We start from the raw sequence: 55558 nt of genomic DNA, 5'->3' as shown, positions 1-55558 counted from the left end.
AATATCAAAGTCTCTTACCAGTGCGACAGGAAAAAAGACCGGCTTCTCTCTCTCGGCATCCATTTGATTTCCGGAGCGGTCCTCGATAATTTCCATTCCCTGTTAGAGAAAAAAGAACTAACGCCAAAAATACCGGACTTTTGTTTCACGATGACACCGATCATCAAGCCATTAAGCGGCATTAAGCGACTTGAAGCTGTTCTAGCTTCGGTCATCCAGGCTGATAACCATTCCTGGGCAGAGGATGCGCATAAAAGATGGGCAGCAGACCTCGATCTTTTGAATCTATTTTATACGGGCAATGAAGATGCGGAAAGTTACCAGGTTGAAAAAGAAGCACTCCGCAAACAATATGAGCCTGTTATAAAGGCTGATATTATAAACGGAGGCATGTTTTATCTTACTCCTCAGACTTCAGTCGGATAAAGATAACACGCCGATCGGCAAGAGACGGGGCAAAGTTTTACTTCTATACCATAAAGAAAAACCCGGTATTTAACCTACCGGGCCTTTCTGTTTATTTCTTGCTCTCCATTCGCTTGAAGAATAGGTTGGAGTGATTGTTACGCTTTCGCCTGAACATCATTATGACTCCCATTGGCAGAATACCAAACCAGCGATAAAGAAAAGGCTGGCGGAAGGCCCGCTTTTGTTCCTTTACGTGCTTTCTTTGTTCTTTAGGTTGATCCAAATAATTTACAATTTCCTGGGTAACATATTTCACGTAGTCGTTGGATTTCATTCGGATACCCCTTTCTTCACTCACTAAAAGGATTTCCGAAACAGAACAAACTTAATCAATCTGCTCCATTATTCTACTTACAACCTGATCAACGTTAAGCCATGATGTATCGATAGTAAAATGTGCTTGCTTGTAAAGAGGCGCTCTGTCCATGAGGAGCCTTGTAATCGCATCCTCTTTATTTTGCTGGATCAGGGGCCTGGTTTTGTCGTTTTTTAACCGTTTTAATAATTCCTCCGTGTTGCAATATAGATAAATGACCAGACCGTTCTGTTTCATCCAGGTTAAATTTTCTTCTCTTGTTACAATACCGCCGCCTGTTGTAATAACGACATACCGTTTTGGAAGCATCCTGAGAATCTGGCTTTCGTAATCCCGAAAAGCCGGTTCCCCTTCTTCCTTAAAAATGGCTTTTATTGTTTTTTTCTTTTCTCTTTCAATATATTCATCCGTATCGATCACAGGCACCTCCAATTTATCGGAAAGCGCTTTTCCAACCGTTGTTTTCCCCGCTCCCATGAAACCTATTAAATAAATGGCTTTCATCTGTTTTCCTCCATCCAGCTTTCGATTCCCTTATCCGCTTTATTGTATATAAATACCGCCGTACCCTTTATTTGTTTTTTTGTTGTACATGATATGGTTGCTTCATATCGATTTTCATCCAGCAGATGAACTGCCACAACGCTGCTGCCGACTTCATATTCAAACAACCACTGTTCACCATCGGGAACTTCGCCTTTTTGAATATTTGCGATTGTATCGTTCATTCCGAGAAAAAGCAAGGCTTCCCTGATCACAATCTCTTGCTGTTCATGAAAAAACATTAATTCGCTTTCATAAATTGTTAGCTGAGCTAACAGAAAGCATGATAACAACAGCGCGAACGAAAGCGTTAAAGGGGTTATAAAACCGTTACGTGCATTCATCTTCCTACTCATCACTAACCTGATAAAAGCTTCGTTCCACTTCTTTATCAAGGTGATCTTTCACATGGATACGAACTTCTTTTCCGGTTCCGGAGAACAATACCTGGCTGATATTTTGCAGAACTACATCATGTCCCGATCCATTGACCCTTCTTCGTATCATTGTCCCATAGCTCTGATATTGTACCGTTTCTCCTCTGTAATTAAGGAATTCCAGTCCGTTTGCTGTAACAGTGAGCTGATGGCCTTCACGTATTTCCTCCCCCAGCTTATAGGCAAACAATTGAAATTCATCCATATCCAGTTTAGAAGCAGCAGGTGGAAAGATTACTTTTATAAATGGTGTAATACAAGATAGGAGTATTAATAACACGGATAAAGCGATTAACAGCTCGATCAGGGTGAAGCCAGTGTTGTTCGCTTGTTTACAGGTAAACAAATCGTTTGTTGACGATTGTTTTTCCCTTTCCATCTTACACAGCCTTTCCAGTTAAGGTTATCTTTATGTTCCCATCCCAGTAAATAAACAGTATCGTCAATCTGTACTGATTCAAACTCAGGCAATTTATCAGTGAGACTTATTTCTACAGTTTTGCTCTGAAGATAGCTTATGGCTACTGATCGTTGTGTTATTGTTGCTCTTTCTTCATATAGGGTTATCAAGAGAGGAAGAATTATCATCGTTACAAGGACCAGGATACCCAGCGCAGCGACCGTGTCAAGGAGAGTAATCCCCCTACAGTTCTTGTACATAAAACCGGCCGCTCCCCAGCAAGATTACAAGTTTGTAGCTTTTCGCACCTGAATTAACCGTTAATGTTCCAGATTTTTGTACGTTTCCATTCGCTAAATATTTAATTGCATATCCTAATGTCCCAGGGTTTATCGCTATTTCTGGAGGATACTTTCGCCTTGCCACCAATTCATCAACACCCAGCTGAACCGAATACCAATGGTTTTCTGTGGAAATGACCAGCCTTGCTGCCTGTCCGTTTTTGATCGCTAACTGCTGAGTAAAACGGATATCCTTTTTTAACTGATCTAAAAATTGTTCCATGTTTGCCGTCTTTTCAACGGGAGCGACATTTATGATAGTTATACCGATGAGAACCGACAGAACGGCTAAAGTGATAATAAGCTCGATGAGGGTATAGCCTGAAGCATCGTGAAAGCGATTAATTCGAAGTGACCTTGCCGTTTGTTTCATCATATACTAGTGAACCTCCATCAGGACATGTCGTTGTGTCGATATATTCAGCAGTTTTTAAAGTTTCAAGATCTGTGGGTAGAACTGAATTTTCGAGCTCGTATGCCCTTACCTGTGTTTGTATAAGCTTGACGGTTGCTTCACATCCCTTTGAACTTGCTACAGACTTATTTTTAGTAACACTGGGAACTGCTATTAATAGAAGCATCGAGATAATCACCATGACGATCATCATTTCTATAAGAGTAAAACCTTTGTCATTTAATCTATTCATACCTTGCACCCCTTTTATACTGCCTGTATATATTGAAACATCGGCAGTAAGATTGATAAAAACATCATTAGAATCATAACGCCAATACACGCAAAACTAACAGGCTGAAGAATCCCGAACGCCCGTTTCACCCTTTCCTCAAACTGATCTGTTAAAAAACCCCCAAAATTGAGAAGTTCTTTGCCTAGCTGGCCATTTGATTGGCCATGGGAGATGACGGCCGATAATTCAGTTAAATAATAAGGCACTTCGGTTATCGCCTTTTCAAAACTTTCGCCATCCTGCAACACGCTTTTGATTCGCCCTGCTTCTTCCTTAAAGAACAGAAGATGGTCCTGTTTTAAAAACACACCCAGTGCTTCCCCGACAGTCCTTCCATTAAAAAGCAATATTCCAAGCTGTGAAGAAAGGTACTGGGTGAGATATATCTTGATAAACGGCTTTAAAAATGGAATCTTTAGCAAAACCTGGATTTGTTTTTCAGGATGGTAATGGCGAAACTGTTTTACATAATAGAAAAACAATGCTCCGAATGGAAAGAGGCACAAAAGTAAAACAAGCGGGATATTTTTCGAAAGAAGAATCATTCCTTTCGTAAAAATTGGTAACGGTATTTCGAGAGATTGGTATAAGGTGCTAAATTGAGGAAGCAAAAATACGGTTACTACTAAAAGCATGACCGAGGTAATCCAGAATAAAACGAGGGGGTATCGCATCATTGTTCTTAGCCGCGCCTTAACCTCACAGCGATAATGAAGCATTTCTCCACAGCTTTTTAAACCGTTTGATAGCTGTTCATTTTCAGTAATATACAAATAACAGAGGATGTCGGGAGGAAATTCAAAATCCTGTAGCACTTGGTGCAGGGAATTTCCTCCTTTCAGTTGTTCTACGATTTTCAGTATTCTACTGTTCGCCGCTTCTCGCTGGTTGAAGGCGTAAAGCTCCATTCCCTGAGACAATGTATATCCTTCTTCGAGCAACTGTCCTACCCTTAGGAGAAAATCTGCCTTTTCATTCAACTTCCACTGGCGGTCAGCCATTCAAAGCACCTCCAAAAAAGTTGCACTCTTCCACATAACCAAGCGCCCACGCAAGACGCAGTTCGTTATTGAGCGTTCTCATCTGCGTCATATCATGGCGCGAGATGCCGACAGCAGCTTTTAAAGAATCACCTGATAGTATTTCATAAAGTGCAAACCGGTGTTTTTCTCGATTACGCTTACAATCAAAACAACAATTTTTACAGAACGGGCATTTCAGTGTTACCAGGACTTGATTAACGACACCTATGAACGTTTGTTCAATATACGATTTAGGAACCCCAAATTCCAAAAAGCGGTAAACACTTTCGTACGTATTTTTTGTATGCAGGGTAGAGACAACAAGATGGCCAGTCATCGCTGCCCTGATTGCAATTTGAGCAGTTGTCTCATCCCTGATCTCGCCGATCATGATGATATCAGGATCGTGGCGAAGACATGCCTTCAAGCCCTCTGCAAATGTGATTCCTGCTTTCTCGTTCACCTCCAATTGGATGAATACTTCATTTGGTCTTTCAATCGGATCTTCAATGGTGATAATCCGTTTTTTGTCTTTTTTGCTAATCCAATGCAATAAAGAGTAAATGGTTGTGGTTTTTCCAGAGCCGGTAGAGCCAGTGAATAATAATAGGCCGTGGGGATGTTGTATAAGGGATTCAAGTTTTGTACCATGCCGCGGGAAAAGGCAAAGCTGTTTAGGATTCTTAACTGTATCATGGTCTAAAATACGAATAACAAGACTTTCTTGAAACGGGGTTGGTATTGTGGACATTCGGACGTTCACTTCATGAGACATTAGTTTTATAACCTGAGCTCCACTCTGGGGACGCCGCTTTTCTCCAATGTCCATACCACTGGAAAACTTAAAATGGGATATAAGCTTTTCTGCTGTAGGAGTTGGGATTGTTCTAACTTGATAGAGGAAAGAATCGATTCTTAGTTGGACGAGGGTTTTGGTTTGTCCGGGGTGAAAGTGAATGTCAGAAGCTTTCAACGATAACGCCTGCAAAATGATTTTCTTTCCTAACTTTTCAATTTCATTCAATTCATCACTCTCCTTTTTGGTGTAAAGTATAATTCGTCATTTAATTTTCTTTTCCTTCTAAAAAAACAAAAAAAGACAGGTTACTTAAAACCTGTCACTTTCTGTATATTTTTCATTGCTTCGTTCATACTAATTATCGAGGAAAGAAGCTGCTAATAAAAAATTGCTGTCAATGGGCTATAGCCAAGCGGTAAGGCAACGGACTTTGACTCCGTCATGCGCTGGTTCGAATCCAGCTAGCCCAGCCATTTTTATGAGACGTTCATTTGAAAGGCATTTTTCTTTTGTTTCAGGTTATTTAAACCCGATTTATCGAAACCAACGATTAATTTTTTCCCGTTCGTAATAAGCGGGCGCCTTAACAGCTTTGGCTCTTTATTCATTAGTGCCAGCAATTCGTTAACCGTTAAATTTTCGACATCCAGATTCAAATTCTTAAACGACCGGCTGCGCTTTGCTAATATTTCTTCAACTCCCTCTGTTGTTATTTTCAAAATTTCCTTAAGTTCTTCTACTGTTGGCGTTTCTTTAAAAAGATGCCTCTCTTCAAAATCGACATTGTTTTCTTTTAGCCACTTTTTCGTTTTCCGGCAAGAGGTACAGCTTGGATAGGTATAAAATAATAGACGCTCTTTCATCATGCACCCTCCTGTTAACTTGATATTACCTTCTACCCATATTATACATAATTTAAACAAACATTGTACATAATTTCTAGATTATTTTTTTATAAAATGGGAAATCTATAAAACAGAACAATATTTTTGCTCAAGACACAAAATTGACAGGTTTAGCATTTACATTTTTAATGAAACTCATATATAATACAAAATGTATGGTAATGAACGAGCAAGGGAGGAATGTCTAAAATGCCTAGAATGTACCGTGTGCTTGCCTTCTGGACTGGCATTTTTGCTTTAATGGGCTTTATCGGTGATTTAAATGTCTTCGGTTTGCTATTCCTTGGCCAAGCCGGCATGTTTTTAGCGTTAAGTTATTTGAATTTTACTGAACGTACTTATCTTTATATCTTTGGTGCATACTTAACAGTGTTTATGATCGGATTCTCGTATTGGTCCGTCTTTATGATGACACCTGGAGCCGGTGGACACTAAGCTTTATCAAATAACATAACCGACAAAAAAGACGATGAATCTTTCATCGTCTTTTTTTCATTATTCTTTTTGTTGAACAATAACCTGAAAATCATTTAAGCTTCCAAGCGTTCTAACAGCCCTGTTCTGCTTATGGGCCTCGGAAAACGGATCAGAGTCAGCCACATTTTGCAGATAATCCCATAACCCGTTTTTTATTAAATAATCTCCTTGGGGAATATCCCCGATTGTTTTTAAACCTGCTTCGTTTCCTATTTCTATCAAAGCTTCAAGATGAACATGGGCTGTCAGATCCATGTTTCCCGGCTTATAGAGTGGATCATGTTTTAATTGATGCTTATAGTATCCTCTTAAGCTGCCTTCCATTCTAGCAGGATGCTCCCATTCTTTTTTGCGGTAGCCGTAATCAATCGTTATCACAAATCCTCGTTCCAGCCAGTTAAAAACCCTGTTTAGCCAATCAGTCATCACGAGTGGCACTTCGATTCTCTGGCCGTCGGATAGTCGCGGTCCGTATTTTTCCATCCATTCGAGGATCGCTGTATTCTCGCACACTTCTGTCTTTTCTATCAAACCGCCATTTTCATCAATGGAAATAAATACTTCAGCAATTTTTCCGCCGTTATTTTCGATCACATGGACAGGCATCGCATCCAATAGTTCGTTAGAAAATATCACTCCATTAAATTCCGGCCAATCTTTTAGCACTTTATCAAAAGAATCATAAAGCTGAACTTTCTCATCAGGAAGCTTTTGAAGCAGCTCCTTGTGATATGGGCTTTTCTCAATGATGATATAAACAAGATCAGCATAGAGCAGTTTATTTTTTTGTTTTATCGCCTGTAAAACAGATGACGCAAACCTTCCATCGCCAGCACCAATTTCACAGATTACAGGGGCAAGTTTTTCATTTTCAATAAAATCGGCCATAACATCTGCCATGATGCTGCCAAAAACATCACTGACCATACTGCTTGTATAAAAGTCTCCCTTTTTCCCAATCTTCTGTATCGGTTTCATATAATATCCTTCTGTTCGATGATACAGAGCAAGTTCTATAAAGCATGCATAATCAATTTGCTGTTCCGGAGACTCCTTGATTTTTCGCTTTATAACCTCTTTCATCACAAAGAGAAGCCATTAAGGAACGGATTCACTTCCATTTCCTGGCCAATCGTAGTTTCCGGACCATGTCCTGACAGCACTAATGTTTCTTCAGGCAACACCAACAGCTTTTTATGTATGCTGTTAATTAATTGATCATGGTTTCCACCCGGCAGATCCGTTCGGCCAATGCTTCCGGCAAACAAAGCATCACCAGAAAAAACGGCATTGTCATCTTTAAAGTGGAAAGAAACGCTTCCAGGAGAATGGCCTGGTGTTTCATAAACATCAAATGAAAACCCTCCGATCTCATAGAAGGATTCTTTTTCAATTGTTTTATCAGCAGGTTTAACTGCGATATCTTCTACCATAGGAAAAATTGCCGAACCATTTTGAGCGGGATCTTCCAGCCAATCCCTTTCATTTTGGTGGAGATATACGGGCAAATTATAACGATCGCGCAATACGTCTACTCCCCCAATGTGATCAAAATGGGCATGGGTCAGTAGGATCGCAAGCGGTTTTAAATCATTTTGCTTTATCTCCTCTGCAATTCTTGTCCCTTCTGCACCAGGGTCTATGATCAGTGCTTCCTTTTGATTATTCCAGAGAATATAAGCATTTGCCTGTATAGGCCCTACCGGTATTTGTTTCCATTCCATAAACTATCCCTCCATTGAAAGTTACTATTTCTTATTTTACACTATAGAAAATCATCAATAAAAGGAGAGAAACGATTGAAACTACGATATGGGGTAGAAATGAAGCAGCCTGTTGACAAGCTGCCAGGCTTTATTGCCCAAATTATAAAAGCTACAGGAGAGCTTGTTAATGTAACAGACAGGGATGGCACACTGGCGATTGTCCAAACCAGCGAAGAAGCAAATAAACTGGCTTTGTTTTATGAAAAAAAAGGCATGCTGGAATCAACTTTTAGTTTGTTTCAACTGAACCCAAACTCCACTTTATACGGAAGTTTTTCGGACTATGGATTCATCTCAAGAAGTGATGTCCCATATTTGTTTGTTGAAACAACAATCCCCTTTACCATAACAGATGGGGATGAAACACAGATAAGGATGGCAAAAATGCAAATGGAAGAAGACTTTCTCGCTATTGAACCATCCGTTTCTAATATTTATTACGTTGATCACCATAAAAAAGAGCTTTTAGAGGGTTATGCAAGGGCATATGGGATTAAAGTTACATTCCTTTGTGAATAACGGCTCGACAAACTTTTTAAAAACAGTTAAAATAAGAAAGTGCTATCATTGTACATATAAATTGTTGAAAATTCGTAAAAAACTTCTAAACAAATAGTTCCCGGAAATCGGGTATACTATGGATGGATATTTCGCGTAAGGAGGTTATTTTAGTGGGATTAGCAATTATTTTTCTTCTTGTTACAGCTCTAGCGGTATGGGGTGTTTTTCGTTCCCTTGGAGGTAAAAACTTCTTTGGAATGTTGATGGCTGGAGCAACTACTTTAGTTTTCGGATGGTTTACTGTTATGACTTTTATTGATGTATTCACAGGCGGCGGATCTACAGGCCACTAATTAAGGCAGCTTTAAAAAAGAACCAGAGAAACCATCAATTGTGATGGTTTCTTTTTTTATTTCAATTCCCCGGGTTGCAAGTCAATCAACTGCCCCAAAATCGTCTAGCTTTTTCAGTCCATTTTACGTTTTACGGAAACTAACTTGTCGTCCATTTTGACTTCTTTGTCACGGCGGTCGTCTATTCTGATATTTGTTGCGACTCTTTTAATACCTGCTTGAAAAGGAGCCTCATGCACCGCCTGTATAACTTCCATTAGATCTGAAAGTTCCCCTTCAATAAGCGTGCTCATAGGAGTGAGCCTGTACGCGACACGATCACTATATCTTTCAAGCACTTTCTGTACTTCCGCTACATAACTACTGACACTCGGCGTTTTTGTGCCGATTGGTATCACTGTCATATCAACGATAGCCAAGTCTGCCACTCTCCTTTTATTTTAACAAATGGGAAATCCGCTTTTAACATAGCATATCCTGACACGAATTTAAAACAAACCAACAGGAACCTATTCTTTAAAAATGATAAAACCTTCGCACCTGCTTGCTTTTCCTGATATGATTAAAAGGGTTTCTAAATTGCGTTTTTGGTTAAATACAGTTTTAGAACAGTTATAATACGAATGAAATGGAATAAAAGCATTAGAGGAACATTTGTGAATAGAGCTGTTTAAAGGAGGACCTTGCATGAATCGTATTGTTTTTACGGGCGGGGGTTCAGCGGGCCATGTCACGCCGAATCTCGCCATTATTCCAGAACTCACGAAGAAAAATTGGGATGTTTATTATATTGGATCAAAGAACGGCATTGAAAAGAAAATCATTGAAGAAGCTGGAATTCCTTACTATGGTATCTCAAGCGGAAAGCTCAGAAGGTATTTTGATATTAAAAATCTACAGGATCCATTTCGAGTTGTTAAGGGAATCGGTGACGCTTACTTTTTAATCCGCAGGCTAAAGCCGGATGCCATCTTTTCAAAAGGTGGATTCGTTTCTGTTCCTGTCGTTATTGCAGGATGGTTAAACAGAGTGCCTGTCTTTATTCATGAATCGGACTATACACCGGGACTCGCCAATAAGATTGCCACAAAGTTCGCATCAAAGATTTTTGTAACATTTGAAGAATCAAGAAAACATCTTCCTGAAGATAAAACCGTTTATACGGGATCTCCTATTCGAAAGGAAATTCTTACAGGAAAAAGGGAAAAGGGACTGAAATTCGCAGGCTTTTCAAACGACAAACCTGTTATTACGGTGATGGGAGGAAGTCTCGGAGCTAGAAGAATAAATTCTGTTGTCCGCGAAAACCTGGACGATCTTTTAACACAGTTTCAGATTATACATATTTGCGGAAAGGGTAATATGTCTTCTGAACATAAAAACATCAAGGGCTATAAGCAGTTTGAATATATCAGCTCAGAACTTCCGGATGTCATGGCAGCCACAGATCTCGTGATATCTCGTGCCGGATCAAACTCTATTTTTGAATTCCTTACCCTTAAAAAACCAATGCTTTTGATTCCTTTACCAAGAAGCTCCAGTCGCGGAGACCAGATCCTCAATGCGGAATCATTCGAGAAGAAAGACTTTGCATCGGTTTTATTTGAAGAAAATTTAACAAAAAATTCTCTGTATCAAAAAGTTAATGATCTCTACCAGAATCGTGACCACTATTTAAAAGCAATGAAAGAATACTCTTCAAATGAAACTCTTGAAATGATTGTTAGTGCAATAGAAGAAACTAAATCCCGCTAAGCAAAAAGGCTGATTTTTAGTCAGCCTTTTTCTTTTTACTTATTTTACTGATAAGCTGTGTAAACGGTATGCAGAATGATTAGTTGGCCCGATACCATTTCCAACATTTAAAGAGTATCTGATAGCCGCAGTTATATAATACTTGGCTATTTTTACTGCCTCAGGTATATTTTTTCCCTTCGCCAGTTCTGCAGCAATGCATGCTGAAAACGTGCAGCCTGTTCCATGGGTATGTTTCGTGCTTATCCTTTCCGAGTCATAATGGAAAAATCGTTCCCCATCATACAATACATCAACCGATCGCTCTTCGCTTCCCAGATGCCCTCCTTTTATAACGACAGCTTCTGGCCCCATAGCTTGAATATCCTTTGCAGCCTGTTCCATTTCTTCGATTGTTTCGATTTTTCTCCCGTCCAAAATCTTGCCAGCTTCCGGCAGATTAGGCGTAACGACCTTTCCAAGCGGAAGCAATGTCTCCCTCAATTCGACCACAGCTTCTTCCTGAAGCAACGGAGCGCCACCTTTCGCAATCATAACCGGATCGATTACTAGATTGTTAACCTGATACTCATCAAGTTTGTTAGCGACAAGCCTTATTAACGAAGCTGAAAATAGCATTCCAGTTTTAACAGCATCTGTTCCTATATCGGATAAAACCGCGTCAACCTGCGCCTCGACACATTCCAAAGACTGAGGATAAACACCCTGGACTCCAAGGGTATTCTGAGCTGTTAAAGCGGTTATAGCGCTTGTGCCAAATACATTCCGTTCTTGAAACGTTTTTAGGTCAGCCTGTATTCCAGCTCCTCCGCCGCTGTCCGACCCGGCGATAGTCATAGCTTTGTACATTCACATCTCCTCCTACACTTCTGTTTATAGCGTGATAAAGCGTTCGGGATTGAACCTTTCGATCGGCACAGGGTTATTATTTCCTTCAAGCTCATTGGCAACGATTTTACCGGTTATAGGACTGAGCAATATTCCGTTACGATAATGGCCCGTAGCAAAAATAACTTCTGGATATTCGGACAACTTCCCTATTAATGGGAACCCATCCTGTGTAGCTGGCCGCAAGCCAGCCCACTTATGGAATGGCCTCTTGTTATGAAGCGCCGGCAAAACCTTTCTGTTCCATTTTTCAAGACGTTCTATCCCCTTCTCCGTTACGCTGGTGTCAAATCCCGCAATATCTTCTGAGGCTCCGCAGACTAATGTTCCATTGCCCTTTGATACCAAATAGCCCTGGCTTGTAAAAATGATATGGTTTGTAGGCTCGATTTCGTTATAAGCACAAATTTGCCCCCTGATTGGAAAAACCGGAAAAGAATACGGGAAAATTTCTTCCCACATTTGAGACCAGGCGCCAGTAGCGATAACTATAGTATCCCCCTCAAAAGCGGTTCCATCTGGAGCAAGGACAGTTAACTGTCCATTATGTTCATTTATTTTCAACATACCTAACTGATCGTGAATCGAAACGCCTAACCTTCTGCATGCTGTCTCTAATGCCTTAACATAGTCAGGGGCATAAATATGGCTTTCTTCGGGACACCATAACGCAGCGATGATATCTTTTGAAAGGCCGGGCTCTTTCTTTTCGAGCTCTTTTCCCTCAATAATACGAGCACCAACCCCAAACTCTTTTTGCCAGCTCATTTTCGTTTCAAGCCCCAGAATATCCGCTTCATGAAAGATACCGTACAAACTTCCGCTGTTATTGTACTCGAAATCCATGGAAGCGTACTTTTTCACTTCCTTTTGCCATTCCGGAAAAAGCTTTAAGCTTTTTTGACATAGCAGAAAGAATTCATCGGGATCTTCTTCGATCTCACAATACGGAGCAAGCATCCCAGCTGCCGCCCCAGATGCCTGTCCTCCGCACTTCGTGGACTCGAGAAGCGTTACCTGGTTTCCCCTTCTCTGGCATTCAAAAGCCGCAGAAAGACCGATAACTCCTCCACCGATAATTAGCACTTGTTTTGTCATCTAACCACTTCCTGTCACTTAAATTCCTGAAGAGATAGGACTGCTTGCTGTGGCATACTTTTTCTTCGGTATTCTTCCTGCAAGATAAGAAAGGCGGCCCGCTTGTATTGCATGTTTGATGCTATGTGCCATTGCAATGGGATCTTTCGCTTTTGCAATCGCTGTGTTTAGCAGTACTCCATCAGCTCCGAGCTCCATTGCCTGCGTTACATCTGCTGCACTGCCAAGACCTGCATCCACAATTACCGGAACATTTAATTCTTCCACGATAAGCGAAATGTTATAAGGATTTAAAATTCCAAGACCGGTGCCGATCGGTGAACCTCCTGGCATCACAGCAGCCGCTCCGGCTTCTTCTAGTTTCTTGCATATTACAGGGTCATCAGATATATATGGCAATACAACAAAACCTTCTTTCGCAAGAACCTCGGTTGCCTTAAGTGTCTCTATTGGATCAGGAAGAAGCGTTTTTTCATTTTTGCTAATCTCCACTTTAATCCAGTCACTTATTCCGGACGCTTTTGCCAGGCGTGCGATTCGAATTGCTTCTTCGGCATTTTTAGCCCCGGAGGTGTTAGGTAGAAACTGGAAATAGCGCCCGCCAACATGCTGCAGGATCGAATCTTCATGAGGGTCTTGCAGGTTCACCCGGCGAATCGCAAATGTAAGCACCTCTGTTTCTGATGCTTCAATCGCTTTATTTTGAATGTAGGGATTAGGGTATCTTCCTGTTCCTAAAAACAACCGGGATTTTAATTCATGACCGGCGATTACTAGATTTTTTTGCATATGATCAACCTCCACCAACAAAATGGACTAATTCAATTCTCATGCCTTCTGTAACAGTGGTATTCTCCCATTCATTTCGCTCAATTACGATGCCATTAACTTCAGCAACAACCAGGCCCTGTTGAAGCCCAAAGTGTTCGACTACCTCGTCTATGGTTTCAACCGACATATCATGGGTTTCGCCGTTAATAATCAGATTCATGCGTTTGCTGACTCCTTCGATCGGTTTATTTTAACTAAAAACTCCTCACAGGTTCCTTTTATATCTTCGCTGCCGACGATTTCACTGATCGCACATATTCTTGTTGCACCCGCTTCCAGTACTTCATCCACATTGTGAAGCTTTATGCCCCCAATTGCGACAAACGGAATCGTTATTTCGTTCATGACTTCTTTGATATAGGAAGTAGTGACAGGATCTACGACATCATCTTTGCTATTCGTTGGAAAAATCGGACCTACCCCGATATAATCTGCTCCCCCTTTTTCTGCTTCTCTTGCTTCCTCGATCGAGTGAGTTGAAATTCCAATGATTTTATTTGGCCCTATAATTTTCCTTGCTTCTTCGAGCGGCAAGTCATCCTGTCCAAGATGTATGCCGTCTGCATCAACCGCTAAAGCTATATCGATATGGTCATTCACAATAAGAGGAACGTTATATTTTTTCGTCAGTTCTCTAAGCATTCTTGCCTTTTTTAACACTTCACGTTTGCTGCCTTTCTTTTCTCTCAGTTGGATAATGTCGGAGCCACCATGAATCGCTTCTTCCATTACATGTTTTAAATCTCTTCCTTCATGAAATTGTTCTCCAGTGATGGTATATAATTTAAAATCTACCATAAGGCTTCCTCCCATCTAATAGTCTATTAAAGTAAAAAACTCCCATTCCAGCAGATGGAATGAGAGCAGTTATCAAAACACTACAATCGACTTCCCTACGCTGGTATCATCCAGATCAGGTTCAAGGGTAGAAAAATAATAAGGTTCCTCTTCTCAGCCCGGCCTTCCTCCGGGCACCCCTAGTCTTTCATTAAATATGAAGTTAGTTATATTATGACAAAAATACATGCTTAACTCAAGCGAAGTCTACACATACAAGCTGGCGAGCATAATTCCCAAATTTTCTTCATAGATTTCATCAAACTGTGTCAGCGGGAGTGGACTTTCTCCAAGACCAATCTCAATGGTAAATCCTGGCCTCCTCCATTCTTGAATAAACCAGTCTTTATATCCAGCATAACTATCCACATACCGAATCGCCTTATATCCGCTTACTCTGGAAAACTCCTCTGCCAGTGTTCTGGATTCTGGCGGTTCCAATCCTTCATAACCCCAATAGATTTCTTCTCCTTGAGAGTGGAACGCTAAAACACGGTCAAAGTCTCTTCTTCTGGTTAAATCAGCCATTGCAATCGTTTCCGGTTCGGTTAAAGGTGCTTTTCCCGGATAATTTTTCGGTGAAGGTTTCTCAGGTTTTCGTGCTGCTTCCACATCCCATTTAGCAGGAAATTGATTGTTCAGATCAACCCCTCTTATATTTGCTTTCCAGCGCTTAAAATCTGTGCCAGCGTTGTTGATCTCCAGTACAAGTTCCTTATAAAATGTTTCTTCTGGAGGACCATTAATAACAAGGTTTACACCATCAGGATTTACCATAGGAACGACCGATAACATCGTCGAATCGTAAAGAGGAGGAAGCTGTAATCCCCGGATAGGTTTATTGCTGGTAAGATTAAACAAATAAACATTTAAAAATTTCATTAACAGAGGAGTTGCAAGCCATTCGTTTGCATGAAAGGATCCGTTAAAATGTACTTTCTTTTCCCCTTGTCCTACCCGTATCTCAGGAATGGGCTTTCCCATAACTGACTCGCCGATACTTCCGCTTCTTATAAAAGGGTACACAGTCACAAGTTTTCTTATATCATTTACCATTATTTCATACGTGTATTCCTGTTTCGGATCAACAAGCAGCCATGTCACTCTTAACGGCAAATATATCTCCTGGCCGATCTGTAAAAATTGAGGTTTGATGGATTGATTCAATAAAAACAGGGAGTCGAGCGGATAACCCGTTTTGTTTGCGATACTCCAAAGTGATTCTCCAGCACTAATCTTGTACATGTTCCTAACAAACCCGGGTATGTTCACCTCTTCTCCGATCATTAATTGCTCGGCATTTATTTCCGGATTGGAATCTAAAATCAACCTTAAGGGAACTTGAAACAATTGACTGTAGTGCCAGAGTGTATCACCTGGTCGGACTCTTACTTTCATGGTTCATCCCCTCCACGGAGCAAATTCTTTCCCTCTGTTAACCTTATGTGATCTCTCCCTATAGATATGATATTTTTTAAACAACCACGCTATCTTTTGGGACATATGTTTTCAAGTAGTAACTGATCAAAGCAAAAAACCATGTCCGGTTAAGCAGACATGGTTTTCCGTTTATTCATTATTCACTTTTCCTGTCTGGTTCTGTTCATTTCCTAAGAAACGTAACAGGTCACCATAAATAATTTTATCCGAGTATTCTAACTCTGTTTTTGCACGGTCAGCATATGGTTCACATACTGATTTATCCTCTGCTTCAGTGCCATCCGCGTTATAGCATGTGCTCTTCGTATAAACATAATCCTTCGTCACAAAGCCTCCATCACGGAAAATAACAAAGTTATCTTGATTTTTCGCAAATAGATCATTACCAAACTTAATGGTATTCTTCGTGTCTATCCCTAACAAATGCATGATTGTCGGTTTCAAATCGATTTGTCCTGCAACCTGATCCATCACTTTTCCTTTTTGGCCTGGAATGTGAATGAACAAAGGTACCTTCTGCAATTGAGCGGACTCATAAGGCGTAATTTCTTTGCCTAAAAACTTGCTCATTGCTTCATTATGGTTTTCAGAGATTCCATAGTGGTCCCCGTATAGGATAAAGATTGAATCCTCATACATCCCTTCTTCTTTCAATCTCTCAAAAAACTTCTTAATGGATTCATCCATGTATCGGACGGTTGTGAAGTATCGGTTTACAGTGCCGTCTTCTGAATTCCATTCCGGAATGATTTCATCTTCTTGCTTAAGAGAGAACGGGAAGTGGTTGGTTAATGTAATATATTTTGCATAGTAAGGCTCAGGCAATGTTTTTAAGTACTTGACTGATTGATCAAAGAAATATTCGTCTTTAAGTCCCCAGCCGATCGAGTTTTCAGGTGTCACGCTGAAACTATCGATATCATAGAACTTGTTATATCCTAATGAATCGTACATAACATCCCGGTTCCAAAAGCTTTTGTTATTCGGATGGAACACAGCAGAATAATAGCCGTTTTCTCCCATCATTTTTGGACTTGCATTTGGAAATTGGTTTCCTGCATGGGTGAAGAATACTGCACCGCTTGGCAGGCCGTACATCGAATTCTCAAGGATAAACTCGGAATCAGATGTTTTTCCCTGGGCAGTTTGGTGATAAAAGTTAGGAAAGTAATAACTGTCTTTTACTAGATCATTTAAAAATGGCGTGATTTCCTGGCCGTTTACTTTTTCGTTAATAACAAAGTTCTGTAGTGATTCCATTGAGATCAATACAACATTTTTGTCTTTTGCAATGCCAAACATCTTCGGATCTGGCTCTTCATGGTTTGCTCTTACATAGTTCTCGATATCAACGATTTCACTGCCATCAGCGAAAGCACGCTGCGCTTTTGCTTTTGATTGAAGCACCGCATCATATACATGATAGTTAAATGTTCCAATATACTTTACGAGCATTTCTCTGTCGAACGTTCTTGTAAGAAGCTGTGGTCTTTCTGTTTCAGCAAGGCCCACGTTAACAGCAAACATGGTGATCGCAGTAGCAAAAACAAGGGCAATTTCCTTTTTCTTAACTTGATAGGTTTTAAGTTTTAAGAAAGGAAGTGCTACTGCCATTACAAGAACATCCGCAAACAGTAGAACGTCTGTCGGATGAATCAGGCTTGTAATGCTGCTTCCGAGATCTGCCATATTATTTGTTTGGAATAAAAGCGGAATCGTAATGAAATCAGTAAATTCCCTGTAGTAAACTACGTTAGCAAACAGAATAAAGGATCCAATTAAACTGACCAGCACGATCATTCTGTTTCGTAGTTTAGGAGATGCGAACAAACTAAACCCTAGAAACAAAAGAACCGAGCTCAGCGGGTTTATAAACAGGATAAAGGATTCCATCTTATTCTCTAACTCAATATCAAACGCAAGATTATAGACAATATAAGTCTTCAGCCACAATAATACAGTGGCAACTAAAAACAATGAATACTTTGAAAGGATCTTTTTCATGATCTCTTCTACCTCCTTAATAGTAAAGGAAACAGCCAACTTTTTAACCTATTTTCACACAATTGTTTTTCATAATTCTTTTACATACTTTACAATTCATAATGGATATCATACTCCCTTTTTGATAATTTATCAACAGGAGAATTTTCCTTTTTTGTGACACAATTTTCATTCATTTCCTTTGATGTCCAGGGATACGTATGTATAGACGAACAAGTCCTTTAAAAGGTTTCAGTTCTTTTTTATTTTTTCATAAAAAAATGCAAAAGGCCCAGTGAGGCCCTTTACATTTTCCCCGAATATTTAGTTTCAAACCTTAACACTATTTTATTAAGAATTAACAATTATAACTTTGTCTTTACAAGCCAGGCACCGCCTATAACCCCTGCATCATTTCCAAGCGTGGCGATGGCAAAATCAGAACCTTCAACAACACGCGGGAGAGCAACTTTCTCATAATATTGCTTTAACGGACCTAATAGAGCATCCCCTGCCCTTGAGACCCCGCCTCCAATGACGATTTTCCCTGGATTCAACGCGTTTGCAAGATTTCCTATCGCAAGTCCGAGATGCTTGCAGACCGTTTGGATCACTTCCTCGGAGAGTTCATCGCCTTTACTTGCAGCTTCAAAAACATCTTTAGAAGTAATAACTCCTTTTGTCTCATTTATTTCTTGGAGAAGGCTGGCTGGGTGTGAAGCAAGCCCCTCTTCAGCCAATCGGGTGATCCCTGTAGCCGAAGCAATCGTCTCCAGACAGCCTGACTTTCCGCAGTTACAGGATGCGCCTCCCTCTATTTCAGAAGTTAAGTGGCCAATCTCACCAGCCATTCCGTTTGTCCCGTGGATGATTTCCCCATTTGCAATTATTCCACCCCCGACACCTGTCCCGAGTGTTACACAAAGAAGGTCTTTGGCCCCATCACCAGCACCCTTCCACATTTCTCCAAGGGCAGCTATGTTTGCATCATTATCAACCATGACCTGTAATCCTGTTTCCGCTTCAAGGCGATCTTTCAGCGGAAAATCCTTCCACCCGATATTCACCGCCTGATAGATAAAGCCGGTTTCCATTTCGATAAAGCCGGGAGCCCCCATGCCTATGCCTGCCAACTTCGATTTATTTACATTTAATCTTTCTAATTTCATGTCGATGGCTCTGGCAATATCAGTCGTTATATTTTTGCCTTTTTCACTTTTATCTGTGGGTATCTCCCACTTTTCAACAATATCTCCGTGCTCGCTTATAAAAGCTATTTTTATAGTCGTACCTCCAAGATCAACGCCAACTAACCATTTCTCTTCCATCTGCATCCGTCCTTTAACGTATTTCTTTATTTTCTGGGTATGTGAAGAAAGCAGGCTATCAACTCCTTACTTTAAAGGAAACCCTTTCTTTTGTAAGAAACGTTTCATGTATAACCTGACAGGATTAGCTAATTTTTCAGCCATTAATGCCGTCCAGCCGGCTGACCGCTTTCCGTTTGTCCGCTCTTTATAATATGTTGAAATCGTTTCATTATAGTTTTCAAGGTGTTGTTTTAGAACTTCCGGATTTTGTTCATATTCATCTTCGAAGTAAACGCTTTCCATAGGCAGGCGTGGTTTTTGTCCGGGTGTTCGTTCCGGATAACCAACGCAGACGCCATAAAGGGGAATTACATGATCCGGGAGCTTCAGCAGGTCACTAACAGCCTCGGAATCATTACGTATTCCGCCGATATAGCAAATTCCAAGTCCCATGGACTCAGCTGCCAGAACTAGATTTTGTGCTGCAAGCGAAGCATCTACTACAGAAACCATAAATTTTTCAGTAGATTCTATAGAAGTTATGCTCTCTTTTCCTTCCATGTCTCCAGCAACTTTCAACCGATTCAAATCTGCACAAAACACAAAAAAATGGCCATTTTCAGCAACATATGATTGGTTTCCTGCTATTTCAGCAAGTCTGTTCTTTTTATCCTGGTCTTTTACTCCAATAATGGAATATGCCTGCAAATAACTTGAAGTAGCCGCAGACTGTGCAGCTTTTACGAGTGTTTTAATTTGTTCTTCTGTAAGTTGCTCTTTTGTAAAAGACCGAACAGAACGATGGGCATAAATTGTTTCTATCACTTTGTTCATTTTTGTCTCTCCTTCCGCAGCTCGCCACGAATGACCATTAAAGCAGCCGTATACTCTTTTTGGTCAATGATTCCATATCCGTTTAGTTCTCTTAATTCTTCTTCCATTAATTCCAGGTCCCCGATTCGGTCACCAGTATAAATAAACGTACCAAATCTTTTAAGTAGTTGTTGGACTTCATAAATAGTTTTCATTTTCTTCTCACCGTTTCTTATTATAGCAATACAATATCTGTTTTAAAAAGCAAATGCATGGAACAATGAAAAATACTGCCGGAAGTTACGGCAGTATTCATCATATAAATTATTTGTCAGGATCCTGTGTGTGCAACACCGTCGGCCGCCGATTTTTTAAAGGCATCGGAGCCCGAAACAAAACGTCCCTCATACTACGGAACGAAAACGGTATAAACGGCCATAGGTAAGGAATATGGAAAGATTTTGTCCGTACAAGCAGAAGAATCCAAAATATGATCCCCACTACAAAACCTATCACTCCAAAAGCTGCGCTTAAAATTAATAACATAATTCTTATCAGCCGATTAGCCAGGCTTAACTCATAGGATGGCGTGGCAAAGGTACCCATTGCTGCTACAGCGATATATAACACTACCTCATTAATAAACAGTCCTACTTCGATCGCAACCTGCCCAATCAAGATCGCAGCAACAAGGCCAAGCGCAGTAGCTAAGGAAGAAGGAGTATGAATGGTGGCCATCCTCAATATATCTAGCCCTATTTCAATGATCAAAAATTGTACAAACAGAGGTAGTTCTCCTGTTTCTTCAGGCCCGATAAATGCTATATTTCCTGGCAGAAGGTCTGGACTGGCAGCAAAAAGATACCATAAAGGCAGTGCAAATATCGCGAGCCATACTCCGATAAACCTTACCATCCTTAAATAAGCTCCAACAAGAGGCTTTTGTCTATATTCTTCAGCGTGTTGTAAATGATGCCAGAACGTTGTGGGAGTTATCAAGACACTTGGTGATCCATCAACATAGATCAGAACATGCCCTTCATATAAGTGAATGGCTGCAGTATCTGGCCGTTCTGTGTATCGGACAAGCGGGTATGGGTTAAGATGCCTTCCTACAACAAATTCTTCTACTGTTTTTTCTCCCATAGGCAACCCATCCGTATCAATCTTGCTAACTGATTCCTTTACTCTTTTTACCATTTCAGGGTCTGCAATATCTTCAATATAGCTAACACAGATATCGGTTTTCGAACGCCTTCCAACTTGAAGATATTCCATCCGGAGCGTTCGGTCACGTACTCTTCGGCGGGTAAGTGCGGTATTAAAGACAATCGTTTCGACGAAGCCGTCCCTCGCCCCTCTTGTAACCCGCTCAACATCAGGTTCTTCCGGCCCTCTAACAGGATATGTACGGGCATCGATCATGATAATGTCATCAGTCCCCTCAACAACAAGCGCTGTTGGTCCTGCTAAAACAAAATCAATAACCGTGTCAAGGTCTTTTTGTACTTCAATTTCAATATAAGGCAAATATGTTTTTAACAGCTTATCAAGTGGATCCGGCTCTAACTGCTCGGGTTTAAGCTTGGCGAAAAATTTCATGATTAAGTGAAGGATATCGTCTTTTACAAATCCATCCACCATAAACATAGCCATTCTTCTGCCAGCATACTCTAAATTAAGCTGAATCACATCAAAGCTTTGTTCAACTCCTAGTTCATCATGCAGAAATTTGACATTTTTATCAAAATCGCTTGATACTGGATGCTTAATTTTTTTATCGTCCATAAAGCCTCCCCTTTCAAATCCATCTTTAACCATTTAAGGGAAATAAATACGTACCCATGAAGTAATCTTTTAGTTCAATTTGTTTCCTGGCACTAATCCGCCAATCGAAATCCTCACGGAAGGAAAAGGGGGATGGTGATTGCCATTCTATTAAACCTCATAAAAAGTAGACCCTTTAAGACAAACAGAAAATAACATCTTTTAAGGAATTGTTTTTGTTTATACAAAAAAAGAAAACGCCAACCTATCGATAGGTCAACGCTTTCCTGATATTCTCTTTAGTCAATCATCTTTGCGGTAAGATAATGATATACAAGTGAAGCTGTATGTTTAAGAGCATCTGCATGTGTACGTTCAAAGGCATGGGAGGCATCTACCCCCGGGCCTATCAAGGCGTGCTTTACGTCTGCTCCTGCCCTTATCGCAGCGGATGCATCTGATCCATAATAAGGATAAATATCCACTTTGTAACCAATCTTGTTTTCTTCTGCAATCGCCACAAGCTGCTTTCTTAATCTGTAGTGGTATGGACCGCTTGAATCTTTTGCACAAATGCTGGCTGTATATTCATCTGTAGCCTGTCCGTCTCCAATCGCTCCCATATCTACCGCTAAATACTCCGTTGTTTCTTCAGGAATATTCGAATTACCGCCATAACCTATTTCCTCGTTATTCGAAATGAGAAAATGAGTTGTGTATGGAAGGTCAGCGGATTGCTCTTTCATTTTTTTGATGACATCGATTAAGATTGCGACACTGGCCTTATCGTCCAGGTGGCGAGACTTAATAAAGCCGCTCTCCGTTATTTGCACTCTTGGATCAAAGGAAATAAAATCCCCTACTTCAATGCCTAGCTTTTCTACATCTTCCTTTGATGAAACCCGTTCATCGAGGCGGACTTCCATGTTTACATCATCACGCTTGATTTCTCCGTTATTTTTATAGACATGCACGGATGTTTGATGAAGCAAAATTGTCCCGGAATATCTCTTCCCGCTGCTCGTTTCAATTTCACAATACTCCCCTTCCACTGCGTTCCAGCGAAAACCTCCGATCATCGAAAGCTTCAGTCTTCCATCTGGTTTTATTTCCTTTACCATTGCTCCAAGCGTATCAACATGCGCAGTCACCATGCGATGCTTAGTGTCATCCTGTCCTTTGATTGTTGCAATAAGGCCGCCTTTGTTATTGCGGTAAGATTTGACTCCCAATTTCTCGAGAGTATCTTCTACAAAGGAAATCACTTCATCCGTATTGCCGGAAGGACTCGAAATCGAAACGAGTTCCTTTGTAACTTCCATAATCTGTTTTCCATCAAAATTCATATGTATCAATCCTTTCCTTCTAATAACTTCGTAACTCTAATTATTTTTCCTGCTTCATATTTTTCCTGCCAGGCTCATAAAATGAATGACAAGCTATTATATGTCCGGAGGGAACAAATGAAAAAGAAAGCGCTCTTTTCTTTCCTAATCATACTTTTACTGGCACTTGTCACGATCCAAACGCTTCTCACTGAAAAACCTGTAAAAGAAAGCATCACTTATTTTCCGCCTGACCCTGAAACCACATTCAACAGAGCGAAGACTACAATAAAAATATTAACACAAGAAGATGAAGACGAGTATATGATCGAATGGGAAACGTTTTCGGAAACAACCAAAAAAGCTTATTTGCGACAGGATATTTCTTTATTATATGAAGACGGAATATTAGTTGACACTTTGTCCAAGTGGGAGGAAAATGTTGCTTCCCTTTCGATGGAAAAAGAAATACGCAGTGAAGACAGCGGGCATTATGAAGCAATCAGTTATCATTATGGGGAAATTCACTATCCAAATGACGTGATCAAAAGTGTCCAACAAACGACCTTCGACCAGCTTTATGTGATTGATTCGCCGTTATCACCACTTGAATCGTTTAAGGAGCCAGTGTCTGAAGAAGAAAAGGAGTGGAAGAGTGTTCTCGATCATGCAACAAAGCAGCAGCTGCAGCTGGTATGGAAAGAGCTTATCGATTTTTATTCCATTCCGATAGAAAATTTTTACGCAATTCCTTTGACGGAACTATCGAAATTTAACAATCAGCCTTTACCAGGACTTACTAAAGAGCAAACTGTAAAAGCGATCGGCGGGTTATGGGAAGGGATATACAAAAATTACTTTCTTGGGATAGAAATAGAAGACGGTAAAGTGGAAAGTCCAGTCGGAAGTACGATCCCCCTTATTTTGTTAAACAAAAGCAAGCCGTATCTTATTGTGTTATTCCAATCAAAAGAAGGAACGAACATACAGCTTCTCCAACACATCAACTTCTCAAGCTAACATAGAGTTTATAACTTCAACAAAGGAGGTGCAGGAAACAACCGGCTTATGGGCGGTAGTGGGTGCTTCGTTACGCGTATTTAAAAAAATCGCTTCCCATCCCGCCTCGATTGCCCCGACGATATCATGTTCCCAGGCATCACCTATATAAAGTTTTTTTAGTTTCTTTTCTCCGTGTTTTTGCAAGGGTTTGCTAAAAAATTCAGGATCTGGTTTCTGTAATCCAAACTTCTCGGAGATGTAAATGTTTTTCCTGTCTATCCAATTGCTTAACCTCATCTTTTTAATTTTAGCCCACTGGGTTTGTAATGCTCCGTTCGTGAGAATCCCCAGTTCTATTTCATTGTCCTTCAGTTTTTCCAATAAGTAAAATACTCCGTTATAAGGCACGGCAAACTCAGACACTGTTTCCTCATATAAAGTATGAAAATAATCCGCATCTTCCACCCGATAAGGAAGATTAAAATGCTTAAAGGATTCGGCATAACGGAGCCGACGATATTCCTTCTTCGATAATCTGTTCTCCTCGTAATCCTCCCAATAGATGTCACAATTCTGCTTAAAAACGTTAAACCATTTTTCTGCTGTTGGCCATCCTCTCGTATGTCCTTCATTAGCGTACAGTCTCTGTATCACCTGATAACAATACTTGGCCGTCTTTTCAAATGCCTTTTCATGGTCATAAAGTGTATTATCCAGGTCAAAGTAAACCATGTCCCATAGGTTGTTAGTCATATCGTTAGGAGCACCTCTTTGTTAAAAACTATAACAATCATAAAAAATATATCCTTAAAAAGAGAAAACCCTGCCCCCGATTGAAAGGCAGAGTCCATAAATTAAAAGATAGAACTAAATAATTTTTCTCTAAATCCAGGGATTTTTAAAGTGTTGGTTACTACAAAGCGCCGTAAAAACGCAATCCCCAGTAAACTGTTCAAGACTCTATAACGGTTATCATATCCATACATCAGTAATGCTCCAAATAAAATCCATTTCAGCAAGCGAACATTCATATGATCAATTCCTTTGCAACAGTTTAGTTATGCTTACTTTTTGTAAAAAGTGAGGATTTTATCCATATATTTGCTAAAGGAATCGAACGGTTGCTATTAAAGGTTATATACCCGAAAATAACTGTTAATAAAGGTGAAAAAATTAAAAACAGGGCAAACGGAAGATATTCCATTACCGGAACTCCAAGTGTATTAGCGAAGAATGCACCGCTCACTCCCCATGGAACAAGTGGATTCACGAGCGTTCCAGCATCTTCTAATGTTCTGGAAAGGTATCTGTTATCGAGTTTCATTTTCTCAAAAAACGGTTTAAATGTTTGCCCTGGAAGTAAGATAGACAGGTACTGTTCTCCGGTCAGTAGATTGACTGCTATAGAAGAAAGCGCAGTTGATGAAATCAAATGGCCTCTGTGTGACAATCTCTCAATAATTAAGTTCAACATTTTATCGATTACACCAATTTCTCTGATAATGCCTCCAAAGGAAAGAGCGATCATGATCAATGATATTGACCACATCATCGATTGGAGCCCCCCTCTGTTTATCATAGTGTCAACCATTTCATTTCCAGTATCAAGCTGAAACCCGTGTTGTAATGATTGAATTACGGCTGGAACGGTGATCCCAGTTTGAAAAATCCATGCTGTGATGACTCCCGATAACGCCCCGACCGTTAAGGTGCCGAGAATCGGAAAACGTTTGAATGCCAGGAGTACAACAAGTAATGGTGACAACAAAGTCCATCCTGAAACATAAAAGTTTTCATTTAAGACCTTAATCGCTTCATCTATTTGGTTTGTTTGCACAATTCCGCCGTTGTTGTGAGATATGAATAGAAAAGCTATTATTGTTAATACAAGCGCAGGAACTGTTGTTTTCATTAGTGTTCGGATATGGGTAAATAGATCAACTTCTGAAATTCCTGACGCAAAGTTTGTTGTATCTGACAATGGCGACATTTTATCTCCAAAGCATGCACCTGAAACGATTGCTCCTGCGGCAAGAGCAGGATTTATTCCAATCATATTGCTCATACCCATCATTGCGATTCCAATCGTTCCAATCGTAGTAAAGGAACTCCCTGTAAAAGTAGAAACGATTATCGTAATAAACAATGCACTTAAAACAAACCATTCAGGAGAGATAACTGAAAGGCCATAGCTTACGAGTGTCGGCACCGTTCCGCTCATCATCCAAACCGCAATTAAAATACCTACTAAAAACAGTATTAAAATTGGTTTTGCTCCGACTTTAAGGCCGTCAAGCATCCCTTTCTCGATCCTTGCCCACTCTATCCCATCGAGTGTAGCGATAGTTGCCGTAAATATCAGGCTGATCAATAGAGGTATATGCGGCTCAACCTGTTCTACCAGCATCGTGTAGACTATGATCGCAATAACTCCAAACAATATTATAAATGAGGCTTTGCTTCCTGTTCCTTGATTCATGATGTTGTCCTCCTGTATAACGTTGATGTAAATAAAAAAAGACCCTTCCTAAAGAAGGGACGAAAAGTTTCCGCGGTACCACCCTGTTTGTCACAAAGGACCAACTCAATGTTTTAACGATGAAAATCCACCGGGCCAGTTGGCCAAGCTCCATATCTGTAATTTCACCATGCATTCCCCTTAGTTCACACCTTCCACTAAGTCTCTGGCTGCTGTAGAATAATGGCTACTTCTATATTTCTTCGCTCTTTAACTTATATTATTTCATTGTCCTCTTTTACGCTTTTATGCTTTTATGCGTTTAAGTGTGTTGATATTATATTAAATTGTTTGGTATAAGCCTGTCAAGAAGTTTAACCTTTGTTGCAAAAAAAAGAAGCCGTCAAAAACAGCTTCAATTTAGAAAAACGGGTCCATCGCTTGTTTTAATTTATTATATGATTGTGTTAAACTACTTTTTTCCTCGTCATTTAAATCGATTTCGATCACTTCTCTTATCCCATACTTGTTTACAACTGCAGGGACACCGATATAAATATCCTCAAGCCCGTATTCCCCCTTTAACAGTCCGGAAACGGTTAGAATAGAATTTTCGTTGCGAAGCACTGCCCGGGTCAGGCGTAGAAGCCCCATTGCAATCGCATAATAGGTGGCACCCTTCCGTTCAATTATATGATAGGCGGCATCTCTAACCTGAATGAAAATATCATCCAGATCTTTCCTCGAAAGTTCCGGCTCTTCTTCTACCAGTCTTAGTATCGAGCGACCTCCTATATCTGCCTGGCTCCAAACAGGCAGTTCCGAATCACCATGTTCACCAATGATATAAGCGTGGACATTTCTCGGATCTATCCCAAATTTATCTCCTATAAGATAACGGAACCTTGCAGTATCAAGTATTGTCCCTGAGCCAATCACGCGTTGGGCAGACAATCCTGAAAATCGCCAGGTTGCATATGCCAAAATGTCGACCGGATTTGTTGCTACAAGAAAGATTCCATCAAATTGATTCTCCATCACATTATTGACAATCTCTTTAAATATTTTAATGTTTTTGTTTAACAGGTCCAGCCTGGTTTCCCCCGGCTTTTGATTAGCTCCTGCTGTAATAACAACAAGATCAGCTTCCTTGCAGTCGGCATAAGTTCCTGCCCAGATTTTCATCGGACTTCCAAAAGGCATGCCATGATTTAAGTCCATTGCATCGCCTTCCGCTTTTTTTTGATTTTGATCGATGATTACCAATTCATCGACCAATCCCTGGTTTAATAGAGCATAAGCATAACTTGAACCTACAAACCCGGAACCTATCAAAGCTATTCTGGACATTTAAAAACCTCCTGTATCATTGATCACATTCCTATATAACGTGCATATAGGGACCTGGCTCTCCCGATATCCTCAGTCCCCTGTACCAATACTCGCCCATCAGGAAAAACTACCAGTCTCTCACCTTCCTCTAATTCAACTTTGACCAGGAAAGGAGTCTTTTTGACTTTGCCTGCTGTTGATAGCTTTTTAGCCCAGTCATCAATATTAAATGATTCCCGGACTTTGATCTGGACAGTTTCCCTTCCGCATAAAGAAGTGACTGCTCTGTTTCCATTGTTTTCGAGTGCTGGATACTGATGCAACTGACATGTTGGACAATCTTTTTTTGGTTTTGAAAATTTCATGTTGTAGGAGTAGTTGTTCCAGACATCGAACGTCATAAGCGAGTTTCGCCTGTTCTTCTCATCTTCTACAAGATATTTCAACACCTCTACTACCTGGTAAGAAGCGACAATATCTACAACAGGAGCAATAACCCCAACGGTATCACAGGTATCTCCAGCATTTTCATCATGTGAGATAAAACAGCGCAGGCATGGCGTTTGACCAGGAATAAATAAAGCAGTCATTCCTCTGGAACTAACAGCGCCGCCGTATACATAAGGGATGTTATGTTTAAAGCAGGCATCATTAATTAGAAATCGCGTACCAAAATTATCTGTCCCATCCACTACAATATCGACATCCTGCAATAATTCTTCAATATTATCGGTACTAACATCACATACGATACCTTCAATTTCTATTTCTGAATTCATTTTCGATAGCTTTTCCTTAGCGGCAACAGCTTTTGGCAATGCCTTTTTGACATCTTCTTCATCAAACAGCATCTGCCGCTGAAGATTGCTTTTTTCTACATAATCCCGATCAGCAAACCTCACATGGCCGATTCCTGCCCTGACTAGCTGACTTGCTAGAACAGTCCCGAGTGCACCCATGCCGACAATCAATACTGTAGCGCGCCCCAGTTTTTCCTGGCCGGTTTTACCAATTGGTTTAAATAACATCTGTCTGGAATACCTTTGGAAATCATTCACCATCGTTCTCCATCTCCTTTCCATCGATATAAGTCCTATATTCTTCCTGGCTGTTTATATTTATAAAGCATTGCGGAGAAACATTAATGTCATTCTCGGTCACGTAAACAGTTTGAACCTTATCTAAAAGAGCTCTCACTTTGTTGTTTTTTTCCTTTAACAATCGTTCAAGTACCGGGATACAGCCTCTTTTATAAACCGCAACGAGAGGATGCTTTCTCCCTTCTATTTCTGGAACCACTGCTGCAGCGTGCGGAACACTAAGCGCATATTTTACCAATTCAGTTGTAACATTAGCATCAACGAACGGAGTGTCACAGGGAACTACTACATAAATGTGTGAATCATATTCCTTCATAACCGAATAGATTCCTGCAAGAGGTCCCTGTCCCTTAAACCTATCATCATCAGTTATAAGTGGAACCCCCTCCAGATCGAAGTGATCGATCAAATCTTCCTTTGTTACAATGACAATTCCATCACAGCATGCATGCAGGGCACGTAACGCTCTTTTATAAAAGGGTTCATTATTAAGTTTCGCAAACGCTTTGGGCTTTCCAAATCTGCTTGATTTGCCACCCGCCAACAAAATTCCGGTAACTTTTCCATTCATAACAGCGCCAGTCCTCCGATCACGCCTGCCAGAAGGCTTGAGAGTAGATTAACAGTATCGTTGTTTAACCAATAGTATCCTTTTACAGGAGAAGTACGTGTTTCGCAATGAAACCTTTTCTCTGATTCAATTCCGCACTTTTCGCATTTATATGTGATTTGAAAAAAAGCCCCAAAAAACGTATCGATCAAGTTCCCTATAAAACCAGCTACAGCAAGTATAATGGCATCAGGCAAGGAAAGCTTGAACAAAAAGGCAGCAATTCCCCCTATAAAAAGAGAACCTGCAAGTGCTGCGACCGTGCCAAAAGGCGAGACAGCTCCGGATGTTCCCGGCTGTACCCTGATAAATCCACGTAAACTAAGAGGCATTCCTTTACTTAACACACCAAGCTCTGAAGCCCAGGTATCGGCATTTGATCCAGCGATCGAAGCAACGAAAACTCCTGTCCATACAGGAGAAGGAAAGAAGATCAATCCCAATGATGCAACAGCTGCGATACCTCCATTCGCCATTACTTGGAAAATGTCTCTGCGAGATCCTTTTTCAGTGATCACATTTTTCTCTTTTTGCTTTTCTTTATACTTACTCCAAATCGTAGAAGAAACAAAGAATGCCCCGATTAACAATACGCCCTTTATTCCAAAGCTAGCACTAATGCATGCTCCAACTATAACCGTTGCAACAAAACCTGAAAATGACAGCGCTTTAGAGAGATACCCCGCAGCTGCTGCAGCTAGTACTCCTGTGAGTGCATATCCTAACATTAGAACGAATAGGAAGCCGCATCGGTGATTATTTCCTGGACAGGTTGGTCAAATGTTTCTTTTGGTACTCTGTCTACCACCTGGAAATCATAGGCCAATGCAACAGTGCCATTGCTATAATTCTCAAGATACCTGTCGTAATAACCGCCGCCGAATCCTATACGGTAACCTTGCTTATCAAACACAAGGCCAGGTACAATCAATAAATCAACGTTCAACGGACTACAGCTTTCTGTTCGGTCCGGTATTGGTTCTTTTAAGCCAAAATATACAACCTCAAGCTGGTCATAGGATGTTATAGATCGAAATTCCATTTCTTTTGTTTTTGGAAAACACTTAGGAACAGAAACTTCTTTTCCAAGTTCCCACGCTTTTTCGATTATCGGGGCAGTATCAACTTCTGGTTTTCTTGAAATTGTAATTCCTATTGTATTTGCCTGAAGCCAGAGCGGATGGTTAAACAGTGTTTTATGTATAGCATGATTCGACGATTCTCTCTGATCTGGAGACATCTCTTTTAACTTTTCTTTCATTTCGTTTCTTAATTGCTGTTTATGCTGATTCATTAAAAACACTCCTTCAGGTATCTCCTTTTACCTTATCTATTATAATATAATGTTCCAAATTAACCTTCATAGACTGTTTTTAATTTCTAATTCTATGTATAAAAGCAAGGAAATAAAAAAAAGCAGTAGGTCTGCCTACTGCTTACTTAGTTTCGCGGTGCAATGTATGTTTCTTCAATCTTGGGCTGTATTTTTTTAGCTCAAGACGATCTGGGTTTGTACGCTTGTTTTTAGTTGTGATGTAGTTACGATCACCAGTCTCTGTGCAAGCTAGAGTTACTTGTACACGCATGTCTATCCCTCCAAATTCATTTCATAACTATTTCAATAGCTTAATCATACTCAACTATAATATCAAACATCAGAGGAAGTATCAAGTAATTTTCTAATGTTTCTTCGCAGAAGTTAAAGCGGTATATTTCTCAAAATAATCATTCATGACATCTACATAAGTGGAGTGTGACCAGGTTAATGGCGCAACGGAAAGCGGTTTTCCTGAGTATGGATGAAGCTGTTCCGGTAAAATCCCGCTTGGCAAAGCATGCGTTCTGGTCCATTCGAAGATTTTTTTTGCTTCTTTAAGGTCTTCTACCTTTTTTGCTTTGAAAATTTTCCATTTAGCGATCCAGAGGCTGCATATAATCCATGGATTGCCCGGAACGTCCTCAACGTTCTGGGTTTGCTGGAAATAATAGTCGTTATAGTACCTTGCAATACCTCCTACAGCAGTCTTGACCTGAAGCTTTTCTTCGATTTCTCGCATTGTTTCTATCACTCTTGGATCATCGGGTTCAAAGACACCAAACGCAAATAATCCAAACATGCTACTTTCTATTGTATAGTCTACTGTTATCTCATTTGAACCTTTCTTTAACGAAATACCCCGGACAAATCGCTGCAGCTCTTTGTCAAACAAGTTTGTTTCTATCCCCTTCTTAATTCTTTCCGCACCCTTACGGTAAATATCCGCCCTGTCATCTTCTCCAAATAGTCTCGCAAAATTATAGGCTGCCATCAAACCGCCGTATGCTGCACTTGCTGTAAAAGTAAAAATCCCCAGCCTCTCTTCCCAGAGATCATATGAAGGTTTTGGGAGATCAAGGCTATCATCCATAAAGGAAAGTAGAAACTTTGCGCTCGGCCGGACAAGGAAACGATATAGTGATTGGGCAAACTCTATGTCACCTGTTGCCTTATAGTGCTCCCAGAAAGCCCATAAAACAAGCGCCGTTTCATCCTCCTGGATAGGAAGCTGGGGGGCACCATCTTTCCCAATATAAGGATGCCAGCTGGAACCGACAGAACCATCAGGATTATATTTATGGTGTAGAAAGCCATCTTTTGTTAACAATTCCGCACAGCATCGATAAAAGTTGGCCACCATGCCGTGATAACCTGCTCTCGACATAGCTGCAGCGATTAGCGCCCCGTCTCGCGGCCACATATAACTATAGTGATCTCGGTTGTATTGTAGAATATCAGAGTCGTTAGCCGCAATAATGGTACCGTTTTGATTGGTCTGCGTCCTTACGATCAACAAACTTCGCTTATAGAGTTCTATGAGATCTGAAGAAAGATCTGTAGAAGGTAATTTTGATTTATTTACCCATCTGCTCCAGTACATCCGAATCTTTTCTACAGTTAGCGAGGTTCCTATTTCCTTTACATATTCATTGATGCTGTTCACTTCTTCCTTTGTTCGTCCAATAGTCATCCAATAGTACGCATCTTTTTTCTCACCAGGACTGATTGCCCCTTCAATAGAAAATGTGCTGTCAACTGACCCCTGTGCAATAGGGTTCAAATGCAAATGGCCGTCTTCGGCATCTCTCCATGTTCCTTCTGCTGCCTGAAATCGTTTGACGCCTGTTGTATATTGAACGATTCCTGTATTGTCAAACTCCCCGTTGAACAGAAAATAACGGTACCGTTTATAATGTACTACAGTGTTATGATCCGGCCAGTAATATGCCGTGTCTCCTACCTCATTTTCATAGATGTTTAAGTCCTGGTGAAAGAACACTCTTACTTGCCGTTCTTTTTTGTGAAGGTTGATGATTGTCAGCTTTCGAATCATCAACATTTCCCGTTGATGTACCCCGTCTTCAATAATTAATTTAATTCCCAGATGCTCATGAAAAGCTTCACTTTTGGTTACAAGTGTATCTCTATGGTACCCGGGTTTAATCCTCCATTCTCCAGAATGAAGCCAGGTAAATACTCCATCGACCCATACGCCTATCCGGTTTGCATGCCCCTGGACATGATTTTGCTGGCCGACATAGGGGTAATAGATGTCCCTGATTTGCAAAAACTGATCAATATTAATAAGAAGCTGGCCATTCCCCACTACGAGATGCCTTGGCATGTTACACCACCTTGTTATTATAATTTTTCTTTTCAATATCGAGATTGTTTCTATTATTTTATTTCACCTGTCTTTTGATATGTCCCTTATTTGTTCCTCAGAAATTAATGCAAATAAAAAATCCCCTGTCATAAGACAGAGGATTCTGTTTCTACGCATTCAAATCATAATGTTTTCCTTTAACAAGGTAAATTACGCTCTCGGAGATATTCGTTGCATGATCTGCATATCGTTCAATGTAGCGGCATATAAATGCAAGCTGGGTAATCTGTCTAATAAAATCAGGATTTTGAGTCATTAATTCCAATAACTCCTGAACAAGTCTTCCATACATATCATCTACCTGATCATCGATTTCAGCAACTTTTTTAGCAAGATCAACATCTTCTTTATAAAATGCCTCAAGTACATCAGCATTCATTTTTTGTGCAATGGCAGCCATTCTTGGAATCTCCTCGATCGGCTTTATAAGCTTGCCATCTCCGATCCGAATAACGGATTTAGCAATATTGACAGCAAGGTCTCCAACACGCTCAAGATCAGTAGAAATCCTAAGAGCTACAATGATACGCCTAAGATCTGTTGCAACAGGTTGTTGTTTTGCGATCATTAAGATTGCAAGGTCATTAATTTCATCTTCCAGGACATTTATTTCAGCATCATCTTCAATGATATGAATCGCATCATCAACATTTTGTGTTTTCAGTGCTTCAATTGCCCGATTCATCGCGGTTTCAGCCTTTTTTCCTAACTCGAGCAGCATATTTTTTAATTGTTCAAGTTCAGTTTGGAAGTTTCCTCTAACTACCATTATTACATTCCACCTTTTTTAGCCAAATCGACCTGTGATATAGTCTTCTGTTCTCTTATCTGAAGGGTTTGCAAATAGCTTGTCCGTATCTTTCTTTTCGATTAGTTCCCCCATCAAAAAGAATGCCGTTTCATCGGAAACTCGAGCTGCTTGCTGCATGTTATGGGTAACCATCACAATCGTAAAATCTTTTTTCAATTCAAGAGCTAATTCTTCTATTTTAATCGTAGAGATAGGATCAAGGGCAGAAGTTGGCTCATCCATAAGTAAAACTTCTGGTTTTGTGGCGAGTGCTCTTGCAATGCACAACCTTTGCTGCTGGCCACCTGATAATCCTAAAGCAGGAGCATTTAAGCGGTCTTTTACTTCATCCCAGAGTGCTACGTTGATAAGAGATTCTTCAACAATATCGTCTAACTCTGACTTCTTTTTAATTCCATGAATCTTTGGACCGTATGCTACATTCTCATAAATAGATTTTGGAAATGGGTTCGCTTTTTGAAATACCATTCCAACATCTTTACGCAGTGAAACTAAATCAATTTTATTATCTAGCAAGTTCTTGTTATGGTATAAGATTTCTCCTGACATCCTAACATTTCCTGCTGAATAAATCATTAAATTCAAGGTTTTAATAAAGGTAGATTTGCCACACCCCGAAGGGCCAATAATCGAGGTTATTTCTTTTTTATTGATTGAAAAATTAAGGTTTTTCAAAGCATGATTTTGTCCGTACCATAAGTTGAGGTCTTTCATTTTAAAAACTTCTTTTTCTTTTACTGCTGTAGCCATCATGTTCCTCCTTACCCAAATTTCCCGGTAATATATTCTTCAGTCTTTGGATTAGACGGGTTTGTAAAGATTTTTGATGTTTCGTCATACTCCATAAGATCTCCACTCAAGAAAAAAGCTGTCTTATCAGCTACACGAGAAGCCTGTTGCATATTATGTGTAACGATAATGATAGTATACTCACTGCTTAATTCCATGATTAAGTCTTCAATTTTAGCGTTGGAAATCGGATCAAGTGCTGAAGATGGTTCGTCAAGTAAAAGAATACGCGGCTTCAGTGCTAAAGACCGTGCAATACATAGACGCTGCTGCTGTCCTCCTGAAAGGGAAAGAGCGGATTCATGGAGGCGGTCTTTCACTTCATCCCATAATGCAGCCTTTTTAAGGCTGTCTTCTACGATTTGATTCAATTCTTTCTTTTTTCTTATCCCCTTAAACTTAAGCGCATGGGTAATATTATTATAAATAGACATTGGGAAAGGATTGGGCTTTTGAAACACCATTCCGATTTCTTTACGTAAAGCAACGACTTCGATGTCATCCTCTAAAATATTAAGTCCTTCATATAAAATTTCTCCATTGTTCTTAGCAATTGGAATTGTGTCATTCATTCGGTTAATACTTCTAAGAAATGTTGATTTTCCACATCCCGAAGGTCCGATAAGAGCGGTAATAGATTTTTCTTCAATATCCATGTTTATATCGTGGACCGCATGATTGTCGCCGTAATAAATATTTAAATTTCTGACCTTCAGTATCGCATTCTTTTTTTCTTTTTCTTTCGTAACTCGCTCTTGTTTTTTGTCTAAAACAAATTTCATTTCTGTACCCCTTTCATCTTTGAAGAGCTGATCATTTGGAACCGCTCATTCTCTTATGAATTACACTCCCAAGCCATCTTGCAAGAAGGTTAAAGATAAGAACTGAAATAACCAGTACTGCAGAAGCACCGTCAGCCACTTCACGAACATCCGGGATAATACCCTGTGTATTTACTTTCCAAATATGAACGGACAATGTTTCTGCTGGCCTGAAGATATTTAAAGGTGAATGAATATTAAATGGGTTCCAGTTTGTAAAGTCAAGGTTTGGCGTTGTTAAACCAGCTGTAAACAACAGCGCCGCTGCTTCACCAAACACCCGTCCTGCTGAAAGGATAACACCTGTAAGAATTCCCGGGAATGCAGCGGGCAATAACACCGTTTTAATCGTATGCCAGTGGGTAACCCCAAGAGCAAGACTCGCTTCTTTAAGCTCGCGGGGAACAGAACGAATAGCATCTTCACAGACCCTCACAATAACAGGAAGGTTAAACACTGTTAAAGCAAGCGCACCAGATAAAATTGTATAGCCCCAGCCAGTCCATGCTACAAAAACAAGTAGACCAAACATACCGACAACTATAGATGGCAATGAAGCAAGAACTTCGATACACGTGCGAATGAAGTCAGTAACTTTACCTGGCTTTGCATATTCCGCCATGTAGATACCGCCTCCAATGCCAAGCGGAACGGTAAAAAGCATTGTAATAAAAAGCACATAAAAAGAGTTAAATAACTGGTTTTTAATTCCGCCCCCTTCACGGAAAGAACTTGAATTAGAGGTCAAAAAATCTAAATCGATAACTGCAAAACCGTGATAAAGTATATATCCAAGTAATGCAAAAAGAGTTCCAGCCATGATTGCGGCAAATAATACAAAAATAGATGTGGCAATTTTATCGGTTACTCTACTATTCATTAAACTTTCCTCCTTGCTGACAAGAAACGGATAATAACGATGAAAATATAAGACATCACTAATAAGATTAATCCAAGTGACCATAGAACATTGTTTTCTACACTACCAAAGGTTGTATGTCCCATATTTAAAGTAATGATTGTCGTAAGGGTTGCAGCAGGTTCAACTAGTGAATCCGGCAAATTACGAGCATTACCGATAACCATTTGGACTGCCAGAGCTTCACCGAATGCTCTTGCCATTCCTAATACAATCGCTGTCAGTAAAGAAGGCAATGCAGCTGGAATGAGCACTCGGTAAATCGTTTGCCAGCGTGTTGCCCCGATGGCGTAAGAAGCATCACGAAGGTTTTGAGGCAAAGAACGCATGGCATCTGCTGCGATACTAGTAACCGTCGGCAAAATCATGATTCCGACGACTATCGTACCTGCTAGCAGCCCAAAGCCAAGACCACCGATATGATCACGTATAAACGGTACAATGACTGTAAGCCCTATGAATCCATAAACTACTGAAGGTATACCAACTAAAATTTCGATAACTGGCTGTAGAAACTTTTGTCCCCACTTTCTTGCAATTTCCGTCATGAAAATTGCACTTCCGATCCCAAGTGGAGCTGCAAAGAGTGCAGCTAACAAAGTTACTGCAAACGAACCAAAAATAAAAGGAACTGCGCCATATACCGGATTTTCATCGGTAGGGCGCCAGTTGGTGCTTGTTAAGAACTCAATTGGACTTACACCATTTGCGATAAATGTTTGCAAACCTTTTGAGGTTAAAAATAATGTAATAGCAATTGCGGCAATGATGATAACTCCTGCACTTCCTAAAATGATAACTTTTCCCCTAAATTCAGGAGAACGTTTATTTTTTTTCTTAACCAACCTTTCTTTGACCGCTTCCGATTGATTAGTCATTAAAGACCCCTCCTCATAACTAACAGCACAATAGGGCAAATACGAAGGCCGTATTTACCCCTTGATTTCATGCTTTGTAATTCGTTTTATTTATTTATTTCTGGTTTCCTTCAGCATCACGTTCAACTTCCATTTTTGATGCAGCGATATATCCTTGTTCAGGAACGATATTGTTTTGAACTTCATCACTCATAAGGTAATCTAAGAAAGTTTTTGCTAGTCCTTCAGGCTCACCTTTTGTATAAGAATGCTCATATGCCCAGATTGGGAATTCGCCTTTTTGCACATTTTCGTCACTCGCTTCTACTCCGTCGATTGACAATTTTGTTACAGAATCATCAGTGAAGTAAGAGAATGCAAGGTAGCCGATTGCTCCAGGTGTTTCAGAGATGATCTTCTTTACTGTGTTCGAAGAATCTTCTGTGATTCCTTCAGCCGGAGTAGCTCCGTCTAAGCCGAATTTAACGAATGTTGCGCGAGTCCCTGAAGAATCCGGACGATTTACAAGAGTAATTTCTTGGTCTGCTCCGCCAACTTCTTTCCAGTTTGTAACTTCGCCAGTGAAAATTTTGATCAAGTCTTCTTTTGAAAGGTCCTCTACTCCTACTTCAGGATGTACAGCCGCAGTCATACCTACAACCGCCACTTTATGGTCTACTAACTCATCTGCAGGGATTCCTTCTTTTTCTTCAGCAAACACATCAGAGTTTCCGATTTCTACTGCGCCCTCGGATACCTGGCTAAGACCTGTTCCGCTTCCGCCTGCTTGAACTTGAATATCTGCGTTCGGGTTTTCTTCCATGAATTGCTCAGCCGCTGCCGCTACTAGAGGCTGCATCGCACTTGAACCTGAAATTACGAGTTGCCCAGAAGCTTCTCCACCTGCATTTTCATCAGTTCCTTCATTATTTCCTGCGTTATTTCCTCCGTTGTTGTTTCCGCAAGCTGCTGCAAAAACAAGAACGAAAGACATTACTAGCATTAGCATTAAACCTTTAAATTTCATGTTTCTTCCCCCTAGCTGGAATTTTAGTTTTTTATTTTTGATGATTAACCAGCCATTTGTTTTTTGGCTCGTTCCTCATCCACAATTCATAGAATACAGGTTGTTTATTAAATGCGTTTGAATGGAATGTTAAGAAATTGTAAAGGCGAGTCGGAAGGTGTCTAAAAGGGTCAATTTAGGGGAAAAGAACCTGGTGTTCTTTAATCGTCATCTGAAGAATCTTCTTCTTTTTCCCTTGCGTTCTCTGTCTTATAAAGTGCAGTTTGTTGATTGTAAAAAAAATCCGGACTATGAGATTCCTGCTTTTGGTCATCTGGATAAAACGCCTGATCCATTTTCTGGTTTGCGGCTTCTGTTGAAGTTTTATCCTCCATATATGACTTTTGCTCATTTTCATTGAACTTTCGATTCAGTTCAATATTTGCTTTTTGGGAGTTATTATCTTTTTCATTTGTCATCCTATCTCTCCTTTAATGGTTTATTGCTTTTACTTTTCCCCACAAAATACTTTTTAACCATAAGATCAGAAGGAAAAGCATTAGAAAAACCGCCGAAAATACGGCGGTTTAATCTTCTAGATTTGAAACTCCAATATAACGCTTGGATACATTTCTCCCTGACTCTTTGAGTTCAAAATATTTATCAAGAATTCTTCTGCTTATATATTTGTTAATGCCATGTTCATGATCGATATTGGGAACTACTACAGAAAATGCCACTTCCGGTTCAGTTGATGGAGCATATCCTACCAGCGTTAGGTTATAGTTATCCCCAACTTGCGCTGTTCCAGTCTTTCCGGCGGGACTGTATTCAGCTCCTTCAAAATAATGCGCGGCTGTTCCCCGGGAAGTATTCATAACCATCCATAGTCCCTGTTGGACTCGTTCGATGTAAGATTTATCCATTTTTATTCGATTTAATACCTTTGGTTCATATTGGTACATCACATTTTTAGATAACTGGTCGCCTTCTGTAGGTTCTCTTATCTCCTTTAGAAAATGAGGTTGGATTCGATATCCGCCATTGGCGATAGTTGAAATGTATTGCACCATTTGGAGAGGGGTATACGTATCGAATTGTCCGATCGCAAGGTCAAGCAAATTACCAAGCCGTTGAACTCCTCCGTTATAGCCTGTCCCTTCTCCCGGCAAATCAATGCCCGTTTCGATACCTAATCCAAATTGGGAGAATGACTCTCTCATTTTGTTATAAGCATTTGGATCATACGAACCTCCCTGACGCGGAACATAGTTATGATTTCCAAGCATCATCGCTATGCGGAACATATAAACGTTGGAAGATCGTTGAAGAGCAGTTAAGTCATTAATACTTCCCATTGTAACGTAGGATTTTTTCGTTGGAGTACCTGGAAAATATAGCGGAGTATCCAATAAAACTGTTCCAGGATTAATGACATTATATTGAAAGCCGGTAAGAACAGTTGCCCCCTTTACTGCCGATCCCATTTCATAGGCGTCATTGATCGCTCCAAATGATCGGTTCACAAATCCATCCTGTGTCAATTCTTTCCCGGCCATGGAAAGGATTTCCCCAGTATTTGGATCCATCATTACCACATAAGCACGATCTAATGAAGGATTCCCTTCAGCTCTTGCTTTTTTAATTTCTTCCTCCAATACTTGCTCAACAGCCTGCTGTAACTCTATATCAACTGAAAGGACCAGGTCATTTCCACGCTGACCTTCTATGGTCTCGGGGTCCCCGATAGGGTTTCCCGCTTTATCGGTTATATACTTTCTCTTCGTTTTTTTTCCTCTTAAAAGCTCTTCATATTCCGCTTCAAGAAAGCTTATTCCTATTTCATCATTCCGGTCATAATCCCTGGCAATATAATAATCAATGGTTTCTTTCGGAATTTGCCCGAGGTTTCCAAAAAGTGTCTTCATCGTGTCGCTATACGGATATTTCCGTTCTGAATCAGCCTGTATATCTACTCCCGGGAGCTCAGCAAGATTTTCACTTATGACAGCTATCTCTTCTCTCGTTAACCCTTTTTTTATCGTCTGGGAAGAAAGCGCATATCCGGAATCCATCGCTCTTTTGATGGCTGCAGCTTCTAATTCGGATTCCGTAATTTCTTCAAGGTCATCCTTTGAGATTCGATCCAGTTGCAGCTGGTAGGCCTCCCCTGATTCATACTTTTTCCATTCTTCTTCTGTAAGCTTTGCCTTTGCTTTTTCTTGCCTTGTTAAAATCCAATAGTCTTTTAGGTCTCTTTCTGTTAGTTCTTTTGTATCCTTCGAAATAAAATCGGCTAATTTGTTAGCGATGTTCAATCGTTCATCTTGATTGTTTCCCTTTGTTTTAATATAGGTTAGTGAAAAAACCGGCTCATTATCCACAACAACCCTTCCATAACGATCATACATTTTCCCCCTTGGTGCAGAGGATTTTGCTGTAACATTTTCCGTTTGTTCAGTAACTCGTTCGTATTCTTCTCCCTTTACGATTTGGATCACTCCCAATCGTAAAATAAGAGCAGAAAATAAAACGAAAACAAAAACAAACAAAACATTTAATCGGAATGGGACATGACTTTTTTTCTTCTTTTTTCCCATTAAAACATTTCTCCCTTTCCCTCAAAAAAGCATAATGAGACAACCAGGGCAAGTGTCCCAGGCTGTCTCTTTTTTATTCTTATACACTATACCTTTCGTCACACACCTTGTAAAGATACTTCCTTCCTATTATGTCAAACTCTCTTTTAATTGTTCTTTTTTTGCCTTAATTCCAATGGTACGAATGAACAAGTAAATAAAAGCATGGCCAGCCCCTACAACCATTAAGAGATATGGAATGCTTTTTTCTTCATTAAAGAAGGAAATTGAAAACAAAAATAGGAGGATCGAAGTGATTCTACCGGCGTTTAACGCCAATTCCCTGACTACAATATATTCGATCCGCATCTCTCCGGCTTTCCACGCTTTACCTATCACATCATAAGTTAAGGAAACATATGGTACAAGTAGTAAAGGATAAGCAAGTGAAACAACAACACCATAAATCAATAACTTCTGGAATGTGACATCGAACACAATCAGATAGATCGCAGAGTATAAAATTAACCCTCCGATAAGGATTGACTTTTTACGGTAACGCGGCTTAATCAGGCGTGTGGCAAAATAATATGCGAGAAACGAAACCGCTGACTGGACAAGGCCAAACGTTCCAAGCGCAAGTTCACTTCCGGAAGAAACAAAGACCCAGACAACGATTACAAAAACAAATGTTCCTTCTCTTATACCTTGAAAATAGTGAGCTTTTAAGATATTGTTCCAATCACGGTTTCGCTTGCGTTCTTGCAGTATTCGTTTAAAAGAATAGTTCCCTTTAGCAGAACGGCGTTTTAAGCGAAAACTAAGAATCACTGCAGCAAAAAAAAGTGCAAGAGAGAATCCAAAAATTATTTTGTATCCTGTGAATTTCTCCAAACTCGAGATGACCCAACCAGCAAAGATAGGGCCGATCATCCCTGCAAACGAAGATAATAAGCCGAGGAACCCATTAAAAAAATCTCGAGTATCTGGTTCTGTAATTTCAAACGTTAACACATTAAACGCAAGCCAGTAAAAGCCAAACCCAATTCCAAGGAGCCCTCCCAGGACAAGTAAAAAGGTGCTGGCCTTATCTCCCATCAGCAATACGGTAAGATAAAAGGAAGCTAAAAAAGCAACCCCGAACCGGAGAACAATCACCCGATCAATCTTTTTAGCCCATCTCCCAGCAAGAATAAAAGTGATCGGCTGCATAATAACAATGGCTAAATTATATAGTCCGATATCAAAAAATTTTCCTGATTGCTTCCACAGATATACATTTACAAACGTATTAGATAAAGCAATGCTTAAAGAATATAAACCGCCTATAACAAGCAATAAAACAAGGTCTTTTGTTACTTCTACATCACCAATCATTTTCTTCAGCAAACGCATTCTACGACTCCCCTTTATATGTACATACGTAGTTTGCTTCAATCGGCTGCTGCTATTCAAATTTTTGTCACTTATTAAAAGATGAATGGAAAGTCGTGCTTAAGTAGCATATTAATAATAAAGAAAAATACAGGGGAGTCGATCATTTGTATATTTATTTTGGCAGAAAAGCTTATGATTCGTTCAACTTTTTTGATGTAATCTTAATGATGGAAGAAATTCAGGCAGGTTGCCAAAACGTGGATGTTCCGGTATCGATAGAATGGTACCGACGAAAAGAGCTGATCGATGAATTCATCATTAGGAGCGGCTGGATTCAAATTGAAATCAGATTGTTTGAGGGCCAGGTAAGAATTGAATCTCCAATCGATACAAATCAGGGGGAACTGATCGTTGACTTCGTCATTGATGCATTTCTAAGAAATAAATTTACATTAAAGGAAATTATCATATAAAAACCCGGCTCCTTTTCGGATACCGGGTTTGAATCTTAAATTATTTTGCGCTTTGGTAACGGTTGGAAACTTCATCCCAATTTACCACGTTCCAGAAAGATTCAATGTAATCTGGACGCTTGTTTTGATATTTCAAGTAGTAAGCATGCTCCCAAACATCTAGTCCAAGAATAGGTGTTACCCCTTCCATAACTGGCGTATCCTGGTTAGGAGTGCTAGTTACTTCAAGTTCGCCGCCTTTTACTACTAACCATGCCCAGCCAGAACCGAAACGGCTAGCTGCTGCACCAGAGAATTCTTCTTTAAACTTTTCAAAGCTGCCAAACTTTTTGTTAAGTGCCTCAGCAAGCTCGCCACCAGGCTCACCGCCGCCATTCGGGCTCATAACTTGCCAGAAAAGAGTATGGTTAGCATGTCCGCCGCCATTATTTCTTACTGCAGTACGAATGTTTTCTGGTACTGCATCAAGATTGCCAAGAAGGTCTTCAAGACTTTTGCTTTGAAGATCGTCATGGCCTTCTAAAGCACCGTTAAGCTTTGTTACATAAGCGTTATGGTGTTTATCATGGTGGATTTTCATTGTTTCTTCATCAATGTGTGGTTCTAGTGCGTTGTAGTCGTAAGGTAATTCTGGTAATTCAAATTTTGCCATCTGAATCTCCTCCTTAAATAATATGTAATGGATAGCGGGCAGTATAGAACTCCCACGGCTAACATGACTAAGCAAACATAGAATCATTTCCATGTTTGTTCATGTTTAACAGTAGCAAATTTAGTACTACTTTTCAAACAATTGAAACTGAAATCAAATAAATTTATTCAAACATAGTTAATATACCCCGGAGCAAAAAAACTAAACAAAAAACCTGCAAGATATTCGCAGGTTTAAAAGTAAGTATATAATGGTGGCTCGAGACGGAATCGAACCGCCGACACGAGGATTTTCAGTCCTCTGCTCTACCGACTGAGCTATCGAGCCTTTTATGTATTGGTTGCGGGGGCAGGATTTGAACCTGCGACCTTCGGGTTATGAGCCCGACGAGCTACCAGACTGCTCCACCCCGCGATGATAAAATATGACTGTCCTTTCCTCTACAAGTAATGCTTTGAGGTAGGATCCGTCAGGACAATTCGCAGTTTAAACAATGTTGTATCGCTCATTGCTCCACCCCGCGATGATAAAATATGACTGTCCCTTCCTCTACAAGTTTACTCTGACGATGTAAGCTGTGTCGGGACATGTCGCTGATTGACCATGGCAGTAACGCTCCATGCTCCACCCCGCGACGATAATTAATATGGCGGAGGAAGAGGGATTCGAACCCCCGCGGGCCGTTAAGCCCCTGTCGGTTTTCAAGACCGATCCCTTCAGCCGGACTTGGGTATTCCTCCGCATTAAATGGTGGACCCTGTAGGACTCGAACCTACGACCGGACGGTTATGAGCCGTCAGCTCTAACCAACTGAGCTAAGGGTCCAATGTAAGTAAGTTGCTTCTTAATATTATACTTGTCTGTCCCTTCCTCTACAAGCAAAAGCTATTGAGGTTAAATGTAACGGGATAACTATGCTATAAATGTTTTGCAGGAAATTATGTACTTTTATGGGGCGGCTGATGGGAATCGAACCCACGAATGCCGGAACCACAATCCGGTGCGTTAACCACTTCGCCACAACCGCCATGCATATGGTAGCGGCGGAGGGGATCGAACCCCCGACCTCACGGGTATGAACCGTACGCTCTAGCCAGCTGAGCTACACCGCCATATTTGGCTCCACAGGTAGGACTCGAACCTACGACCGATCGGTTAACAGCCGATTGCTCTACCACTGAGCTACTGTGGATCAATCATTTACGACAGATATTAATTTACCATATAATTATTTAATATGTCAACTTGGATTTTGAACGTTTTTCTTTTTAGACAAGCATAAGTTTACATTTAAAATATGGAACTATCAAGATCTATCATAATACGGCAAATAGAAAATAACCAATCATTACAAATTGTAAGAGCCCCTTTATGAAAGCACCTCCGAGAAACCCAAAGAGGGAACCTACCCCAACTTTTAGCGCTTCGTTAATCGGTTTTTTATGCACAAGCAATTCAGCAATTACCGCCCCAAGAAAAGGTCCGATTAAGATCCCTGCGAATGGAATGATAAAAGGGCCTGTAAGTAAGCCTATTGTACTTCCCCAAACAGCCGCTTTTGTTCCTCCCCGTTTCTTCACTCCAACTAAATTGCTGACATAATCAGCAATAAATAATAGTACAACAAGAAAAACCTGTATAATCCAAAACATTGGAGTTAACGGGTCGAAGGTAAAAAACAACCCATACAGTAAAAAACCGAGCCCTAAAAACAGGACTCCAGGTACGATTGGAAAAACTAAAGCAACAAAAGCGATGATAAATGAAAGAAAGATTATAGACCAGTATATAACACCCATTCAAAAACTCCTTTTTTCTTTTTTCTCTACATTATATAGGAAAAAACAAGCTGGCAATCAAGCAGCTTGTTTTTTGTTTCATTATTCATCTTCGCCGATAACCGCCTCTGCAATATTAACAGCATGGTCCCCTATTCTCTCCAAATTACTGATAATATCAACAAACACGATTCCTGCACTTCCAGAACATTGTCCTTCGTTCAGTCGTAAGATGTGCTTTTTTCTTAAAGTTCTTTCCATCTTATCTATTTTGTCTTCCAGGGTAACAACCTGTCTTGCTTTTTTGATGTCCCACTTGTCTAGAGCGTCTACCGCTTCGTTTAAGGTAGATAAAGTCAGCTTAAACATCTCTGCTAGATCATTCATCGCAAGGTCAGTCATTTTCACTTTGTTGCTGATTTGATAGTCAACGAGTTCCACAATATTTTCCATGTGGTCTCCGATACGTTCGATATCGCGTACTGAATCCATCAACATTCCATGTCGCTCAGAATCTTCACTGGACATAGAAGTTGCAGAAACCTGAATCAGGTAATCAGTAATCTTGTTATCAAGATTATTAATCGCTTCTTCATATTGGGCAACAAGGTCTGCATGCTTTTGTTGCTTGTTATTTAAATACGATAGTGCTTCTTTTAATCCTTTTTGTGCATATTCACTCATACGGATCACTTCTTCTTTAGCCTGACCCAGTGCAACAGAAGGAGATCGTTCAATAAAAATCGGATCTAGATGTTTAGGTTTATATTCAATAGCATTATCTTCGCCGGGAATAATTTTAGTAACGATCACTGCTAATAAAGCAATGAACGGAAACTGAATTACTGTGTTTGTAACATTAAAGATACCATGTGCAAACGCAATCGTCATTTCCGGATTTAAATCCAACGCGTCCCTTAAGAAATAAATAAAAGGCGTATACAAGAATAAGAATATTAAAAAGATCGCTGTACCGATCAGGTTAAAGATAACGTGTGTCAGTGCAGTTCTTTTAGCTGCAACAGATGCACCGATCGATGCAAGTACCGCAGTAATCGTTGTTCCTATGTTGTCTCCAAACAATACTGGCAGAGCAGCACTCAAATCCATGGCCCCCTGTGAAAACAGACCCTGGAGCACTCCGATTGTAGCACTGGAGCTCTGGACAATAACCGTAAATACTGTACCGATTACAACACCGAGAATAGGGTTTTGGCTCATGCTTAACGTTAATTCATGGAATGCTTCCAAGGACCGTAACGGTTTCATTCCGGCACTCATCAATTCAAGCCCGAAGAAAAGTGCACCAAAACCGAAGACAATCTGTCCAGCATAAGTAACCTTTTTGTTTTTAAAGAAGAAAATTAAAATTGAACCTAAAGCTATAATCGGCAAAGCATAGTCTTTAATTGGAAATCCGATTATAAAAGCGGTAACGGTGGTACCAATATTGGCACCCATCACAACACCAATCGCCTGTTTCAATGTCATGAATCCAGCATTTACAAGACCTACAGTAAGTACAGTGGTACCTGAGCTACTCTGGATTAATATAGTGACAATGATACCTGCAATTACACCCATAAGCGGGTTTGTCGTAAATTTATCCAGAATGTCTCTTAAACGATCGCCGGCTGACTTTTGCAGTCCATCCCCCATATATTTCAGTCCGAATAGGAAAATACCTAGTCCACCTAAAAACTGAAATATCATCTCCTGGACGTTAAGTTCCATTTTTCCAACCCCTTGCATCATTTGTTTGTGAATCGACATTTCTCAACAAAGTCCCCTGATTATTATGTACAGGATTTCAAACTTTGTAAAGGGTTTATTAAGGATAAGTAAATTTATTGTAAATTTAAAAAATAAAAAATTGGTGTCATTCGTTTAAGTGTCTTGTTCAAAACCCTTGAGTTGTCTAAAATAAGAAAGGATAGTCTTAATTGCTGAAAGGAGAAATCAATGAATATTATCCAGCAATTTATAAAAAGTTTTTACGCTCCTAAGACTGTTGCTGCGTTTCGGTTTCAAAAGTTTGGAAAATCGATCCTTTATGTCTTCTTCTTGATGTTAATCGCTTCTGTGCCTGTTGGGGTATTGACGTCTGTTTCCTTTTACAATTCATTTAATGAATTAAGAGATTCTATGAGTGAAGACATACCCGATTTTAAGCTTGAGAACGGATTATTGTCAGCAGACATGGAGAAACCTTACATAGATAAGGATAATGACTTTACTTTTATCTTCGATACTACGGGTGAAGTAAAGCCGGATGATGTAGAAGAATACAATAACGTGGTAGCACTACTAAAAGATGAAGCGATCGTGGTAGATCCTTCAGGAATGCAGCGAATGCAGTATAGCACTTTCGGGAATATTTCTATGACAAAAGATGAGCTTCTAGATTTAAGCAAAAACATTGAAGGGCTTCTGCCGGTGTTAATTCCGATTATTCTTGTCATAGCTTATATTTTTCAAACAGGCTTAAAGTTCATCGGCATTTCAGTTCTTGCATCGATCGGTTTAATTTTCAAAAATACGATGCAGCGAAATTTGACTTACAAACAACTCTGGGTATTGTCCGCATATGCGGTCACCCTGCCGACTATTTTCTTTGCCATTATGGGTCTCCTTAGAATAACGGTTTCGCTAGACTTCTTGCTTTATTGGTTCGTTGCAATTATGATGCTGTATTTGATAATAAAAGAAGTTCCGAAACCTAAAAAGAGAGCATAAATCCCGAAAAGCCAAATAACCATTATCAAATATACTAGACTAAAGCAGAAAACAAAAAGAACTTCCTTGTTTATTGGGAAGTTCTTTCGCTTTGTTGGGGTTTGCCTACAAGGATCTTTGTTCCGTCTACTTGCTCGACAATTACTGTTTCCCCTTTATTCAACCATTTTCCAGTAGTGATGGCACTGTATTGTTTACCATCTATACATATAGTGCCAATCGGCCTGAAAGGAGTTTCAGCTACTCCCTTTTTCCCAAGCAGCTCTTTATATTCTTGATTTAGCGAGTTATAGCCGAGCTCACCGGTAAGCCGGTCTTTTAATGTTACTTTGTCCCACATGCTCCGCTTGGGAAACACTTTTAAAAATAAGAATGAACACGCAAAGCCGATAATAAACCCCATTGTTGCCATCATTCCGTACGTAAAGGAAGGAGACGGCACTGCAACTGATAGTATCATTAAGACTGCACCGATTGCTCCAAAGGTTCCATCGTTTATAACTTTTCCATCGAGAATAATTAACAGCAGCCCTCCAATAAATAAAAGAATTAACCAGAAAAAGTTGTCCTCTGTTAAATGGTAAGAAAAATACGCTCCCATTATTGCGATCCCTAACAGGCCAAACAACCCACGAGCTTTTACCAGAATTTCTCCAATTAAAAACAATATCCCTAACAAAACAACTAAGAAACCGACGGCCGGTATGGTTAGAATCCCCATCTTGAAATCGCCCCTTCTTTCAATCCTTCTATAAGGTACTACGAATGTAAATGAGAAAAGTTTCACTTTGGGGTCTGACCCCCTAAAAATTGTGGATAACTCATTATTTCCATTATAGCTGTAGAAATGGGAAAGAGCAGAGGAACTTCCTCTGCTCTTCGTTACTTAAAGATATTTTTTAGTTCTTCGATGATTTGGATGATAAAGTCTAAGAAGTTTTTGATAAAGGATTGTGTTTCTTCTTTATTAAGGAACTCTTTTAGGTTTTCCCGCACATTTTCCAGTTGGCTCTGAACCTGGTCCCAGTCAATGTTCAGTTCTTTCATCCTGTTAAACAATGACACGAGTCCATTTAATTCTTCATCTGTAAGAGAGATACCGAGGTCTTCTGCAACTCTTTTAATTAATGCTCTCAAGTCTTCTTCAGTTTCAGGCGGGTTCTTAGCAATTTCCTGTTTAATTTTCGTCATAAGCTCTGTTGCTTTTTCAGCGCCGACTTTTTCTCCGAGCTTTGCAGTCTTGATCATCTCTTCATTTGCAACCTGTTTTTGTTCTTCAGGTATAGCTTCATCTGATGATAACTCGTATGCTTTTATTATTCCGGTCAAACCGGCTGTTCCGGAAACAGGCATAGGTGCAGTAACGTATATATCTGCATCTTTTACACCAGCAGTAATCAAGGCATTTGCATACATATCGTCCGTTACCCAGGTGATGTTATTCGTATCGATTTTCAGTCCTGAATCTTTTTCGCCGATCGTAATTTTCGCTGAGGATAAAGCGTTTGATCCTATCATAGCCTTGCTAATATATTTTCCAAGATATTTGTGTTCTTCTTCATTTGTAACGGTTATCGTATGAACATCTTCCGAAACTTCCATTTCTTTTAGCATGGTGCTCTTTTGCTCTTCTGTTAAATCCTCTCCAAGAGTAACAACTACGTCACCAGGTTTCGCATCCGCAAGGGCGGCAGCTGGTACTAAAAAACTGAATATTACTAATAATACTGCCAAGAAATAAGGTCTTTTTAACATATTCATTCTCCTTTAGGCTTTCTACCCATCATAATGGACAGCCTTTTTAAGTAATTCAATTACATTCCCCAGCACTGACTGTGTGTCCCTGTCATTTTACTTTATGCCTCGAAAACTGCCAAGACCTATTTATCAAGAAGATTTCTAAAGACATATGCTCCTGTGGACAAGCATATGCTTTTAATAACTTCGTATAGTTAGACGAAGAACTGACTATTTTTGTTCCCATTTTCCTTTAAAAAGATTAAAACTGAATCGCGGAGGGAAATAAAATGAAACGGTTCATTATTACACTTCTTATTTTTGCAGGGATATATACAACGGTGTATGATCTTAAAGTAGGAACACTTACTCTGCAACAGGCTCAAGCAACGAATGCAATAATAGATGAAAGCAACCAGAAAGAAACAGAACAGAAGTTTACAGAAGTTCAAATAAAGAGCGGTGACACTGTTCTATCTGTGGTTGAGCAGATGGTTGACGGCCCTCTACCGGTATCTATAGACAGGGTAGTACAAGATTTTAAAAAGTTAAACGATGATTTACAACCAGAAAAGATTCAAATAGGAAAAAGTTATCGGATTCCTGTTTATTCAAAATAACAGATAACAGCAGCTAGCTTGTCAATTAAAGCAAAGTACTGATAAAATATAACTTGTTGTGTTGATTATTTTAATTTTAGCTAGCCATTCATTTATAATGTAAAAGATATAGGAAGCGTGTTTTTCTAGATGGAAGACATTCTTAAAGGAGCGATTTTCGCATGAATGAAATTACTCACAGAACGAAAACAAGACCAGTTAAGGTTGGTCCTTTAACAATTGGCGGCAACAATGAGGTTGTTATCCAGAGTATGACAACTACTAAAACGCATGATGTAGAAGCTACGGTCGCAGAAATCAATCGTCTGGAAGAAGCCGGATGCCAGGTCGTCCGTGTGGCATGTCCTGATGAACGTGCTGCTGATGCTATTCCGGAAATAAAGAAAAGAATCAACATTCCGCTTGTGGTAGACATCCATTTCAATTACAAGCTTGCCCTAAAGGCTATCGAGGGCGGAGCAGATAAAATACGTATTAACCCAGGAAACATCGGCAGACGCGAAAAGGTCGAGGCTGTTGTAAAAGCAGCAAAGGAAAAAGGCATTCCGATCAGAATCGGAGTGAACGCTGGATCTCTTGAACGTAAAATCCTAGAAAAATATGGTTATCCGACAGCGGATGGCATGCTCGAAAGCGCGCTTCATCATATCAAGATTCTCGAAGATCTAGATTTTCATGATATCATCGTGTCAATGAAAGCGTCCGATGTTAACCTTGCCATCGAAGCTTATGAGAAGGCATCCAGAGCATTTGACTACCCATTGCATCTCGGCATCACAGAGTCAGGTACTTTATTCGCCGGAACAGTAAAGAGTTCGGCTGGATTAGGCGCTATCTTATCTAAAGGAATCGGGAATACGGTACGAATCTCTTTAAGTGCAGATCCTGTTGAGGAAGTGAAAGTTGCACGCGAGTTATTGAAATCCTTCGGGCTCGCTTCCAATGCAGCTACTCTTATCTCCTGTCCGACCTGCGGAAGGATTGAGATCGACCTCATTAAGATTGCTAACGAGGTGGAAGAATACATTTCTAAAATCAAAGCTCCGATTAAAGTTGCGGTTCTTGGTTGTGCCGTAAATGGTCCCGGTGAAGCACGTGAAGCCGATATTGGCATTGCCGGTGCACGTGGGGAAGGACTTCTCTTTATGCATGGTGAAATCATAAGAAAAGTTCCTGAGGAAACTATGGTTGAAGAATTGAAAAAAGAAGTAGACAAGTTAGCTGAGGCACATTATAAAAAAATGGAAGAAGAAAAAAAGAAAGCCGAAGAACAAAAGGCATAAATGGCAAAGACCCGGGATAAGTCCCGGGCTTTTTTCTTTCCCATTAAAAAAACGGGGAAAAAAACAAGCTAATAATCAAAGAAGCAGCTCCAATTCCAATAGCCCAGGAACCAAGGCTCTTCGCACCTCTTCTTCTTGCGATAAAACCGACGATAATGCCAGCTGCACCAAAAATCACCGGTAGTATAAACACAGAAATAACCGAAAGCACAAGTGCAATGAATCCTGTACCCCGTCCTTCATTTACTTCTGTATCGGCTCCGACTCCATCCTCAATCGTGTCAGCTTTTTCTTCTGCAGTTGGACGTTCATTTTCTGGGTTTTGTAAAAAAGGACGATCAAGAACACCATTTGGCGATACCTCTGCAGCCGTTTCTTCGAGATATTCTTCTTCTGTCGTCGGACCGTCTATTCGTTCTTTTTTATCTCGGTACTCATAATTTTCATCAAACCTGTTTTCACTCATCAACATCCCTCGCTTTTAAATTGACTTTGGGTTGGAGCATTATTAGTATTGGGCACATGCTTCTTATTTATCTCTGTTAAAAGTTAGGCAAGAAACATGAAAATAACAAACATGGACTATGTTACAATAGCATGTAAAGTGTATAAGATAATGCTAAAGAGGAGACTGTTATGAAGAAACGATTTGGACTCGACATAGATGGAACAGTTACATGCCCAACGTCATTTATTTCCTATATAAATAAAGATTTCAACAAAAAATTTTCCTTTGATGAAATTACCCAGTATGATCTATCCCGTTTATTAAAAATTACACCTGAGCAGTTTCTTAACTGGCTCAGAAATAAAGAAAAGGAAATTTACACGAATGCTCCTCTCGCCAAAAAAGTAAAAGAAACACTGGCCCATTGGGAACAAGACCATGAGTTATATTATATTAGTGCAAGAGGAAGCCATCTTCATGAGGTTACCGAAGAGTGGTTCACAAAAATGCTTCTTCCTTATGATCACATTGAACTAATAGGAAAACATAATAAGATTGAAACGATAAAACACCATGACATTGATATCTTTTTTGAAGATAAACATGATAACGCCTGTAATATCGCTGAAGAATGCAAAATACCAGTATTGTTGATGGATACTCCATACAACCGTGATCCGATACCAAAACAGGTGATAAGGGTTAAAAACTGGACAGAAGCACGAAAATGGGTTGAAAAGTGGCTCTGATTGCCAATGAAAAATGGGAGAGGCCAAAAAGCCTCTCCCATTTTCTATCTAATGCTTCAATTCAAAAGTATGGCAACAGGTTTCTGCTGTTTTATCGGCCTCGTCTTTATGTTTCGCTTCCCCTTCTAACTCTCCGCCCTGGATTTTATACGGATGTTCAGCATGGGAATCAATTTCAACAAGTATTGCATCAGCTGAGCAGTTATTACCTTCCGCCCAATAATTACAGTTAGAAACATTACATTTAACAGTTGGCAATTAAAGTCCCCTCCTTTAGATTTATTTTCTTCTTTCAGAGGGGCATTACCCGATGAAAAAAATGTATTGATAATTAACTTTTGCCATGCATCATCCCTTATTGGCAAGCAGAACAGTAACCGTACACTTCAAATTTGTGCCCAGTTACATTAAAATCAGATGCTTTTAATGTAATATCTTCCATTGGACAAACATCAATATGTTTTGTTTTTCCGCATTGCAGGCATATGAGATGATGATGGTGGTGATTTGTCTCACAGCTGAAACGAAATCGCTTTTCGCCGTTTAATTCTGTAACCTCAAGAATTTCTAACTCTTCAAAAAGAGAAAGATTTCGATAGATGGTATCAAAACTTAATCCCGGGTATTCATCCTGCAGATTTTCAAGAACTTCTTTTGCGGATAAATATCTCTTCTCCTCAGAAAATAAAGTAAGCATGTCCTCTCGCTTGTCTGTATGTTTATATCCATTATCCTTTAACTTTTTTAAGGCTGAAACAACATCCAAAGTCTTCACCCTCTTTGTTATATTTGCCTTGACTGAAGCTGTTTTTTCCAGACCAATGTCCCAACGAGCAGTATTGCAGCCAACAAAACAATCGTTCCGCCGGGGGCAATATCGAGGTAGAAAGCAAGCACTAATCCGCCGATCACTGATAATTCCCCAAACATGATCGATAAAAAGATCGTTTGTTTAAATCCTCTGGCTATCCTTATACTAGCTGCAACAGGAAGCGTCATTAAAGCTGACACAAGCAAAATCCCTACGATCTGCATAGAAGCTGCTATAACGATCGCTACCATTAAAATGAAGATATAATGGATCCATTTGCTGCGAATACCAGATACTATTGCCTGCTCTTCATCAAAAGAAATAAAAAATAATTCTTTATATAATAAGACCACTACTATTAAAACGGCTATAGTGACAAACAGTATTGTCCATAGATCATCCCTGCTTATTGCAACTACACTGCCGAATAAGTAACTAAACAGGTCTGTATTGAAGCCATCTGCCAGTGATATAAATACCACCCCAAGTCCAATCCCGGCCGAGAGTGTGATAGGTATCGCAAGCTCCTCAAAAAATTTATAAGCTTTTCGTAATTGTTCAATAAACAATGATCCTATCGCAGAAAAGCCCATACCAAGGTAAATGGGATTGACGTTTTGCCAGATGGTTAAGTGTTTGGATAACAGCAAACTGGCTGCGATACCGGCTAATGTGATATGAGAGAGCGCATCCGCAATAAGAGCCTGCCTTCTAACGACAATAAAAACACCTAATAATGGAGCAGTCAAACCGATCAAAAGACCAGAAAAAATTGCATTCTGTAAAAACTCGAATTCCATTAAAGCATGTAACATCAGTTCTGGCCTCCATGGTGATCATGACTTAAAACATGCAGTTGATGGCCGTAGTACTCAGAAATATCTCCTTCTTGAAGCTGTTCAAATTCTTCTGTCTTTCCATGAAAGTGGAGTGTTCTGTTAAGGCATGCCACATGTGTTACTTTATCTGTAATTGTTCCTATGTCATGGGTGACAAGTAAAAGCGTGATTCCTTCCTCAACATTCAATCTTCCAAGCAAGTCATAAAACTCTTTTGTGGATGCTGCATCCACTCCTACTGTCGGCTCATCAAGAATTAATAGTTCAGGCTCACTTACCAGCGCTCTTGCAATAAAAACGCGCTGCTGCTGCCCCCCTGAAAGCTCGCCGATATTTCTTCCAGAGAACCTTTCCATTCCGACAAGAGCTAATGCTTCATTTATTTTTTTGCGGTCTCTGGCATTCAGAAAACGGAAGATCCCTTTTTTTCCCGCTAATCCCATTGATACCACTTCAAATACAGTGGCAGGGAAACCCGAATTAAAGCTATTCGCCTTTTGTGAAACGAAACCAACTAAATTCCATTGATTAAATTTGGACTGAGGCTTACCAAATAAATAAATATTTCCTTTTTGCGGCTTTTGTAATCCAAGGATACACTTAATTAAAGTGGATTTACCCGATCCATTTGGTCCTACAAGCCCTACAAAAGCTCCTCTAGGAACGGATAATGTGATATCTTCAAGGACATATTTACCGCTATAATGGAAAAATAAATTTTTCACGAGAACTGCATTATCTTGTTCTATATTTTCCATTTCTGCTTCATCCTTTGGCCTTTTTATTAAGAATGATTACGATTTAATGTTACGAGTATACATCAAGAAATAAGAAATGTAAATTTTCATTCCCTGGACATTAAAGAAAAAAGCCCTCCTCGTCAGTTTAGAAAACAGCCAGGAAAAAGAAAGGGGCTGACCCAAAAGGATAAAGTATCCTTTTGAAGGTCGCCCCTTCTTTTTTCGCTGAAAACATAAAAGAACCGTCCTTTTTCTGTATAATT

64 protein-coding genes, 8 tRNA genes and 1 riboswitch (1 of these 73 cut by a window edge) are annotated in these 55558 nt (G+C 40.0%); of the genes, 12 read left to right on the top strand and 60 right to left on the bottom strand.

The features are described 5' to 3' along the window. On the top strand, positions 1 to 426 hold the 3' portion of the coding sequence (locus FCL54_RS15605; RefSeq protein WP_138127666.1) for a YqhG family protein. 366 nt of this gene lie to the left of the window's left edge; only the last 426 of its 792 coding nucleotides appear in the window; the start codon falls outside the window, past its left edge; the stop codon is at positions 424 to 426. 91 nt (positions 427 to 517) lie between these two features. Here the strand turns inward: FCL54_RS15605 and FCL54_RS15600 are convergent, their stop codons facing one another. From FCL54_RS15600 to comGA, 9 genes are read right to left on the bottom strand one after another with little or no spacing between them, the layout of a single operon-like run. Then, complete coding sequence (locus tag FCL54_RS15600; protein WP_138127665.1) at positions 518 to 742, bottom strand: YqzE family protein; 225 nt, start codon at positions 740 to 742, stop codon at positions 518 to 520. Positions 743 to 793: 51 nt separating this feature from the next. Next, on the bottom strand, positions 794 to 1288 hold the full coding sequence (locus FCL54_RS15595) for a shikimate kinase (protein WP_138127664.1): 495 nt from the start codon (positions 1286 to 1288) through the stop codon (positions 794 to 796). Beyond that, on the bottom strand, positions 1285 to 1671 hold the full coding sequence (comGG, locus tag FCL54_RS15590) for a competence type IV pilus minor pilin ComGG (RefSeq protein ID WP_171016876.1): 387 nt from the start codon (positions 1669 to 1671) through the stop codon (positions 1285 to 1287). Before comGG ends, FCL54_RS15595 begins: the two co-directional genes overlap by 4 nt. 4 nt (positions 1672 to 1675) lie before the next feature. Beyond that, positions 1676 to 2143: a competence type IV pilus minor pilin ComGF gene (gene comGF / locus FCL54_RS15585; RefSeq protein ID WP_138127751.1), complete on the bottom strand. Its 468-nt coding sequence runs from the start codon at positions 2141 to 2143 to the stop codon at positions 1676 to 1678. Further along, entirely contained in the window at positions 2068 to 2424 is a 357-nt protein-coding gene (locus FCL54_RS15580) for a hypothetical protein (protein ID WP_138127662.1), read from the bottom strand. The genes comGF and FCL54_RS15580 overlap by 76 nt, the downstream gene beginning before the upstream one ends. After that, entirely contained in the window at positions 2408 to 2881 is a 474-nt protein-coding gene (gene comGD, locus FCL54_RS15575; protein ID WP_138127661.1) for a competence type IV pilus minor pilin ComGD, read from the bottom strand. Before comGD ends, FCL54_RS15580 begins: the two co-directional genes overlap by 17 nt. Further along, positions 2847 to 3152, bottom strand: coding sequence for a competence type IV pilus major pilin ComGC (gene comGC, locus FCL54_RS15570; RefSeq protein ID WP_138127660.1), 306 nt, complete (start codon positions 3150 to 3152; stop codon positions 2847 to 2849). The genes comGD and comGC overlap by 35 nt, the downstream gene beginning before the upstream one ends. 14 nt (positions 3153 to 3166) lie before the next feature. Further along, on the bottom strand, positions 3167 to 4195 hold the full coding sequence (comGB, locus tag FCL54_RS15565) for a competence type IV pilus assembly protein ComGB (protein ID WP_138127659.1): 1029 nt from the start codon (positions 4193 to 4195) through the stop codon (positions 3167 to 3169). After that, positions 4188 to 5240, bottom strand: a complete 1053-nt coding sequence (gene comGA, locus FCL54_RS15560; protein WP_171016875.1) for a competence type IV pilus ATPase ComGA — start codon at positions 5238 to 5240, stop codon at positions 4188 to 4190. Before comGA ends, comGB begins: the two co-directional genes overlap by 8 nt. Positions 5241 to 5413: 173 nt before the next feature. Here comGA and FCL54_RS15555 point away from each other — a divergent pair. Further along, positions 5414 to 5488 (top strand) — tRNA-Gln (locus FCL54_RS15555). A gap of 3 nt (positions 5489 to 5491) precedes the next feature. On the opposite strand, the gene FCL54_RS15550 is transcribed toward FCL54_RS15555, so the two are convergent. After that, a complete protein-coding gene (locus tag FCL54_RS15550; protein WP_138127657.1) occupies positions 5492 to 5878 on the bottom strand; it encodes a Spx/MgsR family RNA polymerase-binding regulatory protein in 387 nt (128 codons plus the stop codon). Positions 5879 to 6109: 231 nt separating this feature from the next. Between FCL54_RS15550 and FCL54_RS15545 the strand changes: the two genes are divergently transcribed. Further along, positions 6110 to 6355: a DUF2626 domain-containing protein gene (locus tag FCL54_RS15545; protein ID WP_138127656.1), complete on the top strand. Its 246-nt coding sequence runs from the start codon at positions 6110 to 6112 to the stop codon at positions 6353 to 6355. A 60-nt stretch (positions 6356 to 6415) separates the two neighbouring features. Here FCL54_RS15545 and FCL54_RS15540 read toward each other — a convergent pair whose 3' ends face one another. Then, entirely contained in the window at positions 6416 to 7375 is a 960-nt protein-coding gene (locus FCL54_RS15540; RefSeq protein ID WP_171016874.1) for a class I SAM-dependent methyltransferase, read from the bottom strand. A 104-nt stretch (positions 7376 to 7479) separates the two neighbouring features. Then, positions 7480 to 8121 carry an MBL fold metallo-hydrolase gene (locus FCL54_RS15535; protein ID WP_138127654.1) on the bottom strand — a complete coding sequence of 214 codons (642 nt, stop codon included), beginning with the start codon at positions 8119 to 8121 and terminating at the stop codon, positions 7480 to 7482. A 75-nt stretch (positions 8122 to 8196) separates the two neighbouring features. On the opposite strand from FCL54_RS15535, the gene FCL54_RS15530 reads away from it, so the two are divergent. Both FCL54_RS15530 and FCL54_RS15525 read left to right on the top strand, forming a co-directional pair. After that, positions 8197 to 8682, top strand: coding sequence for a hypothetical protein (locus tag FCL54_RS15530; protein ID WP_138127653.1), 486 nt, complete (start codon positions 8197 to 8199; stop codon positions 8680 to 8682). Between the two features lie 152 nt (positions 8683 to 8834). Beyond that, on the top strand, positions 8835 to 9017 hold the full coding sequence (locus FCL54_RS15525; RefSeq protein ID WP_138127652.1) for a DUF2759 domain-containing protein: 183 nt from the start codon (positions 8835 to 8837) through the stop codon (positions 9015 to 9017). A 113-nt stretch (positions 9018 to 9130) separates the two neighbouring features. Here FCL54_RS15525 and FCL54_RS15520 read toward each other — a convergent pair whose 3' ends face one another. After that, positions 9131 to 9436 (bottom strand): MTH1187 family thiamine-binding protein, encoded by a 306-nt coding sequence (locus tag FCL54_RS15520; RefSeq protein ID WP_138127651.1) that lies wholly within the window; start codon positions 9434 to 9436, stop codon positions 9131 to 9133. Positions 9437 to 9704: 268 nt separating this feature from the next. Here FCL54_RS15520 and FCL54_RS15515 point away from each other — a divergent pair, with 268 nt between their 5' ends. After that, the gene (locus FCL54_RS15515; protein ID WP_138127650.1) at positions 9705 to 10772 is read left to right on the top strand and encodes an undecaprenyldiphospho-muramoylpentapeptide beta-N-acetylglucosaminyltransferase; all 1068 of its coding nucleotides are present in this window, start codon (positions 9705 to 9707) and stop codon (positions 10770 to 10772) included. A gap of 39 nt (positions 10773 to 10811) precedes the next feature. Here the strand turns inward: FCL54_RS15515 and thiD are convergent, their stop codons facing one another. The 12 genes from thiD to FCL54_RS15455 form a co-directional block, all read right to left on the bottom strand. Then, positions 10812 to 11621 (bottom strand): bifunctional hydroxymethylpyrimidine kinase/phosphomethylpyrimidine kinase, encoded by an 810-nt coding sequence (gene thiD / locus FCL54_RS15510; RefSeq protein WP_138127649.1) that lies wholly within the window; start codon positions 11619 to 11621, stop codon positions 10812 to 10814. Between the two features lie 24 nt (positions 11622 to 11645). Beyond that, entirely contained in the window at positions 11646 to 12758 is a 1113-nt protein-coding gene (gene thiO / locus FCL54_RS15505) for a glycine oxidase ThiO (RefSeq protein ID WP_138127648.1), read from the bottom strand. A gap of 18 nt (positions 12759 to 12776) precedes the next feature. Beyond that, positions 12777 to 13547 (bottom strand): thiazole synthase, encoded by a 771-nt coding sequence (locus FCL54_RS15500; RefSeq protein ID WP_138127647.1) that lies wholly within the window; start codon positions 13545 to 13547, stop codon positions 12777 to 12779. Between the two features lie 4 nt (positions 13548 to 13551). Next, positions 13552 to 13749, bottom strand: coding sequence for a sulfur carrier protein ThiS (gene thiS, locus FCL54_RS15495; RefSeq protein WP_138127646.1), 198 nt, complete (start codon positions 13747 to 13749; stop codon positions 13552 to 13554). After that, entirely contained in the window at positions 13746 to 14387 is a 642-nt protein-coding gene (gene thiE, locus FCL54_RS15490; RefSeq protein WP_138127645.1) for a thiamine phosphate synthase, read from the bottom strand. The genes thiS and thiE overlap by 4 nt, the downstream gene beginning before the upstream one ends. A 75-nt stretch (positions 14388 to 14462) precedes the next feature. Beyond that, positions 14463 to 14578: riboswitch (TPP riboswitch) on the bottom strand. Between the two features lie 55 nt (positions 14579 to 14633). Then, on the bottom strand, positions 14634 to 15824 hold the full coding sequence (locus tag FCL54_RS15485; protein ID WP_138127644.1) for a M14 family metallopeptidase: 1191 nt from the start codon (positions 15822 to 15824) through the stop codon (positions 14634 to 14636). Positions 15825 to 15995: 171 nt separating this feature from the next. After that, positions 15996 to 17870 (bottom strand): LTA synthase family protein, encoded by a 1875-nt coding sequence (locus FCL54_RS15480; protein WP_138127643.1) that lies wholly within the window; start codon positions 17868 to 17870, stop codon positions 15996 to 15998. Positions 17871 to 18214: 344 nt separating this feature from the next. Further along, positions 18215 to 19177: an ROK family glucokinase gene (locus FCL54_RS15475; protein ID WP_138127642.1), complete on the bottom strand. Its 963-nt coding sequence runs from the start codon at positions 19175 to 19177 to the stop codon at positions 18215 to 18217. 66 nt (positions 19178 to 19243) lie between these two features. After that, a complete protein-coding gene (gene nfsA, locus FCL54_RS15470) occupies positions 19244 to 19993 on the bottom strand; it encodes an oxygen-insensitive NADPH nitroreductase (RefSeq protein ID WP_138127641.1) in 750 nt (249 codons plus the stop codon). Continuing rightward, positions 19990 to 20187 carry a YqgQ family protein gene (locus FCL54_RS15465; RefSeq protein ID WP_138127640.1) on the bottom strand — a complete coding sequence of 66 codons (198 nt, stop codon included), beginning with the start codon at positions 20185 to 20187 and terminating at the stop codon, positions 19990 to 19992. Before FCL54_RS15465 ends, nfsA begins: the two co-directional genes overlap by 4 nt. Before the next feature lie 109 nt (positions 20188 to 20296). Then, the gene (locus FCL54_RS15460) at positions 20297 to 21760 is read right to left on the bottom strand and encodes a spore germination protein (protein ID WP_138127639.1); all 1464 of its coding nucleotides are present in this window, start codon (positions 21758 to 21760) and stop codon (positions 20297 to 20299) included. Positions 21761 to 22038: 278 nt separating this feature from the next. After that, the gene (locus tag FCL54_RS15455) at positions 22039 to 23085 is read right to left on the bottom strand and encodes a M42 family metallopeptidase (RefSeq protein ID WP_138127638.1); all 1047 of its coding nucleotides are present in this window, start codon (positions 23083 to 23085) and stop codon (positions 22039 to 22041) included. 117 nt (positions 23086 to 23202) lie between these two features. Here FCL54_RS15455 and FCL54_RS15450 point away from each other — a divergent pair, with 117 nt between their 5' ends. Further along, positions 23203 to 24084 (top strand): hypothetical protein, encoded by an 882-nt coding sequence (locus FCL54_RS15450; RefSeq protein WP_138127637.1) that lies wholly within the window; start codon positions 23203 to 23205, stop codon positions 24082 to 24084. Here the strand turns inward: FCL54_RS15450 and FCL54_RS15445 are convergent. From FCL54_RS15445 to FCL54_RS15360, 18 genes are all read right to left on the bottom strand, one after another. Continuing rightward, a complete protein-coding gene (locus FCL54_RS15445) occupies positions 24076 to 24819 on the bottom strand; it encodes an HAD family hydrolase (protein ID WP_138127636.1) in 744 nt (247 codons plus the stop codon). The two genes, FCL54_RS15450 and FCL54_RS15445, sit on opposite strands and share 9 nt — an antisense overlap. A 301-nt stretch (positions 24820 to 25120) precedes the next feature. Further along, entirely contained in the window at positions 25121 to 26545 is a 1425-nt protein-coding gene (nhaC, locus tag FCL54_RS15440; protein ID WP_138127635.1) for a Na+/H+ antiporter NhaC, read from the bottom strand. Between the two features lie 399 nt (positions 26546 to 26944). After that, positions 26945 to 27874 carry an L-lactate dehydrogenase gene (locus FCL54_RS15435; protein WP_138127634.1) on the bottom strand — a complete coding sequence of 310 codons (930 nt, stop codon included), beginning with the start codon at positions 27872 to 27874 and terminating at the stop codon, positions 26945 to 26947. A 23-nt stretch (positions 27875 to 27897) separates the two neighbouring features. Beyond that, positions 27898 to 28917, bottom strand: a complete 1020-nt coding sequence (locus tag FCL54_RS15430) for a ThiF family adenylyltransferase (protein ID WP_138127633.1) — start codon at positions 28915 to 28917, stop codon at positions 27898 to 27900. Beyond that, positions 28907 to 29527: a molybdenum cofactor guanylyltransferase gene (mobA, locus tag FCL54_RS15425; RefSeq protein WP_138127632.1), complete on the bottom strand. Its 621-nt coding sequence runs from the start codon at positions 29525 to 29527 to the stop codon at positions 28907 to 28909. The genes FCL54_RS15430 and mobA overlap by 11 nt, the downstream gene beginning before the upstream one ends. Continuing rightward, positions 29524 to 30294, bottom strand: a complete 771-nt coding sequence (locus FCL54_RS15420) for a DUF92 domain-containing protein (protein WP_138127631.1) — start codon at positions 30292 to 30294, stop codon at positions 29524 to 29526. The genes mobA and FCL54_RS15420 overlap by 4 nt, the downstream gene beginning before the upstream one ends. Beyond that, positions 30294 to 30860: a 5-formyltetrahydrofolate cyclo-ligase gene (locus FCL54_RS15415; protein WP_138127630.1), complete on the bottom strand. Its 567-nt coding sequence runs from the start codon at positions 30858 to 30860 to the stop codon at positions 30294 to 30296. The genes FCL54_RS15420 and FCL54_RS15415 overlap by 1 nt, the downstream gene beginning before the upstream one ends. Before the next feature lie 142 nt (positions 30861 to 31002). Next, positions 31003 to 31152: a 50S ribosomal protein L33 gene (gene rpmG / locus FCL54_RS15410; protein WP_138127629.1), complete on the bottom strand. Its 150-nt coding sequence runs from the start codon at positions 31150 to 31152 to the stop codon at positions 31003 to 31005. Between the two features lie 93 nt (positions 31153 to 31245). After that, on the bottom strand, positions 31246 to 33228 hold the full coding sequence (locus tag FCL54_RS15405; RefSeq protein WP_138127628.1) for a glycoside hydrolase family 15 protein: 1983 nt from the start codon (positions 33226 to 33228) through the stop codon (positions 31246 to 31248). Positions 33229 to 33379: 151 nt separating this feature from the next. Next, complete coding sequence (gene phoU / locus FCL54_RS15400; RefSeq protein ID WP_171016873.1) at positions 33380 to 34039, bottom strand: phosphate signaling complex protein PhoU; 660 nt, start codon at positions 34037 to 34039, stop codon at positions 33380 to 33382. An 18-nt stretch (positions 34040 to 34057) separates the two neighbouring features. Beyond that, positions 34058 to 34834 carry a phosphate ABC transporter ATP-binding protein PstB gene (gene pstB, locus FCL54_RS15395; protein ID WP_138127626.1) on the bottom strand — a complete coding sequence of 259 codons (777 nt, stop codon included), beginning with the start codon at positions 34832 to 34834 and terminating at the stop codon, positions 34058 to 34060. 8 nt (positions 34835 to 34842) lie between these two features. Beyond that, positions 34843 to 35652, bottom strand: coding sequence for a phosphate ABC transporter ATP-binding protein PstB (gene pstB / locus FCL54_RS15390; protein ID WP_138127625.1), 810 nt, complete (start codon positions 35650 to 35652; stop codon positions 34843 to 34845). Positions 35653 to 35683: 31 nt separating this feature from the next. Continuing rightward, positions 35684 to 36571: a phosphate ABC transporter permease PstA gene (gene pstA, locus FCL54_RS15385; protein ID WP_138127624.1), complete on the bottom strand. Its 888-nt coding sequence runs from the start codon at positions 36569 to 36571 to the stop codon at positions 35684 to 35686. Then, positions 36571 to 37488, bottom strand: coding sequence for a phosphate ABC transporter permease subunit PstC (gene pstC, locus FCL54_RS15380; protein ID WP_138127623.1), 918 nt, complete (start codon positions 37486 to 37488; stop codon positions 36571 to 36573). The genes pstA and pstC overlap by 1 nt, the downstream gene beginning before the upstream one ends. Before the next feature lie 94 nt (positions 37489 to 37582). Continuing rightward, positions 37583 to 38494: a phosphate ABC transporter substrate-binding protein gene (locus FCL54_RS15375; protein ID WP_138127622.1), complete on the bottom strand. Its 912-nt coding sequence runs from the start codon at positions 38492 to 38494 to the stop codon at positions 37583 to 37585. Between the two features lie 200 nt (positions 38495 to 38694). Continuing rightward, entirely contained in the window at positions 38695 to 38952 is a 258-nt protein-coding gene (locus tag FCL54_RS15370) for a hypothetical protein (protein ID WP_138127621.1), read from the bottom strand. 108 nt (positions 38953 to 39060) lie between these two features. After that, complete coding sequence (locus FCL54_RS15365) at positions 39061 to 41073, bottom strand: peptidoglycan D,D-transpeptidase FtsI family protein (protein ID WP_138127620.1); 2013 nt, start codon at positions 41071 to 41073, stop codon at positions 39061 to 39063. Between the two features lie 129 nt (positions 41074 to 41202). Continuing rightward, on the bottom strand, positions 41203 to 42447 hold the full coding sequence (locus tag FCL54_RS15360; protein WP_138127619.1) for an MFS transporter: 1245 nt from the start codon (positions 42445 to 42447) through the stop codon (positions 41203 to 41205). 146 nt (positions 42448 to 42593) lie between these two features. Between FCL54_RS15360 and FCL54_RS15355 the strand changes: the two genes are divergently transcribed. Next, positions 42594 to 42902 carry a hypothetical protein gene (locus FCL54_RS15355; RefSeq protein WP_138127618.1) on the top strand — a complete coding sequence of 103 codons (309 nt, stop codon included), beginning with the start codon at positions 42594 to 42596 and terminating at the stop codon, positions 42900 to 42902. Positions 42903 to 42942: 40 nt separating this feature from the next. Here the strand turns inward: FCL54_RS15355 and FCL54_RS15350 are convergent, their stop codons facing one another. The 10 genes from FCL54_RS15350 to FCL54_RS15305 form a co-directional block, all read right to left on the bottom strand. After that, complete coding sequence (locus FCL54_RS15350) at positions 42943 to 43554, bottom strand: superoxide dismutase (RefSeq protein WP_138127617.1); 612 nt, start codon at positions 43552 to 43554, stop codon at positions 42943 to 42945. Positions 43555 to 43805: 251 nt separating this feature from the next. Then, a tRNA-Phe gene (locus tag FCL54_RS15345) sits at positions 43806 to 43881 on the bottom strand. A 10-nt stretch (positions 43882 to 43891) separates the two neighbouring features. Next, positions 43892 to 43968, bottom strand: a tRNA-Met gene (locus FCL54_RS15340). 233 nt (positions 43969 to 44201) lie between these two features. Continuing rightward, positions 44202 to 44294 (bottom strand) — tRNA-Ser (locus FCL54_RS15335). An 8-nt stretch (positions 44295 to 44302) separates the two neighbouring features. Then, a tRNA-Ile gene (locus tag FCL54_RS15330) sits at positions 44303 to 44379 on the bottom strand. Positions 44380 to 44505: 126 nt separating this feature from the next. Then, positions 44506 to 44581 (bottom strand) — tRNA-His (locus FCL54_RS15325). 8 nt (positions 44582 to 44589) lie between these two features. After that, positions 44590 to 44666, bottom strand: a tRNA-Met gene (locus FCL54_RS15320). 5 nt (positions 44667 to 44671) lie between these two features. Beyond that, positions 44672 to 44746: transfer RNA gene (locus tag FCL54_RS15315), tRNA-Asn, on the bottom strand. A 124-nt stretch (positions 44747 to 44870) separates the two neighbouring features. Beyond that, the gene (locus tag FCL54_RS15310; protein WP_138127616.1) at positions 44871 to 45353 is read right to left on the bottom strand and encodes a DUF456 domain-containing protein; all 483 of its coding nucleotides are present in this window, start codon (positions 45351 to 45353) and stop codon (positions 44871 to 44873) included. A gap of 81 nt (positions 45354 to 45434) precedes the next feature. After that, positions 45435 to 47066: a Na/Pi cotransporter family protein gene (locus FCL54_RS15305; RefSeq protein ID WP_138127615.1), complete on the bottom strand. Its 1632-nt coding sequence runs from the start codon at positions 47064 to 47066 to the stop codon at positions 45435 to 45437. Between the two features lie 228 nt (positions 47067 to 47294). Here FCL54_RS15305 and FCL54_RS15300 point away from each other — a divergent pair, with 228 nt between their 5' ends. Further along, positions 47295 to 48068, top strand: a complete 774-nt coding sequence (locus tag FCL54_RS15300) for a DUF1189 domain-containing protein (RefSeq protein WP_138127614.1) — start codon at positions 47295 to 47297, stop codon at positions 48066 to 48068. A 70-nt stretch (positions 48069 to 48138) separates the two neighbouring features. Here the strand turns inward: FCL54_RS15300 and FCL54_RS15295 are convergent, their stop codons facing one another. Both FCL54_RS15295 and FCL54_RS15290 read right to left on the bottom strand, forming a co-directional pair. Then, positions 48139 to 48789, bottom strand: coding sequence for an NfeD family protein (locus FCL54_RS15295; RefSeq protein WP_138127613.1), 651 nt, complete (start codon positions 48787 to 48789; stop codon positions 48139 to 48141). 161 nt (positions 48790 to 48950) lie between these two features. Next, a complete protein-coding gene (locus FCL54_RS15290; RefSeq protein ID WP_138127612.1) occupies positions 48951 to 49823 on the bottom strand; it encodes a DUF1002 domain-containing protein in 873 nt (290 codons plus the stop codon). Positions 49824 to 50095: 272 nt separating this feature from the next. Here FCL54_RS15290 and FCL54_RS15285 point away from each other — a divergent pair, with 272 nt between their 5' ends. Further along, positions 50096 to 50425 (top strand): hypothetical protein, encoded by a 330-nt coding sequence (locus FCL54_RS15285; protein ID WP_138127611.1) that lies wholly within the window; start codon positions 50096 to 50098, stop codon positions 50423 to 50425. 161 nt (positions 50426 to 50586) lie between these two features. Then, the gene (ispG, locus tag FCL54_RS15280; RefSeq protein ID WP_138127610.1) at positions 50587 to 51708 is read left to right on the top strand and encodes a flavodoxin-dependent (E)-4-hydroxy-3-methylbut-2-enyl-diphosphate synthase; all 1122 of its coding nucleotides are present in this window, start codon (positions 50587 to 50589) and stop codon (positions 51706 to 51708) included. A 43-nt stretch (positions 51709 to 51751) separates the two neighbouring features. Here the strand turns inward: ispG and FCL54_RS15275 are convergent, their stop codons facing one another. Then, entirely contained in the window at positions 51752 to 52174 is a 423-nt protein-coding gene (locus tag FCL54_RS15275; RefSeq protein WP_138127609.1) for a DUF308 domain-containing protein, read from the bottom strand. 170 nt (positions 52175 to 52344) lie between these two features. On the opposite strand from FCL54_RS15275, the gene FCL54_RS15270 reads away from it, so the two are divergent. Next, positions 52345 to 52905 (top strand): hypothetical protein, encoded by a 561-nt coding sequence (locus FCL54_RS15270; protein ID WP_138127608.1) that lies wholly within the window; start codon positions 52345 to 52347, stop codon positions 52903 to 52905. Between the two features lie 48 nt (positions 52906 to 52953). Here the strand turns inward: FCL54_RS15270 and FCL54_RS15265 are convergent, their stop codons facing one another. The 4 genes from FCL54_RS15265 to FCL54_RS15250 all read right to left on the bottom strand — a co-directional run bounded on the left by FCL54_RS15265 (position 52954) and on the right by FCL54_RS15250 (position 55313). Beyond that, positions 52954 to 53163 (bottom strand): DUF1540 domain-containing protein, encoded by a 210-nt coding sequence (locus FCL54_RS15265; RefSeq protein WP_138127607.1) that lies wholly within the window; start codon positions 53161 to 53163, stop codon positions 52954 to 52956. A 97-nt stretch (positions 53164 to 53260) separates the two neighbouring features. After that, on the bottom strand, positions 53261 to 53671 hold the full coding sequence (locus tag FCL54_RS15260) for a Fur family transcriptional regulator (protein WP_138127606.1): 411 nt from the start codon (positions 53669 to 53671) through the stop codon (positions 53261 to 53263). A gap of 17 nt (positions 53672 to 53688) precedes the next feature. Further along, complete coding sequence (locus FCL54_RS15255) at positions 53689 to 54531, bottom strand: metal ABC transporter permease (RefSeq protein WP_138127605.1); 843 nt, start codon at positions 54529 to 54531, stop codon at positions 53689 to 53691. Further along, the gene (locus tag FCL54_RS15250) at positions 54531 to 55313 is read right to left on the bottom strand and encodes a metal ABC transporter ATP-binding protein (protein WP_138127604.1); all 783 of its coding nucleotides are present in this window, start codon (positions 55311 to 55313) and stop codon (positions 54531 to 54533) included. Before FCL54_RS15250 ends, FCL54_RS15255 begins: the two co-directional genes overlap by 1 nt. Between the last annotated feature and the right edge of the window lie 245 nt (positions 55314 to 55558).

Origin of the sequence: Exobacillus caeni, assembly GCF_005747095.1 — a bacterium.
Classification (GTDB): domain Bacteria; phylum Bacillota; class Bacilli; order Bacillales; family Guptibacillaceae; genus Exobacillus; species Exobacillus caeni.
This window is presented reverse-complemented; position numbering and strand designations above follow the sequence as displayed.

Excerpts from the sequence above, each read along its gene's own strand:
- FCL54_RS15600 (WP_138127665.1), bottom strand. The coding sequence starts at position 742 with ATGAAATCCAACGACTACGTGAAATATGTTACCCAGGAAATTGTAAAT.
- FCL54_RS15595 (WP_138127664.1), bottom strand. The coding sequence starts at position 1,288 with ATGAAAGCCATTTATTTAATAGGTTTCATGGGAGCGGGGAAAACAACG.
- comGG (WP_171016876.1), bottom strand. The coding sequence starts at position 1,671 with ATGAATGCACGTAACGGTTTTATAACCCCTTTAACGCTTTCGTTCGCG.
- comGF (WP_138127751.1), bottom strand. The coding sequence starts at position 2,143 with ATGGAAAGGGAAAAACAATCGTCAACAAACGATTTGTTTACCTGTAAA.
- FCL54_RS15580 (WP_138127662.1), bottom strand. The coding sequence starts at position 2,424 with ATGTACAAGAACTGTAGGGGGATTACTCTCCTTGACACGGTCGCTGCG.
- comGD (WP_138127661.1), bottom strand. The coding sequence starts at position 2,881 with ATGATGAAACAAACGGCAAGGTCACTTCGAATTAATCGCTTTCACGAT.
- comGC (WP_138127660.1), bottom strand. The coding sequence starts at position 3,152 with ATGAATAGATTAAATGACAAAGGTTTTACTCTTATAGAAATGATGATC.
- comGB (WP_138127659.1), bottom strand. The coding sequence starts at position 4,195 with ATGGCTGACCGCCAGTGGAAGTTGAATGAAAAGGCAGATTTTCTCCTA.
- FCL54_RS15550 (WP_138127657.1), bottom strand. The coding sequence starts at position 5,878 with ATGAAAGAGCGTCTATTATTTTATACCTATCCAAGCTGTACCTCTTGC.
- FCL54_RS15545 (WP_138127656.1), top strand. The coding sequence starts at position 6,110 with ATGCCTAGAATGTACCGTGTGCTTGCCTTCTGGACTGGCATTTTTGCT.
- FCL54_RS15540 (WP_171016874.1), bottom strand. The coding sequence starts at position 7,375 with ATGAAACCGATACAGAAGATTGGGAAAAAGGGAGACTTTTATACAAGC.
- FCL54_RS15535 (WP_138127654.1), bottom strand. The coding sequence starts at position 8,121 with ATGGAATGGAAACAAATACCGGTAGGGCCTATACAGGCAAATGCTTAT.
- FCL54_RS15515 (WP_138127650.1), top strand. The coding sequence starts at position 9,705 with ATGAATCGTATTGTTTTTACGGGCGGGGGTTCAGCGGGCCATGTCACG.
- thiD (WP_138127649.1), bottom strand. The coding sequence starts at position 11,621 with ATGTACAAAGCTATGACTATCGCCGGGTCGGACAGCGGCGGAGGAGCT.
- thiO (WP_138127648.1), bottom strand. The coding sequence starts at position 12,758 with ATGACAAAACAAGTGCTAATTATCGGTGGAGGAGTTATCGGTCTTTCT.
- FCL54_RS15500 (WP_138127647.1), bottom strand. The coding sequence starts at position 13,547 with ATGCAAAAAAATCTAGTAATCGCCGGTCATGAATTAAAATCCCGGTTG.
- thiS (WP_138127646.1), bottom strand. The coding sequence starts at position 13,749 with ATGAATCTGATTATTAACGGCGAAACCCATGATATGTCGGTTGAAACC.
- thiE (WP_138127645.1), bottom strand. The coding sequence starts at position 14,387 with ATGGTAGATTTTAAATTATATACCATCACTGGAGAACAATTTCATGAA.
- FCL54_RS15485 (WP_138127644.1), bottom strand. The coding sequence starts at position 15,824 with ATGAAAGTAAGAGTCCGACCAGGTGATACACTCTGGCACTACAGTCAA.
- FCL54_RS15480 (WP_138127643.1), bottom strand. The coding sequence starts at position 17,870 with ATGAAAAAGATCCTTTCAAAGTATTCATTGTTTTTAGTTGCCACTGTA.
- FCL54_RS15475 (WP_138127642.1), bottom strand. The coding sequence starts at position 19,177 with ATGGAAGAGAAATGGTTAGTTGGCGTTGATCTTGGAGGTACGACTATA.
- nfsA (WP_138127641.1), bottom strand. The coding sequence starts at position 19,993 with ATGAACAAAGTGATAGAAACAATTTATGCCCATCGTTCTGTTCGGTCT.
- FCL54_RS15465 (WP_138127640.1), bottom strand. The coding sequence starts at position 20,187 with ATGAAAACTATTTATGAAGTCCAACAACTACTTAAAAGATTTGGTACG.
- FCL54_RS15460 (WP_138127639.1), bottom strand. The coding sequence starts at position 21,760 with ATGGACGATAAAAAAATTAAGCATCCAGTATCAAGCGATTTTGATAAA.
- FCL54_RS15455 (WP_138127638.1), bottom strand. The coding sequence starts at position 23,085 with ATGAATTTTGATGGAAAACAGATTATGGAAGTTACAAAGGAACTCGTT.
- FCL54_RS15450 (WP_138127637.1), top strand. The coding sequence starts at position 23,203 with ATGAAAAAGAAAGCGCTCTTTTCTTTCCTAATCATACTTTTACTGGCA.
- FCL54_RS15445 (WP_138127636.1), bottom strand. The coding sequence starts at position 24,819 with ATGACTAACAACCTATGGGACATGGTTTACTTTGACCTGGATAATACA.
- nhaC (WP_138127635.1), bottom strand. The coding sequence starts at position 26,545 with ATGAATCAAGGAACAGGAAGCAAAGCCTCATTTATAATATTGTTTGGA.
- FCL54_RS15435 (WP_138127634.1), bottom strand. The coding sequence starts at position 27,874 with ATGTCCAGAATAGCTTTGATAGGTTCCGGGTTTGTAGGTTCAAGTTAT.
- FCL54_RS15430 (WP_138127633.1), bottom strand. The coding sequence starts at position 28,917 with ATGGTGAATGATTTCCAAAGGTATTCCAGACAGATGTTATTTAAACCA.
- mobA (WP_138127632.1), bottom strand. The coding sequence starts at position 29,527 with ATGAATGGAAAAGTTACCGGAATTTTGTTGGCGGGTGGCAAATCAAGC.
- FCL54_RS15420 (WP_138127631.1), bottom strand. The coding sequence starts at position 30,294 with ATGTTAGGATATGCACTCACAGGAGTACTAGCTGCAGCAGCTGCGGGG.
- FCL54_RS15415 (WP_138127630.1), bottom strand. The coding sequence starts at position 30,860 with ATGAATCAGCATAAACAGCAATTAAGAAACGAAATGAAAGAAAAGTTA.
- rpmG (WP_138127629.1), bottom strand. The coding sequence starts at position 31,152 with ATGCGTGTACAAGTAACTCTAGCTTGCACAGAGACTGGTGATCGTAAC.
- FCL54_RS15405 (WP_138127628.1), bottom strand. The coding sequence starts at position 33,228 with ATGCCAAGGCATCTCGTAGTGGGGAATGGCCAGCTTCTTATTAATATT.
- phoU (WP_171016873.1), bottom strand. The coding sequence starts at position 34,039 with ATGGTAGTTAGAGGAAACTTCCAAACTGAACTTGAACAATTAAAAAAT.
- pstB (WP_138127626.1), bottom strand. The coding sequence starts at position 34,834 with ATGATGGCTACAGCAGTAAAAGAAAAAGAAGTTTTTAAAATGAAAGAC.
- pstB (WP_138127625.1), bottom strand. The coding sequence starts at position 35,652 with ATGAAATTTGTTTTAGACAAAAAACAAGAGCGAGTTACGAAAGAAAAA.
- pstA (WP_138127624.1), bottom strand. The coding sequence starts at position 36,571 with ATGAATAGTAGAGTAACCGATAAAATTGCCACATCTATTTTTGTATTA.
- pstC (WP_138127623.1), bottom strand. The coding sequence starts at position 37,488 with ATGACTAATCAATCGGAAGCGGTCAAAGAAAGGTTGGTTAAGAAAAAA.
- FCL54_RS15375 (WP_138127622.1), bottom strand. The coding sequence starts at position 38,494 with ATGAAATTTAAAGGTTTAATGCTAATGCTAGTAATGTCTTTCGTTCTT.
- FCL54_RS15370 (WP_138127621.1), bottom strand. The coding sequence starts at position 38,952 with ATGACAAATGAAAAAGATAATAACTCCCAAAAAGCAAATATTGAACTG.
- FCL54_RS15365 (WP_138127620.1), bottom strand. The coding sequence starts at position 41,073 with ATGGGAAAAAAGAAGAAAAAAAGTCATGTCCCATTCCGATTAAATGTT.
- FCL54_RS15360 (WP_138127619.1), bottom strand. The coding sequence starts at position 42,447 with ATGCGTTTGCTGAAGAAAATGATTGGTGATGTAGAAGTAACAAAAGAC.
- FCL54_RS15350 (WP_138127617.1), bottom strand. The coding sequence starts at position 43,554 with ATGGCAAAATTTGAATTACCAGAATTACCTTACGACTACAACGCACTA.
- FCL54_RS15310 (WP_138127616.1), bottom strand. The coding sequence starts at position 45,353 with ATGGGTGTTATATACTGGTCTATAATCTTTCTTTCATTTATCATCGCT.
- FCL54_RS15305 (WP_138127615.1), bottom strand. The coding sequence starts at position 47,066 with ATGGAACTTAACGTCCAGGAGATGATATTTCAGTTTTTAGGTGGACTA.
- FCL54_RS15300 (WP_138127614.1), top strand. The coding sequence starts at position 47,295 with ATGAATATTATCCAGCAATTTATAAAAAGTTTTTACGCTCCTAAGACT.
- FCL54_RS15295 (WP_138127613.1), bottom strand. The coding sequence starts at position 48,789 with ATGGGGATTCTAACCATACCGGCCGTCGGTTTCTTAGTTGTTTTGTTA.
- FCL54_RS15290 (WP_138127612.1), bottom strand. The coding sequence starts at position 49,823 with ATGTTAAAAAGACCTTATTTCTTGGCAGTATTATTAGTAATATTCAGT.
- FCL54_RS15285 (WP_138127611.1), top strand. The coding sequence starts at position 50,096 with ATGAAACGGTTCATTATTACACTTCTTATTTTTGCAGGGATATATACA.
- ispG (WP_138127610.1), top strand. The coding sequence starts at position 50,587 with ATGAATGAAATTACTCACAGAACGAAAACAAGACCAGTTAAGGTTGGT.
- FCL54_RS15275 (WP_138127609.1), bottom strand. The coding sequence starts at position 52,174 with ATGAGTGAAAACAGGTTTGATGAAAATTATGAGTACCGAGATAAAAAA.
- FCL54_RS15270 (WP_138127608.1), top strand. The coding sequence starts at position 52,345 with ATGAAGAAACGATTTGGACTCGACATAGATGGAACAGTTACATGCCCA.
- FCL54_RS15255 (WP_138127605.1), bottom strand. The coding sequence starts at position 54,531 with ATGTTACATGCTTTAATGGAATTCGAGTTTTTACAGAATGCAATTTTT.
- FCL54_RS15250 (WP_138127604.1), bottom strand. The coding sequence starts at position 55,313 with ATGGAAAATATAGAACAAGATAATGCAGTTCTCGTGAAAAATTTATTT.